A 57,671-nucleotide genomic window follows, 5' to 3' on the forward strand; every position below is an offset into this window, starting at 1 on the left:
CGAGAGCATCGATCTCTATATTCACCGCCTGCGCAAGAAGCTGACCGGCAGCGGGGTGCGGATCACCACCCTCCGGGGGCTGGGCTACGTGCTGGAGTGCGGCGATGAAGTGGGTTAAGCCGCAGTCGCTTTACCTGCAACTTTTGCTTTTTCTGGGTTTGCCGCTGCTGCTGTTATGGGGGCTGTCAGCCTTTAACAGCTACGTTAGCGCGCTACAGGCGGCGACGCAGGCCTATGACCGCACGCTGTTATCCTCGGCGCGCACGGTGTCAGAGCGGCTGGTGGTGCACAACGGTAAACTCCAGGTGAACGTGCCGTGGGTCGTGCTCGACAGCTTCGAGCTGAACATGAACGATCGCCTCTATTACAAGGTCGTGGACCCTGACGGGCGGGTGATTTCCGGCTATGACGATCTGCCGAATATGCCCCCCTCCACGTCGCGCACCTCCCACTATCCGGCGCTGGCGTGGTTTTATCATACCGAGTATCGCGGGCAGGCGATCCGCGTGGCGAAGCTGCTCCAGCCGGTTAACGAGGACAGTGTATTCGGCATGGCGGAAATCTACGTCGCCGAAACCTTGCAGTCGCGGCGCTATCTGGCCACTCAGCTGCTGTTTTCCTCGCTCGTGTCGCAGGGGCTGCTGGTGCTGCTGACGCTGGTCCTGACCGCGTGGCTGCTGCGTCGCGTGCTGCGCCCGATGCGGCAGCTCTCGTCCCTGATGGTGCGCCGTGAGCCCGGGCTGCTGGCCCCGCTGCCGGAGCTGCTGCCCTGGTCGGAAACGCGGCTGCTGATTGTGGCATTTAACCGCTATATCGACAGGTTACGTGGCGTGCTTTCGCGGCAGGCGCGCTTTAACGCTGACGCCTCACACCAGCTCAAAACGCCGCTGGCGGTGCTGAAAACCCAGGTATCGGTTGCCCTGACGCGTAACGATCCGGCCCTGTGGCAGGAGAGCTTACGGGCGATGAACGTCACGCTGGATAACACCATCGTGCTGACGGAAAGGCTGTTGCAGCTTTCGGCGGTGAAGCGAAAAGAGCAGGGGGAGCGACAGTTTGCGTCTGTCGATCTGGTACAGGTGGTGCAAAACTGCTGCTTTTCCCGGCTGGCGCAGGCGCGCAGCAAGGGTATCGATCTCGGTTATGACGGCGTACAGCAGCCGGTAATGATTGAGGGGGATGACGTGCTGCTGGGCGAACTTTGCGCCAACCTGCTGGAGAACGCGATCAAATACACCCCGGAGCAGGGCGTCGTGACGGTGTACCTGCGCACAGACCACGATGCCGTTGAGCTGAGCGTGGAGGACAGCGGACCGGGTATTGCTGAAGACCAGATCTCCCAGGCCATGCTGCCGTTTCATCGGCTGGATAACGTGGGCGATGCCGCCGGGTCCGGCATTGGCCTGGCGCTGGCTAACGATATTGCCCGCCTGCACCGCAGCCATCTTCAGCTAATGCCCAGTGAAAATCTGGGTGGGCTGAGCGTGAAAATGCGCTTTCTGATGCTGGTATAAATGCCGATATTATCAAATCGTTACAAACTAATTGCCCGCCGCACGCGGAGTCCATTGATCACACAGGCAGTCAGGTTAAAATCTCGCGGTTTTTGGACATCTCTGAATAAATTGTGCGGGATCACGACAATGAAAAAAGTGGCATTAATGGGCTTAAGCGGCCTGATGTTTGTTTCAGCAGCGGCAAACGCAATTTCCTTCAACGGCTCGGCGGGACAAGATTATACCCATCTGGGCTTTGGTCTTGGCACGGATAGCGCAGGCCTGGCAATGACCGGCGGCTGGACGCACAACGACGACGATGGGGATGCGGCAAGCCTGGGCCTCGGCTTCAACGTGCCGTTGGGTCCCTTCCTGGCGACCGTCGGCGGTAAAGGCATTTACACCAACCCGAACGACGGCGACGAAGGCTACGCGGCGGCAGTGGGTGGCGGCTTGCAGTGGAAAATTGGCGACAGCTTTGGCCTGTTCGGTGAGTACTACTACTCCCCGGATTCCCTCTCCAGCGGTATCGACAGCTATCAGGAAGCTAATGCCGGCGCGCGCTGGACCATCATGCGTCCGATCACCATCGAAGCGGGCTATCGTTATCTGAACCTGGCCGGTAAAGACGGCAACCGCGACAACGCCCTGGCAGACGGCCCGTACATTGGCGTGAGCGCCGGTTTCTAATCCTCTCGGCGCGGCGTTCAGTCGCGCCAGTTTCTCTCTTCCCCCGGTCTTCGATTGCGCTATAGTGTTTTGACCATTGAAATGGGAGAACACAATGATAAATGTGGAAATGTTATCCACTGGCGACGAAGTGCTGCATGGGCAAATCATTGATACCAATGCCGCCTGGCTCGCCGATCTCTTCTTTGAGCAAGGATTACCGTTAACGCGCCGCAACACCGTAGGTGACAATCTTGAGTCGCTGGTCAACGTTCTGCGCGAGCGCAGCGAACGCTGCGACGTGCTGATTGTGAACGGCGGGCTGGGACCCACCAGCGACGATCTCAGCGCGCTGGCCGCCGCCACGGCCAAAGGCGAAGGCCTGGTTCTGCACGAGGCGTGGCTGGCACAGATGGAGCGCTTTTTCTCCGGGCGTGGCCGCGTGATGGCCCCCAGCAACCGCAAGCAGGCTGAAATTCCCGCCAGCGCGGAACTGATTGATAACCCGGTCGGCACCGCCTGCGGGTTTGCCGTTCAGCTGAACCGCTGCCTGATGTTCTTCACCCCGGGCGTGCCGTCGGAATTTAAAGTGATGGTCGAGCAGCAGATCCTGCCGCGCCTGCGCGCGCGCTTTACGCTGCCTGAACCGCCGCTGTGCCTGCGTCTGACCACCTTTGGTCGCTCGGAAAGCGATCTGGCCCAGAGCCTCGATCACCTGCAACTGCCTCCTGGCGTGTCGATGGGCTATCGCTCCTCCATGCCGATTATTGAACTGAAGCTGACCGGACCGGCGTCAGAGAAAGCCGCCATGCTGGCGCTGTGGCCGGAAGTGCAGCGCGTCGCCGGGGAAAGCCTGATTTTCGAAGGAACGGAAGGGCTGCCGGCGCAGATCGCAGGGCATTTGCAGTCCCGCCAGTTGAGCGTGACGTTAAGCGAGCAGTTTACCGGTGGGCTTCTGGCGCTTCAGCTTACCCGGGCGGGTGCGCCGCTGCTGGCCAGTGAAGTGGTGCCGTTCCAGCAGGAGACGCTGGCGCAGACGGCGCGCTGGGCGTCCGAGCGCAGAGTGAAGCATTTCGCCGGGCTGGCGCTGTTTGTGGGCGGGCTGGATGAGGAGCACCTCAACTTTGCCCTGGCAACGCCGGAAGGGACGCACGCCCTGCGGGTCAGGATGAGCATTACCCGCCACAGCCTGGCCGTGCGTCAGGAGGTGTGCGCGATGATGGCGCTGAACATGCTGCGCCGCTGGCTGAACGGGAAAGAGGTCGCCAGCGAGCACGGCTGGATCAACGTCGTCGAATCGCTGTTCGTGGAGTGAGAGTGTGCCGGGGCCGTATCCCCGGCAACGGTTACGCCAGCGCTTTTGCCAGCAAGGTAATGGGATGTTCACAGCGTTTGCTGGTGGACATCTCGATCTGCCACTTGCAGGTTTCGCAGTCCGTCACCACGATATCTGCGCCGCTCTCTTCAATCTGCCGGAACAGCGGCGCGCCAATGGCCTGTGACGTTGGGTAGTTTTCACGCTTGAAGCCGTACGTGCCTGCGATGCCGCAGCAGCGTGAGTCCAGCACCGTCAGCTCCAGCCCGGGGATCAGCCGCAGCAGCTCAAGCGTATAGATCGACCAGCCGATCTTCTCCATATGACATGGCGTGTGATACACCACCTTCAGCGGCAATTTGCCCAGCGGTAACGTCTGCCCGCTGTCCAGTTTGCGCCAGAGAAAACGGGTCGCCAGCTCAATGTGCTCGCGCAGGCCGGTGTTATCCACCTCCAGCAGATGCGGATATTCATCGCGCAGCGTGAAGGTACAGGTTGACGACGTCGCCAGTACCGGTATGCCTTTGTCGACGATCGCCTCACGTAAAGAGGTGACGTTGCTGCTCGCCTGCTTGCGCGCTTTGTCGATGAAGCCGTTGGCAATCAGCGGAACGCCGCAGCACTTTTCTTTGCTCAGCAGCTGAACGCCCGTTCCCATGGCGTTCAGGACTTTCAGCAGGTCTTTCCCCAGCTGCGGATGGTTGTAGTTCACGTAGCAGCCGTGGAAGAAGGCGACCTGCTCAGAGAACTGCGCCTGTTCTGCCGCCACGGATTTAAACCAGCGGCGGAAGGTGCCGTGAGAATATTTCGGCAGACTGCGGTGATGGTCGATTTTGAGCGTCGCATCCAGCAGCCTGCGCACCGGCTTCAGGGCGGTGGCGGCATTGACGACCGGCGCGAAAGGCGTCGAGAGGCTACCCATCAGGTCGGTGTGGCTCAGTATCGCGTCACGCAGCGTCGGTTTTTGCGTACTGTAGCGGGCGCGGGCGCGCTGGATGATATCGCCTATTTTCACGTCCGACGGGCACGCAACTTCGCAGCGTTTGCAGTTGATGCAGTATTTCAGCGCCTCGTCGTAGAGCGCGCCATCCTTCAGGCGCAGACGCTCCCCGTCGGGACCGGCCTGTTTCGGGCCGGGATAGCGCGGATCGACGCCGCTGACCGGGCAAACCGTGGTGCAGACCGTGCATTTGATACAGCTTTCAAATCGGGTGTCGTTCATTGTGCTCCCTCCCTGCGCTGGAGAATCTGCTCCGCGACATGCAGCGCAGTGACGGCGCAGACGCCGCCACCGCAGCCCTGCGCCACGGGATCGTACCCGCCCAGAACCGAGCCGATGGCGTAAAGATTTTCAACCGGTTCCCCGCCCAGCCGCGGGCGCAGTTGGCTGTCGACGATCACGCCGAACTGCTGCCAGGGCTGCGGGGTGAAGAAATCGCTTTGATACCAGTCCGCGCGGGAAGCGCTTTGCCGGACGTCCAGACCGAGGATCGCCTCACGCACGCCATCCCGGCTGCTCAGCAGACCGTTACTGAAGAAACTGCCGCTTGCCAGCACCGTAAAGCGTGCGCGAAGCGGGATGTCGCCGTGGTTGCGGGTCCAGATTTCGCTTACCGCGCCCTCAGCCAGGATGATTTTTTTCACCTCGTCGCCTGCCATCCAGACGCCACCCTGGGCAACAAACTGACGCTGAAGCTGGGTGTGCAGACGAATGCCGGGCACGGAAGGGGGGAGCGTCGGCAGTAAACCGAGCGTACAGGGCAGGCGCGCCGAGAGCCAGCGCCAGAGCCGGTTGTCCGTTAAGCCAAAACAGGCGGGCATAAACAGGGCGTCGCAGGTCTCGCCGAGCGGTTGAAGCGCCGCGTACAGCTGCGGCCAGTAACTTTCATTATCCAGCAGGCGGGCAATGTTCACCGCACGAAACTCGCTGGGGTTTTCGCGCAGCACGTCGAGTTCGGGGAGATCAATCTCCGCCGTATCCACCTGAACACCCTGCTGTCTGAGAGACGCGGCGGCCAGATGCGGCTGGAAATCGAGGAAGCCGCTGATCCCCACCACCCGCACGCGCTCGGCAGCGATGGGGGCGACAGGCACCTCTTCCGGGCTAAGCCAGGCGGCGCGCAGGGTGCCGAGCGGCGTGACGCGCTGATGATTTTGCTCGGCGTCACCCTGCATGCGTGCGCCGCAGGTGGTGAGCAGGTGTTCGGTTTCGCAGGCAAAGCGGGCCATATTCTCTGCGCCCGTCAGGCGGTAGGGATGTTCAGGCGGCAGATCGGCGAACGATAGCGCGCCCAGTAAATCCAGCGAGCCGGAAGAGAAGTGCAGGGCACTCTGACCGCGAGTGACAATGGCGCAGCGCAGACCCCGCTGCGTCAGTTTGAGGCCGCACAGCAGGCCCGCCAGTCCCCCACCCACAATCACGGTATCAAATTTCATGGTTGTGCTCCTTCTCCAGACCGCAAAGCCCCTGATAGACCCAGCGGGTAAACTCGCTTTCGCGCAGGGCATCGCCCCAGGCGACGGGCTGAATGCCTTTCCAGCGCTCGTTTAAAAAATCGCTGAGCTGGGCAAGCGACTGGGTTGACGTGGTGGCGTGAAAACGTTGCAGCAGCCCGGCGGCACGGCAGGCGCACAGCTCCCCCTGACAGGTGCCCATCCCGACGCGCGTGCGGCGGCGTAAATCGAGCAGGTTGTTCACCGTCAGGTTTTCCACGGCATACTGCACCTCGCCTGCGGTCACGGCTTCGCATTCGCACACCAGGCTGCGGCTGAGTCGCCCTTCACCGAGCCAGGTTGGGGTGCGGTCGCCGTGGCGGTAAATCGCTGAACCGCGAAGCGGGGCAGGAAGTGAAATGATTTTGTGCAGCGTTTTTTCTGTCGATTGTTGCGAGCCGGGCAGAGCCTGTTCCGCCGTCACGCACGGTGCGGTGTTGCCGAGCTTACGGCAGATGGCATCGGTGGCCCACTGGGCCATCAGCCGATAGGTCATCAGCTTGCCGCCAGTAATGGTGATAAACCCGTCCATGCCGTCGCGTTCGGCGTGATCGAGCAGCACGATGCCGCGGCTGACGTTACGCCCGCTCGGATCGTTATCGCTGGCGACGAGGGGACGCACGCCCGCGTAGGCACGCAGAATACGCGTCTGCGCCATCACCGGGGCCAGCTTTTCCCCTTCGCGCAGCAGGATATCCACCTCTTCAGCGGTGACGCGGTTGTAATCAATTTCGCTGTAGTCCACATGCATTGAGGTCGTGCCGATTAACGAAATGGTGTCCCCCGGCACGAGGATATCGGCGTCAGACGGTTTACGGCAGCGGTTGATGACATGGTTATTGATGCGGTGGTCGAGGATCAGCAGCGAGCCTTTCGCCGGGAACATGCGCACCGACAGGTCCGCGTATTCCGCGATGCGCTGGCCCCAGATCCCCGCCGCGTTGACCACGACGGCGGCATACAGCTCGCGGTGTTCGTTGTACTGCGCATCAAACACGCGCACTCCGCGCACGGTATTACCTTCACGAATAAGCCCGGTGACGTGATGCCCGGTCAGGATCTGGGCGCCATGTTCCCGCGCGTCGAGCATATTGGCGGCGGTCAGGCGGAAAGGATCAACGGTTCCGTCCGGTACTTTTACCGCGCCCAGTAACGCCGGGTTTACCGAGGGTTCAAGACGGCGCGCCTGCGCAGGATCGATCGCCTCGGCCTGAATGCCTGCCGCCGTGCAGGCGGTGATAAAGGTTTGCTGAAAGCCGAGATCATCTTCGGGAAGGGTGATAAAAAGACCGTTGGTCGGTTCAACGCAGTGGCGGGCGATGCGCCTGAGGATCTGGTTTTCAGCGATACACTCGCGTGCTGACTCAGCGTCAGTGACCGCATAGCGGGCGCCGCTGTGCAACAGACCGTGATTACGTCCCGTCGCGCCGGTGGCGATATCGTGGCGTTCCAGAAGCGTGACGCTCAATCCCCGCAGGGCGCAGTCGCGTGCGATGCCGGCACCCGTCGCGCCACCGCCAATGATAATCACATCGCTGAAGCGTGGATCGTGAATTGTCATTGCCTTTCCTCTATGTTCGTTTTTTAGCATTTAGCCACATTGATCGTGTGGTTTGTTTGATTTCGAACATAAACGCGCGAAATTCGAAAGTGAAACGTGATTTCATGCGCTTTTTTGCGCATTCTGTCATATTTCTGTAACAATCTGTGCGTTGATTCACAGTAACATTCACCGTGATTTCTTAACATCGCCGCCTCTGTAGCCGGGCGCGAGATGCCCGGTCATTTTTTGAAAGGCCACGGAGGCTGTTATGCTCAGTATCTTTAAACCTGCGCCACATCGGGCGCGACTGCCAGAGGCAGAGATTGATCCTCTCTACCGCCGTCTGCGTTGGCAAATCTTCCTCGGGATCTTCTTCGGGTATGCGGCGTACTATCTGGTACGTAAAAACTTTGCGCTCGCCATGCCGTACCTGGTGGAGCAGGGCTTCTCTCGCGGCGATCTGGGATTTGCGCTGTCGGGGATCTCCATCGCGTACGGTTTTTCGAAGTTCATTATGGGGTCGGTGTCGGATCGTTCGAATCCGCGCGTGTTCCTGCCCGCCGGTCTGATCCTCGCGGCAGCGGTGATGCTGTTCATGGGCTTTGTGCCGTGGGCGACCTCCAGCATTGCCATCATGTTCGTGCTGCTGTTCCTCTGCGGCTGGTTCCAGGGGATGGGATGGCCGCCATGCGGACGCACCATGGTTCACTGGTGGTCACAGAAAGAGCGTGGTGGAATTGTTTCGGTCTGGAACTGTGCGCATAACGTCGGGGGCGGGCTTCCGCCGCTGCTGTTCCTGCTGGGGATGGCCTGGTTCAACGACTGGCATGCCGCGCTCTATATGCCAGCCTTTGGCGCCATTCTGGTGGCGATTATCGCCTTCGCTCTGATGCGCGACACCCCACAGTCCTGCGGCCTGCCGCCGATTGAAGAGTACAAAAACGACTACCCGGATGATTACAGCGAGAAGCACGAAGAAGAGCTGACGGCAAAGCAGATCTTCATGAAGTATGTGCTGCCAAACAAGCTGCTGTGGTACATCGCGGTGGCGAACGTATTTGTCTACCTGCTGCGTTACGGCATTCTCGACTGGTCGCCAACCTACCTGAAAGAGGTGAAGCACTTCGCGCTGGATAAATCCTCCTGGGCCTATTTCCTGTATGAATACGCTGGCATTCCCGGCACGCTGATCTGCGGCTGGATGTCGGACAAAGTGTTTAAGGGCAACCGTGGGGCGACGGGCGTGTTCTTTATGACGCTGGTCACCATCGCGACGGTCGTTTACTGGCTAAACCCGCCGGGTAATCCGGGTGTGGATATGGCCTGTATGATCGTCATCGGCTTCCTGATTTATGGTCCGGTTATGCTGATTGGTCTGCATGCCCTGGAGCTGGCGCCGAAGAAAGCGGCAGGCACGGCGGCAGGCTTTACCGGTCTGTTTGGCTACCTCGGCGGTTCAGTGGCGGCAAGTGCCATCGTCGGTTACACCGTCGACTTCTTCGGCTGGGACGGCGGCTTTATGGTGATGATTGGCGGCAGCGTGCTGGCTGTTCTGCTGTTGGTTGTTGTGATGATTGGTGAAAAACGTCACCACGCCGAAGTGCTGGCGCGTCGTCAATAAGGAGCATTGCGATGAAATTAACTCAGTTAGCGACAGGCCTGCTGCTGGCGGGCCTGATGACAGGCTCCGCGCTGGCGGCGGATAAGATCGTGATCGCCCACCGTGGCGCCAGCGGTTATCTGCCGGAGCATACGCTGCCGGCAAAAGCGATGGCCTATGCCCAGGGCGCGGATTATCTGGAGCAGGATCTGGTGATGACGAAGGACGACCAGCTGGTCGTTCTGCATGACCACTATCTTGACCGCGTCACGGACGTGGCGGAGCGTTTCCCGGATCGCGCCCGTAAAGATGGTCGCTACTACGCCATCGACTTCACGCTGGCGGAGATCCGCTCACTGAAGTTTACCGAGGGCTTCGAGATTGAAAACGGTAAGAAGGTGCAGGTCTATCCGGGACGTTTCCCGATGGGCAAGTCTGACTTCCGTATTCACACCTTCGAAGAGGAGATCGAGTTTGTTCAGGGGCTGAACCACTCGACAGGCAAAAATATCGGTATCTACCCGGAAATCAAAGCGCCGTGGTTCCACCATCAGGAAGGGAAGGACATTGCCGCGAAGACGCTGGAGGTACTGAAAAAGTACGGCTACACCAGCAAGCAGGATAAGGTTTTCCTGCAATGTTTCGACGCCGCGGAACTGAAGCGCATCAAAACCGAGCTGGAGCCGAAAATGGGGATGGATCTCAATCTGGTGCAGCTGATTGCGTATACCGACTGGAATGAAACCCAGGAAAAACAGCCGGACGGGAAGTGGGTGAACTACAGCTACGACTGGATGTTTAAGCCGGGCGCGATGAAGCAGATTGCGCAGTACGCCGACGGCATAGGGCCGGATTACCACATGCTGGTGGCGGAAGGCTCAACGCCGGGTCACGTCAAGCTGACGGCGATGGTGAAAGAGGCGCATGCGAGCAAGATGCAGGTGCATCCGTATACCGTACGCGCAGACCAGCTGCCGGAGTATGCGACGGACGTGAATCAGCTTTACGACGTGCTGTATAACCAGGCGGATGTGGACGGGTTGTTTACGGATTTCCCGGATAAAGCGGTGAGCTTTTTGAAGGATAAACGCTGAAATTGCCGGGTGGCGGCTGCGCCTTACCCGGCCTACGAACTGCGGTTTTGTAGGTCGGGTCAGCGAAGCGCCACCCGACATAATTACATCTCGATCTCAATATCGCCTTTTGCCCGGCAGCAGCAGGGCAAAATTTCCCCTTCGCTGATAAAGGCCAGCGGTTCGGTCAGCCAGTCTACCTGGCCTGCGACCAGACGGCAGCGGCAGGAGCCGCAGTAGCCTTCACGACACTGGTACTCTACTTCTACCTGATGCGCTTCAAGCGCCACCAGCAGAGAAGGGTGCTCTTCCTGGCACAACACCTCTGTACCAGAAAGGCTCAGCGTTACGCGGCTCATCAGAGCTGGAAATCGCTCAGGTCGTCGGTGTTGACTTCAGAATCAATCTGACCGACCAGATAAGAACTCACTTCCACTTCCTGCGGCGCAACCTGCACGTTATCGGACACCAGCCAGGTGTTGATCCACGGAATCGGGTTAGAGCGCGTCTGGAATGGCAGATCGAGACCCACAGCCTGCATGCGGATGTTAGTGATGTACTCCACGTACTGGCACAGAATGTCTTTGTTCAGGCCAATCATGGAGCCGTCGCGGAACAGGTAGTCTGCCCACTCTTTCTCCTGCTGGGCGGCCAGCACGAACAGATCGTAGCATTCCTGCTTGCACTCTTCGGCAATCGCAGCCATTTCCGGGTCGTCCGCGCCGCTGCGCAGCAGGTTCAGCATGTGCTGAGTCCCGGTCAGATGCAGGGCTTCGTCACGGGCGATCAGGCGGATGATTTTGGCGTTGCCTTCCATCAGCTTGCGCTCGGCAAAGGCGAAGGAGCAGGCGAAGCTCACGTAGAAGCGGATCGCTTCCAGCGCGTTAACGCTCATCAGGCACAGGTACAGCTGCTTTTTCAGGGCCCGCAGGTTTACGGTAATGGTTTTGCCGTTCACGTTATGCGTGCCTTCGCCCAGCAGATGCCAGTAGCTGGTCATCTCGATCAGCTCGTCGTAGTAGTGCGCAATGCCTTCCGCGCGCTTCTGGATCTGCTCATTGGTGACGATATCGTCAAACACCACCGCCGGATCGTTCACGATGTTGCGGATGATGTGGGTGTAAGAGCGGGAGTGGATCGTCTCGGAGAACGCCCAGGTTTCCACCCAGGTTTCCAGCTCAGGAATCGAGATCAGCGGCAGCAGCGCCACGTTCGGACTACGGCCCTGGATGGAGTCCAGCAGCGTCTGGTACTTCAGGTTGCTGAGGAAGATGTGCTTTTCGTGTTCCGGCAGCGCCTGGAAATCGATACGGTCGCGGGAAACGTCAACTTCTTCCGGACGCCAGAAGAAGGAGAGTTGCTTTTCAATCAGCTTTTCGAAGATGTCATATTTTTGCTGATCGTAGCGTGCCACGTTGACCGGCTGGCCGAAGAACATCGGCTCTTTGAGCTGGTCGTTTTTCGTCTGTGAAAAGGTGGTATATGCCATTGCGGTGAGTCCTGTGGTGTTATTTCCCCTCACCCCGGCCCTCTCCCACAGGGAGAGGGGGAAAGAGTTCCCTCTCCCTGTGGGAGAGGGTTAGGGTGAGGGAATTTATTAGATCTTACATGCGCCGCTTTCGCAGCCATCGTCCTGAATTGACGGCACCAGGTCGTCCTGGGCGTCTTCCGCACCATCACGGGTGTTGTGATAGTACAGCGTTTTCACGCCAAATTTGTAGGCGGTGAGCAGGTCTTTCAGCAGTTGCTGCATCGGAACCTTGCCAGACGGGAAGCGCGTTGGGTCGTAGTTGGTATTGGCAGAGATCGACTGGTCGATAAACTTCTGCATGATACCCACCAGTTGCAGATAGCCGTCGTTGTTTGGCATTTCCCACAGCAGCTCGTAGTTGTCACCCAGCGTTTCGTAATCCGGCACCACCTGACGCAGCACGCCGTCTTTCGACGCTTTGATGCTGACGTGGCCGCGCGGTGGCTCAATACCGTTGGTGGCGTTGGAGATCTGCGAAGAGGTCTCGGACGGCATCAGGGCAGAGAGCGTGGAGTTACGCAGGCCGTGAGTTTTAATGGACTCGCGCAGGCCTTCCCAGTCGAGGTGCAGCGGCTCGCTGACGATCGCATCCAGGTCTTTTTTGTAGGTGTCGATCGGCAGAATGCCTTTCGCGTAGGTGGTTTCGTTGAACCACGGGCACGCGCCTTGCTCTTTCGCCAGCTCGTTAGAGGCTTTCATCAGGTAGTATTGGATCGCTTCGAACGTCTGGTGCGTCAGATTGTTGGCGCTGCCGTCGGAGTAACGCTTGCCGTTTTTCGCCAGCCAGTAGGCGAAGTTGATCACGCCGATACCTAAAGTGCGACGGCCCATTGCACCGCGTTTTGCCGCCGGGATTGGGTAATCCTGGTAATCCAGCAGGGCGTCGAGCGCACGAACCGCCAGCACGGCCAGCTCTTCCAGCTCGTCCAGGCTCTTAATCGCACCCAGGTTGAACGCAGACAGCGTACAGAGCGCAATTTCACCGTTTTCGTCGTTCACGTCTTCCAGCGGTTTGGTCGGCAGGGCGATCTCGAGGCACAGGTTAGACTGGCGCACTGGGGCAACCACCGGGTCAAACGGGCTGTGGGTGTTGCAGTGGTCCACGTTCTGGATGTAGATACGACCGGTAGAAGCACGTTCCTGCATCATCAGGGAGAACAGGTCTACCGCCTTCACGCGCTGCTTGCGGATGCTGTCGTCTTTTTCGTATTTGGTGTACAGACGTTCGAACTCGTCCTGATCGGCAAAGAACGCATCGTACAGGCCCGGGACGTCGGACGGGCTGAACAGGGTGATATCTTCCCCTTTCAGCAGACGGGTGTACATCAGCTTGTTGATCTGCACGCCGTAGTCCATGTGACGCACGCGGTTGCCTTCCACGCCGCGGTTGTTCTTCAGAACCAGCAGGCTTTCCACTTCCAGGTGCCACATCGGGTAGAACAGGGTCGCTGCACCACCACGCACGCCGCCCTGAGAGCAGGATTTTACTGCCGTCTGGAAGTGCTTGTAGAACGGAATACAGCCGGTGTGGAACGCTTCACCGCCGCGGATCGGGCTGCCCAGCGCACGGATACGGCCGGCGTTGATGCCGATACCGGCACGCTGGGAGACGTATTTCACGATGGCGCTGGAGGTCGCGTTGATGGAATCCAGGCTGTCACCACACTCGATCAGTACGCAGGAGCTGAACTGACGGGTAGGGGTACGCACGCCAGACATGATTGGCGTCGGCAGAGAAATCTTGAACGTAGAGACCGCATCGTAGAAACGCTTCACGTAGTCCAGACGGGTTTCACGCGGGTAATTAGAGAACAGGCAGGCGGCCACCAGAATATAGAGGAACTGGGCGCTCTCGTAGATTTCGCCCGTCACACGGTTCTGAACCAGGTATTTGCCTTCGAGCTGCTTCACCGCCGCGTAGGAGAAGTTCATGTCGCGCCAGTGATCGATAAACCCGTTCATCTGCTCGAACTCTTCTTCCGTATAGTCTTCCAGCAGATGCGTGTCGTATTTGCCCAGCTCGACCATTTTCACTACGTGATCGTAAAGCTTCGGCGGCTCGAACTGGCCGTAGGCTTTTTTACGCAGGTGGAAAATCGCCAGACGCGCAGCGAGGTACTGATAATCCGGTGCGTCGCGGGAGATCAGATCTGCCGCGGCTTTGATAATGGTTTCGTGGATATCAGACGTTTTGATGCCGTCGTAGAACTGAATGTGAGAACGCAGTTCAACCTGGGAGATAGATACGTTGTTCAGTCCTTCTGCTGCCCAGTCGAGAACTCGATGGATTTTGTCCAGATTGATACGCTCGGTGGTACCGTCGCGCTTTGTCACCAGCAGACTCTGATTCATGTGGGTTTTTACCTGTCCGTGAAATAAAAAAATATCCCCCGCTTATCCACAGAACCGTCTTGTGACTAACTCTGTGGATAAATACTACATATAGGGGTTTTGCGATAAGAAGAACGCTATATGGTGAGTATTCTAGTATCGAATCTTTTCAGCACAAGGGTTGATTTTGACGTTAAATTGAGGTTGTGAAAGGGTAAAAAAGGCTAAGTCCTCGTGCCGTAAGGCCTGGAAGAGATGTCAATAATTAAGAAAAAAAATTCAAAATTTGATCGAGTGCTGATTTCTTCAACGGGAGGTCAGAATTGCGCAACATGATGTCGCGCAATCATTATAAGAATAACGGATGACGTTAGTCGTTTTTGGCGGTTGTGTGCAACATATAGTTAACATCCACACCTGGGGCAAGTTTGAATTTATCCGTCAGCGGATTGTAGTGCAGACCCGTCATGTGCTGCTCCTTAAGCCATGTCTGGTCAACCCAGCCCAGCAGTTCGGCAGGCTTGATGAACTTCTTCACGTCGTGCGTCCCTTTCGGCACCATGCGCAGCACGTATTCCGCGCCTACCACGGCCATCAGCCAGGCTTTGCCGTTGCGGTTGATGGTCGAGAAGAAGACCTGTCCACCCGGTTTCACCAGTTTTGCACAGGCGCTGACCACCGACTGCGGATCGGGAACGTGCTCCAGCATCTCCATGCAGGTCACCACGTCATACTGGTGCGCATGTTTTGCCGCATGCTCTTCCACGGTTTCCTGGACATATTCTACCTGTACGCCGGACTCCAGCGCATGAAGACGCGCAACCTGTAGAGGTTCGAAGCCCATGTCCAGACCGGTGACCGTGGCTCCTTCACGCGCCATACTTTCCGCCAGGATGCCGCCGCCGCAGCCGACGTCGAGCACTTTCTTACCGAACAGACCGCCGGAACGCTCCGCGATATAGCCCAGACGCAGCGGGTTAATACGATGCAGAGGTTTGAATTCACCTTCGAGATCCCACCAGCGGGACGCCACCGCTTCAAATTTGGCAATCTCTTCGTGGTCAACGTTGTGAGCCACCGGGGATTTTTCGGCATTCATGGGCGCTTTTACTCCTTATTTAGCAAGACAAATGAGTATATCAGGCAATCCCTGTGAATAAAGCGTATAGGTTTACCTGTATCACCGCGGCTGTGTTATAATTTGCGACCTTTGAATCCGGGATACAGTAGAGGGATAGCGGTTAGATGAGCGACCTTGCGAGAGAAATTACACCGGTTAACATCGAGGAAGAGCTGAAAAGCTCCTATCTGGACTATGCGATGTCGGTCATTGTTGGCCGTGCGCTGCCGGACGTCCGCGATGGCCTGAAGCCGGTACACCGTCGCGTACTATACGCCATGAACGTATTGGGCAATGACTGGAATAAAGCCTACAAAAAATCTGCCCGTGTCGTTGGTGACGTAATCGGTAAATACCATCCTCATGGTGATTCCGCGGTGTACGACACCATTGTTCGTATGGCGCAGCCCTTCTCGCTGCGTTACATGCTGGTAGATGGTCAGGGTAACTTTGGTTCTATCGACGGCGACTCCGCCGCGGCAATGCGTTATACGGAAATCCGTCTGGCGAAGATTGCCCATGAGCTGATGGCTGACCTGGAAAAAGAGACGGTTGATTTCGTTGATAACTACGACGGCACGGAAAAAATTCCTGACGTTATGCCAACGAAGATCCCAAACCTGCTGGTGAACGGTTCGTCCGGTATCGCCGTCGGTATGGCAACCAACATTCCACCGCACAATATCACGGAAGTGATCAACGGCTGCCTGGCCTACATTGACGATGAAGACATCAGCATTGAAGGGCTGATGGAACACATCCCGGGCCCGGACTTCCCGACGGCGGCAATCATCAATGGCCGTCGCGGTATTGAAGAAGCGTACCGCACCGGTCGCGGCAAGATTTACATCCGTGCCCGCGCCGAAGTGGAAGCGGACGCTAAAACCGGCCGTGAAACCATTATTGTTCACGAGATCCCGTATCAGGTGAACAAAGCGCGACTGATTGAAAAAATCGCCGAGCTGGTAAAAGAAAAACGCGTTGAAGGCATCAGCGCGCTGCGTGACGAGTCTGATAAAGACGGTATGCGCATCGTGATTGAAATCAAGCGCGACGCGGTGGGTGAAGTTGTGTTGAACAACCTTTACTCCCAGACTCAGCTTCAGGTCTCCTTCGGTATCAACATGGTTGCGCTGCACCATGGCCAGCCGAAGATCATGAACCTGAAAGAGATCCTGAGCGCGTTCGTGCGTCACCGCCGTGAAGTGGTGACCCGTCGTACCATCTTCGAACTGCGCAAAGCGCGCGACCGTGCCCATATCCTTGAAGCACTGGCCGTTGCGCTGGCGAACATCGACCCGATCATCGAGCTGATCCGCCGTGCGCCGACGCCGGCAGAAGCGAAGGCGTCGCTGGTTGCGCGTCCATGGGATCTGGGCAACGTGGCGGCAATGCTGGAACGTGCCGGTGATGACGCTGCGCGTCCTGAGTGGCTGGAACCGGAATTTGGCGTGCGTGACGGTCAGTACTACCTGACTGAACAGCAGGCCCAGGCGATTCTGGATCTGCGTTTGCAGAAACTGACCGGCCTTGAACATGAAAAACTGCTCGACGAGTACAAAGAGCTGCTGGAGCAGATTGCCGAGCTGCTGCATATCCTGGGTAGCGCAGACCGCCTGATGGAAGTGATCCGTGAAGAGCTGGAGCTGGTTCGCGATCAGTTCGGCGACGAGCGTCGCACCGAAATCACGGCCAACAGCTCTGATATCAACATTGAAGATCTGATCAACCGCGAAGACGTGGTAGTGACGCTGTCTCACCAGGGCTACGTGAAGTATCAGCCGTTGACCGACTACGAAGCACAGCGTCGTGGCGGTAAAGGCAAATCTGCGGCGCGTATTAAAGAAGAAGACTTCATTGACCGTCTGCTGGTGGCCAACACCCACGACACGATCCTCTGCTTCTCCAGCCGGGGCCGTCTGTACTGGATGAAAGTCTATCAGCTGCCGGAAGCGAGCCGTGGCGCGCGGGGTCGTCCTATCGTCAACCTGCTGCCGCTGGAAGCGAACGAACGTATCACCGCTATTCTGCCGGTACGCGAGTACGAAGAGGGCGTGAACGTCTTTATGGCGACCGCGAGCGGTACCGTGAAGAAAACCGCGCTGACCGAGTTCAGCCGTCCACGTTCTGCCGGGATCATCGCGGTGAACCTGAACGAAGGCGATGAGCTGATCGGCGTGGATCTGACCTCCGGTTCTGATGAAGTCATGCTGTTCTCTGCGGCCGGTAAAGTGGTGCGCTTTAAAGAGAACGCCGTGCGCGCAATGGGTCGTACGGCGACCGGCGTGCGTGGTATCAAGCTGGCGGGTGAAGACAGCGTGGTTTCCCTGATCGTTCCTCGTGGCGAAGGCGCAATCCTGACCGTCACCCAGAACGGCTACGGTAAACGTACGGCGGAAAGCGAATACCCGACCAAGTCTCGCGGCACGCAGGGCGTTATCTCCATCAAAGTGACCGAGCGCAACGGTTCCGTTGTTGGCGCGGTGCAGGTGGACGACGCGGACCAGATCATGATGATCACCGATGCCGGTACGCTGGTGCGTACCCGCGTGTCTGAGATCAGCGTGGTGGGTCGTAACACCCAGGGCGTCATCCTCATCCGCACTGCGGAAGATGAAAACGTCGTCGGTCTGCAACGCGTTGCTGAGCCGGTGGATGACGAAGAGCTCGACTCTATCGACGGCAGCGTTGCGGAAGGGGATGATGAAATCGCCCCGGAAGCGGACACCGATGATGAAGTAGCGGATGACGCTGACGAGTAACGTCTCCTGACGCATAAAGGGCCGGTTTCCGGCCCTTTTGTTTTGCGCAAGCAGACAAGTGAACGTTGCGACAAGCCGCGTTTACCGCTACCTTAACCACATTCTTTTTGACCCCGACGGCGGAGCCTCGCCCCTTTGAAATACCTCGTCTCCTTTCGTACCACGTTAAAAGTCTCTCGCTATCTGTTTCGGGCGCTTGCGCTACTGCTATGGTTGCTGGTGGCACTGCTCTCGGTGTTTTACATCGTTAACGCGTTACACCAGAAAGAAGCGGAGATCCGCCAGGAGTTTAACTTAAGCTCGGATCAGGCTCAGCGCTATATCCAGCGCACGTCTGACGTGATGAAAGAGCTTAAGTATATTGCTGAGAATCGACTCACGGCGGAGAACGGCATTCTTGCTATCCGCGGTCGGGATGAAAAAACCGAAGTACCTGATTTCGAACCGCTCTTCCCGGACTCCGATTGTTCCGCCATGAGCAAAGCCTGGCGTGGTTCACTGGAGTCCCTGTCATGGTTTATGCGCTACTGGCGCGATAATTTCTCGGCCGCCTACGATCTGAACCGTGTCTACCTGATTGGCAACGAAAATCTCTGCATGGCGGATTTCGGCCTGCGGGATATGCCCGTCGAACGCGAAGACGCGCTGAAAAGTCTGCATGAGCGTATAGTGAAATACCGCAATGCGCCTCAGGAAGAGCGCGGGAACAACATCTTCTGGATAAGCCAGGGGCCGCGCATGGGCGTCGGCTATTTCTATGCCCTGACTCCGGTTTACCTCGGAAACCGCCTGCAAGCGCTGCTGGGGATTGAACAAACCATCCGCATGGAAAACTTCTTCACGCCGGGCAGTCTGCCGATGGGCGTGACCATTCTGGATGAAAACGGCCATCCGCTCATCTCCCTTACCGGGCCTGAAAACCGCCTGAAGGTTGAACCCAGCTGGATGCAGGAGCGGTCATGGTTTGGCTATACCTCCGGGTTCCGCGAGCTGGTGCTGAAAAAAAGTTTACCGCCATCGTCGCTGAGCATTGTCTACTCGCTGCCGGTGGACAAGGTCCTGGAGCGCATTCGCATCCTGATACTTAACGCCATTTTGCTGAACATCGCGGTAGGCGTCGCGCTGTTTATGCTGGCGAGAATGTATGAGCGGCGGATCTTTATTCCGGCGGAAGCGGATGCTCAGCGTCTGGAAGAGCATGAGCAGTTTAACCGTAAAATTGTCGCCTCGGCGCCGGTAGGGATCTGCATCCTGCGTACTCAGGACGGGACAAATATCCTCAGTAACGAGCTTGCCCATAACTACCTGAACATGCTCACGCATGAAGACCGCCAGAGGTTAACGCAGATCATCTGCGGTCAGCAGGTTAACTTTGTGGATGTGCTGACCAGCACCCACACCAACCTGCAAATCAGCTTCGTCCATTCGCGCTACCGCAATGAAAACGTGGCCATTTGCGTGCTGGTGGACGTCTCTGCGCGCGTGAAAATGGAAGAGTCGTTGCAGGATATGGCGCAGGCGGCGGAGCAGGCCAGTCAGTCGAAATCGATGTTCCTCGCGACCGTCAGCCATGAGCTGCGTACGCCGCTGTACGGCATTATCGGTAACCTCGATCTGCTCCAGACCAAAGAGCTGCCGAAAGGGGTCGACCGGCTGGTGACGGCCATGAACAACTCGTCCAGCCTGCTGCTGAAAATCATCAGCGATATTCTCGATTTCTCTAAAATTGAATCCGAGCAGTTGAAAATAGAGCCGCGCGAGTTCTCCCCGCGCGAAGTGATGAACCATATCTGCGCTAACTACCTGCCGCTGGTGGTGCGTAAACAGCTTGGGCTGTACTGCTTTATCGAGCCGGATGTGCCGCTGACGCTGCATGGCGATCCGATGCGTCTGCAACAGGTCATCTCAAACCTGCTGAGCAACGCCATCAAATTCACCGATATCGGCTGTATTGTGCTGCACGTCTGTCGGGCAGGGGAGTACCTGACCATTCGCGTGCGCGACACGGGTGTTGGCATTCCGGCGAAAGAGGTCGTTCGCCTGTTCGATCCGTTCTTCCAGGTGGGAACCGGCGTCCAGCGTAATTTCCAGGGGACCGGGCTAGGTCTGGCGATTTGCGAGAAGCTTATCAGTATGATGGATGGAGATATCTCCGTCGATACAGAGCCAGGCATGGGCAGCCAGTTCACCATTCGTATTCCGCTCTATTCGGCGCACTATCCGGCGAAAACCACCGTCGACGGGCTGAGCGATAAGCACTGCTGGCTGGCGGTGCACAACGCCTCCTTACATGATTTCCTGACCTCGATGCTGACCAGCAGCGGCGTGCGGGTTTCACGCTACGAAGGCCAGACGCCGGACGCGGATGACATGCTGATCACCGATGTTGAGCCGGAGCAGGCGTGGGCGGGGCGCGGCGTAGTGATGTTCTGCCGCCGTCATATCGGTATTCCGCTTGAGCGTTCGCCTGGGGTATGGGTGCACAGCGTGGCGACACCGCACGAGCTGCTGGGCTTGCTGGCGCGCATTTACAGCGTGCAGCTTGAGGACAGCGACGGCGCCACCGTGCTGGCTTCCCCTGATGAGCTGGCGTCGGTGAACGACGATATGATGATTCTGGTCGTCGACGATCATCCGATTAACCGTCGTCTGCTCGCAGATCAGCTTGGCTCTCTGGGCTATCAGTGTAAAACGGCCAATGATGGCGTGGATGCCCTGAATGTCTTAAGTAAGAACCATATTGATATTGTGCTCAGCGATGTAAATATGCCTAACATGGACGGCTACCGTCTGACGCAGCGTATCCGACAGCTGGGGCTGACGCTGCCGGTGGTGGGGGTCACAGCCAACGCGCTGGCGGAGGAGAAGCAGCGCTGTCTGGAGTCGGGAATGGACAGCTGCCTGTCGAAGCCGGTCACGCTGGATGTACTGAAGCAGACGCTATCCGTGTATGCGGAGCGGGTACGAAAAGCGAGACAATAAAAAAGGCCCGAAAGGGCCTTTTTTATTTCTCCGGCGGCTGTAGGCCGGGTAAGCGCGAGCGCCACCCGGCGTAGACAGCGAAGATCAATCTTTGTCCGTTGCGCTCAGCGTCACGGAAGAGAGATAGTTCAGCAGGGCGATATCGTTATCCACACCCAGCTTCATCATTGCGGATTTTTTCTGGCTACTGATGGTTTTAATACTGCGGTTCAGCTTTTTGGCGATTTCAGTGACCAGGAAACCTTCAGCGAACAGACGCAGAACTTCACTCTCTTTAGGCGAGAGACGCTTGTCGCCATAGCCACCCGCGCTGATTTTTTCAAGCAGGCGTGAGACGCTCTCAGGAGTGAATTTCTTCCCTTTCTGTAGCGCCGCCAGCGCTTTTGGCAGATCGGTAGGTGCGCCTTGTTTCAGCACAATCCCTTCAATATCGAGATCCAGAACGGCGCTCAGGATCGCCGGGTTATTGTTCATGGTCAGAACAATGATCGAAATGTCCGGGAAGTGGCGTTTAATGTATTTGATGAGCGTGATCCCATCACCGTACTTATCTCCAGGCATGGAGAGATCGGTAATGAGCACGTGCGCATCAAGTTTAGGCAGATTGTTAATGAGGGCTGTGGAATCTTCAAATTCACCGACTACATTCACCCACTCGATCTGTTCAAGTGATTTGCGAATACCGAACAGTACAATCGGATGGTCATCGGCAATAATTACGTTCATATTGTTCATGTATAAGGCTACCTTGCTACAGCAAGCTCTTGACGTAAGCGTCAATGTCGCTGATGTATTTTTCAATGCCAGAGGCATCTTTCTCACGAATTAGATGTTCCAGCGTTTCACATAACTGCTTGCCGGGAACCAGATTAAGCATGGCAAACACCCCTTTAAGCCGGTGTGCTGTCTGTGCCAGCGCTGCAAAATCCTGCGCAGCGGACTCAGTATACAACCGCTTAACATCATCTGGTACTGTATCAACGAAGAGCGAATAATATCCGCTGGCATGGAGTTCGGCATTTTCATCGCCGCCTAACGGTGACTCCAGGATCTCTTCCTGCGCCAGATTCTCTTCAATCAGTTGTAATACAGCTTCCTGCATTGCATTGCTCATATTAAAGTTGACGCGCAGCTGCCCAGGGCCGATTTTCCGCACGCCTGGCTCATCATCGCTTAAAAGCAAGCCTGAGGCAGTAAGATTAGACGGATTATCAGTTAAAAATAGATCAAATTCTTGACTCGCGAGCCTTTCGTCCGGGGTAATGCAGGACGCCCCCCAGTTTTCCAGCTGACGAACGACGATATTTCGGATCTCACTGGAGGTCACATCCACCATCACCACCACATCGTCCAGCAGACGCTCTTCATCCTCTTCCTGGGGATTCGCCGCCATTTTCACGTGTAAAGAGTAGCGGGTGCCGAGGGATTCGCGGGCCTTAATGTTCAGATGACCGCCCAGCTTACGCGCCAGCTGATCGCAAAGCCAGAAGGTGAGGGCATTCGCCTTACCGTAGTGGTCGCGCTGGGTATCGTTCAGGAACGGGAAGTGCAGGTTATCAATTTCGCTCACTGTGACGCCTTCGCCCGTATCCAGAATGCGGAACGTCAGACGATCGTCGGTGGACTCATCGGTGCTGACTTCAAGGGTGATCTTGCCGATCTGCGTCGTGGTGACGGCATACTGTATCAACATCATCAGGATGCGACGCAGGGCATCGCGATCGCCGTGACGTTCGTCGTTGGCCGGTAAATGGTTGTTGATCAGCAGCTGGAGTCCCTTGCGCTTGATCACCGGCAGGACTTCCGGCACCACCTCATCAATCAGGTCCTGGATGGAGAAGAGCGTAGGGGTGCCCTTCCAGATGTCATTTTCCAGCATGTTCGCAAGCTGGATTTCGTCCACCAGACGAACCAGGGAGTCGGCCTGGCTGCTGAGCTGTCGGCTTTCCGGCGTGCTCAGATCAGCAATCTGCGTGGCGAGTGACTTCAACGGTTGTTTAAAGGCATCGCCAATATTTTGCATAAACGCCGCGCGGCCATGTTGGTTTTTCTCGTACAGCCTTTGCGCCTGCTTGAGCTTTTTATTCACCAGCACTTCGCGATCCTGATCGCGAATGATGAAGATTTGCGTGCGCGAGGCGACCTGACTGCGGAACTGACGGATCTCATACAGTTCATTATTAACGGTGGCCTGAATAACGCCCTGGTGCTGGTCCGCCATGGCCGTAATATTTTGCAGGTTAAGATGCGGCAGAAGGTGATCGGCAATTTTATTGCTCATTACCGTGCGGTTAGCCTCCTGGTCGTGAACGAGCACCCCAAGCGGCAGCACGGAAATAATCTCTTCATTCAGGGCACGAAGAATGCGCAACTCGTTGCTGGTCCCGGCTGATACCGACGTCGAGTCGCTCTGGCGGCCCGACTGGAAACGGAAGGTGCTGTAGCCAAACAGCGCCAGCGCCAGCAGGCCAATATTCAGCAACAGCGGCAGCAGAATGTTTTGCAGAGTATCAAGCATCAGGGTGCCAAAAGGCACCTGCCACACCAGACGCATACCGGTTGAGTTGAGCGATGAGGCAATCTCAATCTTTGAGCCATTAAAGGAGATCGCTACGCTGTCCGCGCCTTCTTTATCCGACGGCGTGCGCATATTTTGGGTGCTGTTGTCTGGCTCCAGACGGAAACTGTCCAGCGGCATATCCGGTGGGATGAGATCGTTAATCGGCAGGTCGAAGGCAACCACGGTCGCCAGATGGCCCGGCTGGTTAAAGGTGGTTCGCAGCGTAAAGTAGTGGCCATTCTGCCAGGCAAGACGGCGTAATGACGAGAAACTTTCTCGCTCGTCCAGCGCGTTGGCCTGTTGCAGCATTTCTGCCCGACGGGAATCCACAATACTGCCAACGGTGGTCTCTTTAAAGCCGGACGAGAGATCCTTAAGCGGCAGGGTCGAGATCAGGATCATGCTGTTGTCCTGACCGTTCAGGTAATACATTGACCACGGTACGGTCTCGGCGCCCCACAGGGTGTCCAGATACGAGGAGATCCGCTGCGTCATCTCAAGCGTTGCGCTGTCGTGCGAGCCGAAAATCAGGGCTTCCGTCTTGCGCTGCGGTTTTTCAAGGTAATACACATCCTGCTTAAGGCGCGTTTCCTGCAACCCTTCGCCTGACGAGGTGGCAGGCGCGGCAGCGATATTGTCGTAGATTTGCCAGGTCGCATAGCGCCACGTATCAATGCGCTTGTGCACCGCATGGGTGATATCGACGATTTGATAGCTTTTATCTTTAAGCCAGGTATTAACGGCGCTCTGAACCATCACCCCCATTGTGACTAACAGCACAACGATCAACAGAAGAAAGAAACGGGTGATGCTGCCCGGTAGAAGGGAGAATTTGCTCGGGGCGGTAGTTTCAGTCTGACTCATCGATGTGTTTAACCCGTAATGGCCGCGCGGTAATGGGATAGGGCAGTATAAAGGGTAATAACTGAATTTCCAGCGTCGTTAACGGTATGACCTTGACTTTTTATCCGGGTAACCGGCTTCAACGTCCCCGGATGAAAGGTGTACAAAACCCCGTGAAATGTATAAATACGCGATCGCACCGGCGGGAAAATAGCACGAATAAACAAGAAATTAATTTCAATAGCATAAAAAAGAATTCAGCGAAAGCCGGAATCTGGATTTAGTTAATAGTCGTTATCATTTCTGAGGGGTAGCACATAAAATGTAGGCTGACGTAAAGAAAGGTAAAAAAAAACCGAATGCGAAGCATCCGGTTCAATTAGGGATAAACAGACATTCAGAACTGAATGACGGTAATAAATAAAGTTAATGATGATAGCGAGAGTTATTTTAGTGGTGTTGAAGGGAATTTTTTTGTCATTCAGTGCTGTACTGTTTTTTAAGCTAATCGTTTGTATTTAATGGAATATATTTTTGTTTTGATTATCCGTGCTATATTTTTAAACTATTTATGCTCTGTAAAAGTTCCTTCAAATTTACAAATTGAAACATGTTGATGGTAAAGTGAAACATCTTCAAAGTTTTCGTATCATATTCCTGTTGGATTATTCTGCATTTTTGAGGAGAATGAACTTGCCGACTGGTTAAGAGGGTTGACCAGTAAGCAGTGGTAAATAATAAGGCATATAACAGAGGGTTAATAAAATGAAAGTTAAAGTACTGTCCCTCCTGGTACCAGCTCTGCTGGTGGCAGGCGCAGCAAATGCGGCTGAAATTTATAACAAAGACGGCAACAAATTAGATCTGTACGGTAAAGTGGATGGTCTGCACTATTTCTCTGATGACGACAGTGCAGACGGCGACCAGACCTACATGCGTCTGGGCTTCAAAGGCGAAACTCAGGTTAACGACCAGCTGACCGGTTACGGCCAGTGGGAATACCAGATCCAGGGTAACTCTGGTGAGAACGAAAACAACTCATGGACGCGTGTGGCGTTCGCAGGTCTGAAATTCGCCGATGCGGGTTCATTCGACTACGGTCGTAACTACGGCGTTGTTTACGATGTGACTTCCTGGACCGACGTTCTGCCGGAATTCGGCGGCGACACCTACGGTTCTGACAACTTCATGCAGCAGCGTGGTAACGGCTTCGCGACCTACCGTAACCAGGACTTCTTCGGTCTGGTTGATGGTCTGAACTTCGCGTTGCAGTACCAGGGTAAAAACGGCAGCGCAAGCGGCGAAGGCCAGACCAACAACGGTCGTGACGCGCTGCGTCAGAACGGTGATGGCTACGGCGGCTCTCTGACCTACGATCTGGGCGAAGGCTTCGCTATCGGTACGGCAGTCACCAGTTCTAAACGTACTGCTGACCAGAACGCTGCGGGCTACTACGGTGAAGGCGATCGCGCAGAGACCTATACCGGTGGTCTGAAATACGACGCGAACAACATCTACCTGGCTGCACAGTATACTCAGACTTACAACGCGACCCGTGCGGGCGACCTGGGCTGGGCTAACAAAGCGCAGAACTTCGAAGTGGTTGCGCAGTATCAGTTCGACTTCGGTCTGCGTCCATCCGTGGCATACCTGCAATCTAAAGGTAAGGACCTGGAAAACGGCTACGGCGACCAGGATCTGCTGAAATATGTTGATGTTGGCGCGACTTACTACTTCAACAAAAACATGTCCACTTACGTTGATTACAAAATCAACCTGGTTGATGAGAACGACTTCACTCGCGCAGCGGGTATCGGTACTGACGATATCGTCGCGCTGGGTCTGGTTTACCAGTTCTAATTGCTCATACAGCGACAAAGGGGCCGACAGGCCCCTTTTTTCATGCTTTTTTAGGGTCTTACAAATACGCTGTTTTAGTGTACTCTTGCCGCCCTGGCATGAGGATAATAACCAATGGATATGACTTTTTTACGCGCCAGCGTTCTGGCGACTTTTTTACTCCTGACCGCGTGTGACTCTTCCACACAGCCCGCAAAAATCGACGCACCCGCCGCGACGGTGCTGGAAGGGAAAACCATGGGGACCTTCTGGCGCGTCAGCGTGATGGATATTGATAAATCCCGCGCTGAAGAATTACGCGGTAAAATTCAGGCGCAGCTGGATGCCGACGATCAGCTACTCTCTACCTATAAAAATGACTCAGCGCTGATGCGTTTCAATCGCTCCAGCAGCACCTCGCTGTGGCCGGTGAGCGAAGCGATGGCCGATATCGTCACGGAATCCATGCGCGTGGGCTACAAAACCAACGGCGCAATGGATGTGACCGTGGGGCCGCTGGTGAACCTGTGGGGATTTGGCCCCAACAAGCAGCCGGTGACCACACCCGATCAAGCCGCCATCGACGACGCCCGCGCCCGTACAGGGTTACAGCATCTGGCGGTGATCTCCCAGTACGGTCAGCAATACCTGCAAAAAGATATTCCCGACCTGTTTGTGGATCTCTCCACGGTAGGCGAGGGGTATGCTGCGGATCATCTCGCGGCCCTGATGGCGCAGGAAGGCATTCCCCGTTATCTGGTTTCCGTCGGGGGCGCGCTCGTCAGCCGGGGCATGAACGCCAGCGGCAGGCCGTGGCGAGTGGCCATCCAAAAACCAACCGATCAGCAGAACGCGGTGCAGGCGATTGTCGACATCAACGGGCATGGTATCAGCACCTCCGGAAGCTACCGCAACTATTACGAACTGGATGGCAAACGTATCTCGCACGTGATTGATCCGCAAACCGGACGCCCGATCACCCACAACCTGGTGTCCGTGACGGTGATAGCCCCAACCGCGCTGGAAGCGGATGCCTGGGATACTGGATTGATGGTGCTCGGCACGGAGAAGGCCAAAGAGGTGGTGCGTCAGGAAGGGCTGGCCGTCTATATGATCACCAAAGAGGCTGACGGATTTAAAACCTGGAGTTCGCCGCAGTTCAACAGCTTCCTGGTGAGCGAAAAAAATTAAAAAGCAAGGTTGCGGGTTTTTGTTCGGTGGCGTTCAGGCAAGCTGAGCGTATGCTTGTAAGAGGAGCCGATAATGAAGAACACAACCTATCTTACCGATGAGGATCGCTGGCAGGCCGTACTGGCCCGCGATCCGCGTGCGGATAACCAGTTTGTCTTTGCCGTGCAGACGACCGGCATTTATTGTCGCCCGTCCTGCCGCGCCCGCCACGCGCTGCGTAAAAATGTCTGCTTTTATCCTGATGCTCACCAGGCCGCGCAGGCGGGTTTCCGCCCCTGTAAGCGCTGTAGGCCGGACCAGGTCGACCCTATGGCGCAGAAAAAGGCCAACATTGCGCTGGCCTGTCGACTGCTTGAACAGGATGCCGCGCTGAACCTGGAGGCACTGGCGCAGCAGGTTGCCATGAGTCCGTTCCATTTCCACCGCTTGTTTAAATCCGTCACCGGCATGACGCCGAAAGCATGGCAGCAGGCCGCGCGTGAACAACGCCTGCGCACCCTGCTTGCACAGGGCGGTAAAATCACCGACGCCGTACTGGCCGCTGGCTTTCCGGACGGCAGCAGCTACTACCGTAAAGCCAACGGCGCGCTGGGCATGACGGCAAAACAGTACCGCAACGGAGAGGCTGCGGTCCGCTATGCCATCAGTGACTGCTCGCTGGGCCGCTGTCTGGTGGCGGAAAGCGAGCGCGGGATCTGCGCAATACTGCTGGGTGATGACGACGCCGGGCTGACGGCTGAGCTGCTGTCACTGTTTCCGCTTGCCGTCCGTGAACCGATGGAAGGCGCGTTTGCCGGGCGTGTTCGGCAGGTTATTGCCTCTGTCGACAGCCGCGCGACGCCGCTGACGCTGCCGCTGGATATCCGTGGTACCGCCTTCCAGCAGCAGGTCTGGCAGGCGCTGCGGGATATCCCCTGCGGTGAAACGGCAAGCTATCAGCAGGTGGCGAAGGCCATTGGTAAACCCAATGCCATACGTGCCGTGGCGGGGGCCTGCGGTGCCAACAAACTGGCGATAGTCATCCCCTGTCACCGCGTGGTGCGTAACGACGGTGCGCTGTCGGGTTATCGCTGGGGAGCAGCGCGTAAGATGCTATTGTTGAAACGTGAGGCGAACAACCCGGAGGGATAATGCTCGATCTTTTTGCTGATGCTGAACCCTGGCACGAGCCGCTCGCGCCGGGGGCGACGATCCTGAGACGCTTCGCGCTTTCCCGCGCGGCGGCGCTGTTCGACGGTATTGATGCCGTTTCCGCTTGTTCGCCATTTCGCCATATGGTTACGCCGGGCGGGTATACCATGTCCGTGGCGATGACCAACTGTGGCGAACTGGGATGGGCGACGAATGAGCGGGGCTATGTATATGCCGCGAACGATCCGCTGACGGATCAGCCGTGGCCGCCGATGCCGGAGGCGTTTCAGGCGCTGTGTCATGACGCCGCCGTGGCGGCCGGCTATCCTGATTTTCGACCCGATGCCTGTCTTATCAACCGCTATGCCGTTGGGGCAAAGCTCTCCTTGCATCAGGATAAGGACGAGCCAGACCTGCGCGCGCCGATCGTCTCGGTATCCCTTGGGCTGCCCGCTGTCTTTCAGTTTGGCGGCCTGCGGCGCAATGACCCGCTCAAACGGCTGATGCTGGAGCATGGTGATGTGGTGGTCTGGGGCGGTGAATCACGGCTTTTTTACCACGGTATTCAGCCGCTTAAACCTGGCGATCACCCGGTGGCGGGGGCATTTCGCTACAACCTCACGTTCCGTCAGGCGGCATACAGAGAATAAAAATAAGAATTATTCTTGATGTGTGTGAAAGGCAGTTTACACTGCTGGCTGATTTTTCTTGTCCGGATTGCTCTGCATGCAACTACTTCTTCTTGTCTGGCGGCAGTATCGCTGGCCTTTTATCGCGGTGATGGCGTTAAGCCTTGCCAGCGCGGCGCTGGGGATCGGCCTGATTGCCTTCATTAACGTGCGTTTGATCGAAATGGTCGATACGTCACTCTCCGTCCTGCCGGAATTTCTGGGTTTACTGCTGCTGCTGATGGCAGTCACGCTCGGGTCACAGCTGGCGCTGACCGCCCTCGGCCACCATTTCGTTTTCCGTCTGCGCAGTGAGTTCATCAAACGGATCCTTGATACTCAGGTGGAACGCATCGAGCAGCTGGGAAGTGCCTCTCTGCTGGCGGGGCTAACCAGCGATGTGCGCGCCATTACCATCGCCTTTGTGCGCCTGCCGGAGCTGGTGCAGGGGATCATCCTGACATTTGGCTCGGCAGCCTATCTCGCCTGGCTCTCCAGCAAAATGCTGGCGGTAACGGCGCTGTGGATTGTTATTACCATCTGGGGCGGATTCCTGCTGGTATCACGCGTCTATAAGCACATGGCGGTGCTGCGCGAAACGGAAGACAAGCTCTATAACGATTATCAGACGGTGCTGGAAGGGCGCAAAGAGCTGACGCTGAACCGCGAGCGTGCCGAGCATATCTTCAACCATCTTTATATCCCGGATGCGCACGAATATCGTCATCATATTATCCGCGCCGATACGTTCCACCTGAGCGCCGTTAACTGGTCCAACATCATGATGCTGGGCGCGATTGGCCTGGTGTTCTGGATGGCGAACAGCCTGGGGTGGGCGGATACCAACGTGGCGGCAACCTACTCCCTGACGCTGCTGTTTTTACGCACGCCGCTGCTGTCGGCCGTTGGCGCACTGCCGACGCTGCTGAGCGCTCAGGTTGCCTTCAACAAGCTGAAGAAATTCGACCTTGCGCCGTTTAAGGCTGAGTTCCCGCGCCCGCAGGCCTTCCCGAACTGGCAAACGCTGGAGCTGCGTAACGTTACCTTCCGCTATCAGGATAACGCCTTCTCCGTAGGGCCGATAAACCTGACCATTCATCGCGGCGAACTGCTGTTCCTTATCGGCGGCAACGGCAGCGGCAAATCTACGCTGGCGATGCTGCTGACGGGCCTCTACCAGCCGCAGGCGGGTGAAATTTTGCTGGATGGTAAAGCGCTGAGCGCGGAGAAACCGGAGGACTACCGCAAGCTCTTCTCGGCGGTATTTACCGACGTCTGGCTGTTCGACCGGCTGCTGGGACCGGAAGGGCAGCAGGCGGATCCGGCGCTGGTGGAGAAGTGGCTTGCGCACCTGCAAATGTCGCACAAGCTGGAGCTACAGGATGGCAAAATCCTGAATCTCAAACTATCGAAAGGGCAGAAGAAGCGCGTGGCGCTGCTGCTGGCCCTGGCCGAGGAGCGTGACATCATCCTGCTGGATGAGTGGGCCGCCGATCAGGACCCGCACTTCCGTCGCGAGTTTTATCAGGTCCTGCTGCCGCTGATGCAGGCGATGGGAAAAACCATTTTTGCCATCAGCCATGACGATCACTACTTCATTCACGCCGACCGTCTGCTGGAGATGCGCGACGGCAAGCTGAGCGAGCTGACCGGCGATGAGCGCGATGCGGCGTCACGGGACGCGGTGGCGCGTACGGCCTGATTGCAATTGTGCCGGGTGGCGCCCGGCACACTAATTTTTCATATATGCCGTTTTTTTCTCCATCCCGACCCGCCGTTTATTCTTATTTACATATCCCCGCGCTATGCTTAACGCCAACTCATTTAATGGATTTATGATTGATGTCGGTATTAAAGAAAAACAGCGCCAGGCAGCGTGACCAGGAGCGTGCGCGGCTCATCTGGCTCCTGACGACCGATAAAGCGGTTACGTCAACGTTATTGGGTAAGCTAACCCTGGCTGAGCAATATGATGTCGGCACGCTGGCCGACGATATTGCTGAGGTAGGTGCGCTGGTTGCACATTTACCGCCCCCGGACCTGGCGGACACCCTGGAGGCATTGCCTTCCGAAGAGCGCCACGCCCTGTGGCGGCTGGTGCAGGATCACGAGCGCGGTCAGGTATTGCTTGAAGCCTCGGAAAACGTCTGGGATGACCTTATCGATGAGATGAGCGACCGGGACATCCTTGACGCCCTGCAAACGCTGGATATCGATGAGCAGATTTACCTCGTTCAGCATCTTCCGCGCAACCTGACCGGACGCCTGCTGGCTTCCCTGCCTGCTGAAGAGCGGGCGCGCGTGCGTCAGGTGATGCACTACGAGAAAAACAGCGTCGGCGCGATCATGGAGTTTGGCGTCATCACCGTGCGCCCGGACGTCACCCTGGGTACGGTGCAGCGCTATCTTCGTCGCCTGGGCAGTATGCCGGACAACACCGATAAACTGTTCGTCACCTCGCGGGATAAAACTCTGCTCGGGGAGCTGGAGCTGAAAACGATCCTGCTGAACAGCACCCAGCAGCGGGTGAGTGAGGTCATGGAAACCGAGCCGATGGTCTTCTCGCCGGAAGACGATGCCGAAAAAGCGGCGCGTACCTTCGAACGTGATGACCTGGTGAGCGCGGCGGTGGTGGATTCGGTGGGCAAGCTGATGGGGCGTCTGACCATCGATGAGATCGTTGACGTGGTCTATGAAGAGACCGATAACGACCTGCGTGCCCTTGGCGGGATCAGTGCCGAAGATGACGTTCATGCCTCCGTCGGCAAGGCCGTCAAAACGCGCTGGGCGTGGCTCGCCATCAATTTATGCACCGCGTTCGTGGCGTCCCGCGTTATTGACGGCTTCGAACATACTATTTCCCAGCTGGTGGCCCTGGCGTCGCTGATGCCGATTGTGGCGGGGATCGGCGGGAACACCGGCAACCAGACTATCACCATGATCGTTCGCGCCCTGGCGCTGGAAAACATTCAGCCGGGTAATTTCTCGTGGCTGATTTTCAGGGAGATGGGCGTCGCGCTGATTAATGGCCTGGTCTGGGGCGGCATCATGGGCGGCATTACCTGGTGGCTGTATGATGATATGGCGCTGGGCGGGGTCATGATGCTGGCGATGGTGCTGAACCTGCTGGTGGCGGCGATGATGGGCGTGATTATCCCGTTGACCATGACCCGGCTGGGGCGCGACCCCGCGGTGGGGTCGAGCGTGATGATCACCGCCATTACCGATACCGGCGGTTTCTTTATTTTTCTTGGACTGGCGACGATTTTTCTTCTGTAGCCAGCACTTTTTGCTTAAGTCGGGCAGGGAGGATGAACATCATCACAATCCCGCCCAGCACGCCAATCGCCAGGTTGCCGGTGAAAACCGTTGCCACAACCGTCACCAGCATCACGACGGTTTCAGCCACCGGCGCGTTTTTCAGCGTTCCGGGCTGAACGCTATGCCAGCTAAAGGTCTTGACGGCCACAATGGCCATAATACCCGCCAGTACCGCCATCGGGATTTTGGCCATCACCTCGCTGAGCGCTGTAACCAGCACCAGCAGTACGATGCCCGCCGCAAGGGTGGAGATACGGCTTCTGCCTTTCCCCATCTCCACGTTAACGATGGTCTGCCCAATCATCGCGCAGCCCGCAATGCCGCCGTAGAACCCGGCCATAATATTGCCCACGCCCAGCCCGATGCTCTCGCGGCGCTTACTGGAGGGGGTAGCGGTCAGCTCGTCCACCAGTTTTGCCGTCAACAAGGATTCCAGCAGGCCAACGAAAGCGATACTTAGCGCGCACGGCCAGATGATGCTCAGGGTTTCCAGATTGAGCGGCACCAGCAGTTGCGTAAAGCCCGGCAAACCGCCGCCCATGGAACCTTCATCCCCTACCGTCGGCAGGATTTGCCCGCTGGTGACGGTGAACAAAGTCAGCAGCACAATGGCAATCAGCGGGGAGGGCACGCTTTTGATATAGCGTGGCACCCAGAGCACAATCAGCAGCGTCAGCACGAACAGGCCCACAATCAGCGGGCTTCGGCTCCAGAAATGGGGCACCTGGGCAAAGAAAATCAAAATGCCAAGGGCGTTAACAAACCCGGTCATCACCGACTGGGGAATAAAGCGCATCAGCCGCGCCATACCCAGCGCGCCGAACAGGATCTGAATCACGCCTGCCATCACCACCGCGGGCAGAATGTACTGTACGCCGTGTTGATGGACCATCGGCCCAATCACCAGCGCGACGGAACCTGCCGCCGCCGTCACCATGGCCGGACGCCCGCCGAGCAGGGAAAGGGCGAAACAGAGCACCACGGAGGCGATAAGGCTCACTTTCGGATCCACGCCCGCGACCACGGAAAACGAAATCACTTCCGGGATCAGCGCCAGCGCGGTAATCACACCGGCCAGGGTTTCGCGCATCAGACGGTGAGGCGAACGTAAAACAGTGGCGACATGGCCTTCTTGAGGTACAGACGAGTGGGGTAATGACATAACAATTCGCTGGTAGGGGCAGGCTTCCGTGCGCGCGATCACAAAGTGCAGCATGATAGCCAGGAAAATCGTCGGGTGCCAGCCTGTCTGCCAAATCCCTACAAACAATCCATCATTAAATTTCACAATTACAATAATTTCGTAACCTTTAAACAATATTTAAAAGTTGCTACCGTGCCACCGCAGCGTGTTTCACCTGTAATTTCCACGCATCAAGCACTATTCAACTAAGGCATAAATGATGAAAAAAATGACTGCCGTGCTCTTTTCTCTGGCCGTGGGGCTGAACGTCGTCTCGATGGCGGCGAAGGCTGACGCACCAAAAGAGCAGGAAACGGATGTCCTTTTAATTGGTGGCGGCATCATGAGCGCCACGCTGGGAACGTATCTTCAGGAATTAGAGCCGAACTGGTCCATGACCATGGTCGAGCGCCTCGATGGCGTGGCACAGGAAAGCTCTAACGGCTGGAACAACGCCGGGACGGGGCACTCGGCACTCATGGAACTGAACTATACGCCGCAGAAAAAGGACGGTTCCATTAGTATCGAGAAGGCGGTAGAGATCAACGAAGCGTTCCAGATCTCACGTCAGTTCTGGTCTCACCAGGTGAACAGCGGTGTGTTGCACAATCCGCACTCCTTCATCAACACCGTACCGCACATGAGCTTTGTGTGGGGCGATCAAAACGTCAACTTCCTGCGCGCGCGCTACGCTGCCCTGCAACAGAGCACGCTTTTCCGCGGGATGAAATACTCTGAAGATCACGCTCAAATCAAAGAGTGGGCGCCGCTGGTCATGGAAGGCCGCGATCCGAACCAGAAAGTAGCGGCGACCCGCACTGAAATTGGTACTGACGTTAACTACGGTGAAATCACCCGTCAGCTGGTGTCCTCTCTGAAGAAAAAAGAGAACTTTAACCTGCAACTCAGCTCCGAAGTGCGTGGTTTCAAGCGCAACGCGGATAACAGCTGGAGCGTGACCGTTGCCGATCTGAAAAACAACGAAGCCGAGCATGTGATTAAGGCGAAGTTCGTGTTTATCGGTGCGGGCGGCGCGGCGCTGAAACTGTTGCAGGAGTCCGGTATTCCGGAAGCGGACGACTACGCGGGCTTCCCGGTCGGCGGCCAGTTCCTGGTGTCGGAAAACCCGGAAGTGGTTAACCGTCATCTGGCTAAAGTGTACGGTCAGGCCTCTGTGGGCGCACCACCGATGTCCGTTCCGCATATCGACACCCGCATGCTGGACGGTAAGCGCGTAGTGCTGTTCGGGCCGTTCGCCACATTCTCCACCAAATTCCTGAAAAACGGTTCCCTGTGGGATCTGCTGAGCGCGACCACGACGTCAAACGTCAAGCCAATGATGGACGTGGGGCTGGATAACTTCGATCTGGTGAAATACCTGATTAGCCAGGTGATGCTCTCTGATGAAGAACGCTTCGAGGCGCTGAAAGAGTACTATCCGCAGGCGAAGAAAGAAGACTGGCGTCTGTGGCAGGCGGGTCAGCGCGTGCAGATTATCAAACGCGATCCGAAAGAGGGCGGCGTGCTGCGTCTGGGCACCGAAGTGGTAAGCGATAAGGATGGCACCATTGCCGCGCTGCTGGGGGCATCTCCGGGGGCGTCTACCGCTGCGCCAATCATGCTGCACCTGATGGAAAAAGTGTTTAAGGATAAAGTATCCAGCCCGGAATGGCAGGCGAAGCTGAAAACCATTATTCCATCCTACGGTACGAAGCTGAACGGTAACGTTGAAGCCACGGAACAAGAGCTGGAATACACCAGCCGCGTTCTGCAACTGCAATACGTCAAACCGCAGGCTGCGGATTCTGCGCCAAAGGCAGAGCTGAAGCCTCAGGCGGAAAGCAAGCCGGTAGCGGATATCGCGCTGTAAGGTAAACGCAAAACGGTAACATCCGTTACCGTTTTTAGTGTTTTCTCCCTCTCCCGGTGGGCTGAGGGTTCCCCACAAAGACGGCCCCCTCTCCCTTGAGGGAGAGGGCTGGGGTGAGGGCACCAGAACGCACCCTTTCCTGGTCGGGTAAGCGAGAGCGCCACCCGACTTATTATTAACGAACTACCGCTTGTCCTACCGTCTCATCCGCCTTCCATACGCGATATTTCACATCCACGTTTTCCGGCGTGTATACGACGATCGGCAGCTTGCTGTTATAGCGCAGCAGACTGTTATCACCCAGATACGCGGTAATAAATTTCTTCTCTTTCTTGCCGTCCGGGCACGCCATCATGGTGGAGACTGGCGAGGTTACTTTGTCGAAGACATAGTAGTCATAGCCCCAGCCTTCCAGCGTTTTGCTTTCCAGCTGGCCGCCCAGACGATGCTGGTTGCAGTCCACTTCCAGCGTCTGGCCGATTAACAGCTCAACTTTGAAATTTGCTTCATCCTGCTGAGCCGGGAGCTGAATAACCTGGCGCTTCATCCCTTTGTCCGCTTGCGGATACGGAGCAACTTTTTCCAGCGGCTGCTCTTTCTGGGTTTCGCTGGCGAAAGCACTGCTGCTGGCGCACGCAGCGGCGATGAGGGCGATGGCAAATTTAGGTGCGTTTTTCACTGTCATTCCTTTTTGTTAAAACGATCCTGGAAAGACTAACATATAGCACGTGAATAGTTGGCGCAATTTACTCATATTTTCATTTTAAATGGAGTAATGCACTGCTTTTATGTTCATTTATTGGTGTTTAATGCTGTGTTGGAGTCGATGCGGCAATCGTGTTATTTTACGCGTTAATTATTGTTATTCATCTGTAAAGGGAGGGGAGATGGTACGGGAAAAACTGAAGACACCTGAAGGCCGCAAGTTCCTGCTGGCGTTACTGGTTGTGTTTATGATTGCTGCTGCATGCGTGGGGCGAGCAACCATTGTCGGTGTGATTGAGCAGTACAACATCCCGCTCTCTGCCTGGACAACCAGCATGTTTGTCCTGCAATCGGCGATGATCTTTGTTTACAGCCTGGTGTTCACCGTCCTGCTGGCGATTCCGCTGGGGATTTTCTTTCTCGGTGGGCGTGAAAAACACTAAGCATTGCGCATGCGGAGACAGGCAATAAAAAACCAGCCATAAGCGGCTGGTTTTTTTGTGTAGTTTTGGTCGGCACGAGAGGATTTGAACCTCCGACCCCCGACACCCCATGACGGTGCGCTACCAGGCTGCGCTACGTGCCGACGCATAAAAGGAATACTACTCGATTCCTTTTTGAATGCAAGGGGCAAGCAACGCTAACTGATTCATAAATAATCAGTTAGCGATAAAGCGCTTCTCGTCTGTCAGCACCTGCAACAGCAAACTGAGCTGCGGCTTCTGGTCTTTCAGCTTCTCACCTTCGAGGTTATACGTCTGGTAATTGCCATTGCTGTTCAGCACCAGGGACAACGTCGGCGTGGTCACCACCAGCGTGTTTCCGCCAGCAGCCGTGACCCAGTTATGACGCCGCGTGGCGCTAAAGAGGTCTTGTCCCTGCGAGTACTCAATTGCCGGTGTGCTGACGTGCAGCAGCCGTTGCATTAACGTGGTCATGACGTCTTTATGGTCGGTGAGCATGTTGATGCGCTGCGCGGGAGTGCCCGGCCAGTGGATCACCAGGGGAACATGCAGGTTCGGACGCGACCACTCCATGCCCTTTGCCTCGTCGCCGAGCGGCACGCCATGCCCCGCCGTGATAATCACGACCGTATTATCCAGCTTGCCCGCGTCGCGCAGGGCGGTAAGCACGCGGCCGATCTGCGCATCGACATCGCCCGCCGCACGGCTATAGCGGCGCGCGAAGCCTTTCTGATTGCTGTCATCAAGCGTTGTGCCGTTAAACGCAACCCAGGAGAACCAGCGGTTATCTTCCTGCGCATAGCGCTTCAGCCAGTCTATCCACTGGTCAGCGGTCCGATCGTCAGACTGGCTCTGCGCGGCGGGCAGTGAGAAATCAGACAGCAGCGCCTGGCGGTACAGCGAGCTGTTGAAACCATCAGAGGCGAACAGCCCCAGCTGGTAGCCCTGCTGATTAAGCCCGGTAATCAATGCCGCCGGAATACGGGCCGACAGCACGCCGTCCATATAGCTCGGTGAAATGCCGTAGAACAGGCCGAAAATACCCGCGTCGGTCGAATTACCGGAGCTCATATGCTGAGTGAATACGATGTTGTTCTCAGCGAATTCAGCCAGCGCTGGCATCTGCTTCTCATAGCGGGAATAGTTCAGGCCATCGACGGTAATCAGCAGCACGTTCTGACCGCGGCCCATGTCGCGATATTTCAGATCGCTCAGGGGATACTGCACGCTGACCGCTTCCGGATTACCCTGTTCGACCAGACGACGCTGATACTCCTGCGCGTCCAGCAGGCCGTGTTTTTCGAGGAAACGACGCGCCGTCATCGGATAGGAGAGCGGCAGGTTCGCGCGCTGCATGGTAATCGGGCGGTAGAAGTTCGCATCTGCCCAGATATACATCAGGTGCGAACCGATAAATGAGGCGAAAAAGAGCGCCGCGACGGGCTTCGCATAATGGCGGCGTCGGGTCAGACTGCGGAGTTTTTGCCAGCTCCACGTGGCGAACAGCATTTCGATCAGCAGGATAATCGGCACGCTGATAAACATCAGCTGCCAGTCGCGCGCGGTCTCGTTCTGATCCGGGTTAATCACCAGCTCCCAGACGACAGGATTCAGGTGCAGGTGGAAACGGGTAAAGACTTCGCTGTCGATCAGCAACAGCGTCATGCCCGCCGTCGCAAGAATGGCGGACAGGAAGCGCATCAGCCGCTGCGACATGACGATAAACGTCAGTGGGAACAGGATCAGCAGATAGGTGGCGAAGACCAGAAAGCTAAAGTGACCAACAAGACTCATCCACGAGTAGATGCGCCCGGTTAACGTGGTTGGCCAGTCCGCCACAAACAGATAACGGCAGCCGAGCACCATCGCCAACAGAATGTTGAACAGGGCAAACCAGTGCCCCCAGCTGACCATCTGGGAGACTTTTTCACGGTAGCGCTGACGATTCGTCACCATAAACTGTTGTTCGTTTCCCTTAGTGTGCCTGGTCGTCGCTAACGGAGGACTGCAAAGCCTGGGCGAAAGATTTGGCGATCGCCTGACGCTGAGCCGGAGCAACGCTGGTATTGATCAGGTTGGTAACCATATTTCCCAAAACCATCAGGGAGAGATCGGTTGGCGTTTTATGTTTTTCCAGTACGTTGACCAGCTCACTGAGCAATTGTTCAACGTGTTCGTCACTGTAGCGGGAATGTTGTGGCATAAATCAAAATCAGTTTGTTGAGAGAAGGGCGACATATTACCGTAGCAACAGCTTTTTTTCCCCTTTTTTATCTTCTGTTGCACACATGCGTTGGTGGTGGTTGAATACCGCCCGGTCTAAAAGGAGAGTTTATCATGAGTCTGGAAATCAACCAGATTGCCTTGCACCAGCTTATCAAGCGTGATGAGCAAACCCTTGAAGTGGTGCTGCGCGATTCGTTACTGGAACCAACGCCTACCGTTGTCGAGATGATGGCGGAGTTGCATCGCGTCTACAGCGCGAAAAATAAAGCCTATGGCTTGTTCAGCGAAGAGAGCGAACTGGCGGATAGCCTGCGCCTGCAACGTCAGGGCGAAGAGGATTTCCTGGCATTCAGCCGCGCTGCTACTGGCCGTCTGCGTGACGAGCTGGCGAAATATCCCTTCGCCGATGGCGGTATCGTCCTGTTCTGCCACTACCGCTATCTGGCGGTAGAGTATCTGCTGGTCACCGTGCTGAATAACTTAAGCAGTATGCGCGTGAACGAGCAGCTGGATATCAGCTCAACGCACTACCTGGATATCAACCATGCGGATATTGTGGCGCGTATCGATTTAACCGAATGGGAAACCAACCCGGAATCAACGCGCTATCTGACCTTCCTTAAAGGCCGCGTGGGCCGCAAAGTGGCGGATTTCTTTATGGACTTCCTCGGCGCCAGCGAAGGGCTGAATGCCAAAGCGCAGAACAAAGGTCTCCTCCAGGCGGTGGATGACTTTACGGCTGAGGCGCAGCTTGATAAATCTGAGCGTCAGACCGTGCGTCAGCAGGTTTACAGCTACTGCAACGAGCAGTTACAGGCTGGAGAAGAGATTGAGCTGGAGTCGCTGTCCAAAGAGCTGGCAGGCGTCAGCGAAGTCAGCTTCCAGGAATTTACTGCGGAAAAAGGCTATGAGCTGGAAGAGAGCTTCCCGGCGGATCGCAGTACGCTGCGTCAGCTGACGAAATTTGCCGGTAGCGGCGGTGGGTTAACCATTAACTTTGATGCCATGCTGCTCGGGGAACGTATCTTCTGGGACCCGGCCACCGACACGCTGACCATTAAAGGCACACCGCCGAATCTGCGCGACCAGCTTCAGCGTCGCACTTCAGGCGGTAAGTAACAGCCATAAAAAAACCCCGCAAACGCGGGGTTTTTCTCGACAGGTTTGCGATTACGCGCGAACGAAGTCGATGTGAGTCAGTTTTGGCTTGAACGCGTGACGCTGAACAGCCTGAACTTTCACTTTTTCTTCTTTACCGTCAACAACGATGGTCAGAACTTCGCTGTAGAATTCAGCTTTGTTCTGCATGTTCCATACTTTGTCGTGATCCAGTTCAATAGCAACTGGAGCAGCTTCGCCACCGTAAACGATAGCCGGGAACTTGTTTGCGGTACGCAGGCGGCGGCTCGCACCCTTACCCTGCACGTTACGTACTTCTGCTTCGATAGTGAACATTGATTTCTCTCTGTATTTAAAACCCTACTACAGGCGACCCAGCAGCAGGTGAGTGTTCTGCCTCACGGATGTGAAGCGGGCGGCATTTTATACTCAAATGGCTCGCGCATCAACGAAAAGTCCCGTTAACCGCGCAATTCGTTTGCCCGGCGAAAGCGTCCTTCATAGTCAAAGACCTTCTCACGCACCTGCCAGAACTGCCCTTTTTTGCGGGCGACAACAAAATCAGGATGGCGCAGTAACGCCTGCTGGCGCACGATATCGGCCACGGTTAGCCAGCGCAGCGGTACGCCAGGCGTGCGGGTATGCGGGCGGATAAAGAGCTGCTCGAACGCGGTGCGCTGGGCGGGCGTCTGAACCCGGAACCGCTCGCTGACGTCTGCGCCATCCTCGTCGTAGTAGGTAATTTTTAGCCACTCGCCTTTTTCATCCGCGCCGGGCTGTAAGGCCATGCCGGAACAGCGCAGCACCAGCGCATCTTTCAGCTTCAGCGCCGCTTTCAGCATGTCGTCCGGGTCAACCAGGACCGTGTCGCACTCTCGACAGCGGCGGGCGGCAATGTCGTTTTCGGCATTGCACTGCGGGCAGTTTTTGAAGCGGAAGCGGAAGTCACACTGTTCGCGATGGCCTTCATCGTCTTCAAACCAGCCCTGACAGCGGCGGCCAAAATGTTCGATCAGCGTGCCGTCGGCGGTGGTTTTCCCCCAGAAGGTGTTGGCAAACCCGCAGGCAGGGCAAAAAACCTGAACGGGCACGTTGTCGCTCTTGCCTTTTGGCGTGCCGACTTCCGGCGAATAGAGATCGTGCGGGTTACCGGCGTAATCAAGGATCAGACAGTCGGTTTTGCCCGGCGCCAGACGCAGCCCGCGGCCAACAATCTGCTGATACAGGCTGACGGATTCCGTCGGGCGAAGAATCGCAATCAGGTCGACGTGCGGGGCGTCAAAGCCGGTGGTTAGTACGGAGACATTCACCAGATAGCGGAACCGCTGAGCTTTGAAGTCCTCAATCAGGCTGTCGCGCTCCAGGCCGGGGGTTTCACCGGTAATTAACGCCGCGTCGTCGGCGGGCAGCAGCCCCGTAATTTCGCGCGCGTGTTCGACAGTGGCAGCAAAAATCATCACCCCTTTGCGCGTTTGTGCGAACTCTTCAATCTGGCTGATGATATGCGGCGTGATCCGCTTCTGTTTTTTCAGCTCATGGTTAAGATCTGCCTCGCTGAACAGCCCGTTGCTCTGCGCCTGTAAGCGGCTGAAATCGTACTGCACGACGGGCATATCCAGCCGCTCCGGCGGCGTCAGGTAGCCGTGCTTGATCATGTAGCGCAGCGGAAGCTCATAGATACAGTCGCGGAACAGGGCCTTTTCATCGCCACGCACCATGCCGTGATAATGAAACTGATAAATCCAGCCCTTGCCCAGACGAAACGGCGTGGCGGTGAGGCCAAGCAGACGGAGGTGAGGATTCACCTTTTTCAGATGAGTGAGGATTTGCTGATACTGGCTGTCGTCGTCATCGCTGATGCGGTGACACTCATCGACAATCAGCAGGGAAAACTCGCTGCGAAACAGTTCCAGGTTGCGCGCAACGGATTGTACGCTGCCAAACACCACTTTTCCGTGGCTCTCTTTGCGCTTCAGTCCGGCGGCAAAAATGTCGGCCTCCAGGCCGAGTGCGCAATATTTGGCGTGGTTTTGCGCCACCAGCTCTTTGACGTGCGCCAGCACCAGCACGCGTCCGCGGGCCAGGCGCGCCAGTTCGGCAATCACCAGGCTTTTACCGGCTCCGGTCGGGAGAACGATGGCGGCGGGCTCCCGATGCTTGCGAAACCAGGCGAGGGTGGCATCAACGGCTTCCTGCTGATAGGGGCGTAATGTGAACGTCATGGCTTCTCTATTCAGTTAACTCGCATATAGTATGCCACGAAACTTTTTCCCTTGAGTGGCGCAACCAGACCATTATACTGAACTGTTTCTGACTGCTTCTTTTTCGGACGCGTAGTCCGACTTCCAGCACCATTAAGGCTAAAAAGATTTCATGCGACTTGATAAGTTTATCGCTCAGCAACTCGGCGTAAGCCGCGCTATTGCCGGGCGTGAAATTCGCGCCAGCCGCGTAACCGTGGACGGCGACATTGTGAAAGACAGCGCTTTTAAACTCCAGCCTGAGCACCAGGTGGAGTATGACGGCAACCCGCTGACCCAGCAGAATGGCCCGCGCTACTTCATGCTCAACAAACCGGAAGGTTACGTCTGTTCAACGGACGATCCGGATCACCCGACGGTGCTCTATTTCCTCGACGAACCTGTGGCGCACAAGCTGCATGCGGCAGGGCGACTGGATATCGATACTACCGGCCTGGTGCTGATGACCGATGACGGCCAGTGGTCGCACCGCATCACCTCCCCGCGCCATCACTTTGAGAAAACCTATCGGGTGATGCTTGAGTCTCCGGTCTCGGATGACACGGCAGAGCAATTCGCGAAAGGCGTTCAGCTGCATAATGAAAAGGATCTGACCAAACCGGCGGTGCTGGAAATCCTCACCCCCACGGACGTCCGTCTGACCATCAGTGAAGGCCGCTACCATCAGGTGAAGCGGATGTTTGCCGCCGTGGGCAACCACGTTGTGGGGCTGCATCGTGAACGTATCGGCGCGATTGAACTCGATCCAGACCTGGCCCCAGGGGAATATCGCCCGCTGACGGAAGAAGAGATTGCCAGCGTCGGGCTGCCTTCACGCTAAATTCAGGAGAACCCTGTGACCACCAGGCCACACTCGTCGTTTAAAATTGTATTTATCCTTGGCCTGCTGGCCATGCTGATGCCGCTGTCTATCGATATGTATCTGCCCGCGCTGCCGGTGATTTCCGCGCAGTTTGGCGTACCGGCAGGCAGCGCGCAGATGACGCTCAGCACCTACATTCTTGGTTTTGCCCTCGGTCAGCTCTTTTATGGACCAATGGCCGACAGCCTGGGGCGTAAACCGGTTATCCTGGGCGGGACATTGATATTTGCCGCGGCGGCGGTGGCCTGCGCGCTGGCGCAGAGTATCGATCAGCTGATTGTGATGCGCTTCTTCCATGGCCTGGCGGCGGCTGCGGCAAGCGTGGTGATTAACGCGCTGATGCGCGACGTCTACCCGAAGGAAGAGTTCTCACGCATGATGTCGTTCGTCATGCTGGTCACGACAATTGCGCCGCTGGTCGCCCCCATGGTGGGCGGGGCGGTCCTGGTGTGGTTCAGCTGGCATGCGATTTTCTGGATCCTGGCGATTGCCGCGCTGCTGGCCTCGGTGATGATCTTCGTCTTTATCGATGAAACGCTGCCGGTCGAGCGACGTCAGAAGTTCCACATTCGCACCACGCTTGGCAACTTTGCCTCGCTGTTTCGCCATAAGCGTGTGCTCAGCTATATGCTGGCCAGCGGCTTCAGCTTTGCCGGAATGTTCTCGTTCCTGAGCGCGGGGCCGTTTGTGTACATCGAACTGAACCATGTGTCACCCCAGCATTTTGGTTACTACTTCGCGCTGAATATTGTGTTCCTGTTTGTGATGACCATTATCAACAGCCGCTTTGTCCGGCGGGTTGGGGCGCTGAATATGTTCCGCGCCGGGCTGTGGATCCAGTTCGTGATGGCTATCTGGCTGGTATTGAGCGCGTTGCTGGGCGTCGGTTTCTGGGCGCTGGTGGTGGGCGTGGCGGCGTTTGTCGGCTGCGTGTCGATGGTTTCATCCAACGCGATGGCGGTGATCCTCGACGAATTTCCGCATATGGCGGGCACCGCCTCGTCGCTGGCAGGAACGTTCCGTTTCGGAATTGGCGCGATAGTCGGGGCGCTGCTCTCGACGGCGACGTTTAATACCGCCTGGCCGATGCTGTGGGCGATTGCCCTCTGCGCGACCTGCTCCATTCTCTTCTATCTTTACGCCAGCCGGCCGCGAAAGACGGCGCATAAATGACCACTTAAGGCCCGTGACGGGCCTTTTTGTTGACCCATATCAACCAACCCTCCGTTCGTTTACCCTGTGTTTGTTTCTTTTATGTAAAATCTATTTATGTAAAAAGTCACATCATTGTATTTAAAAAGGTTGAGTTAGATCGCAGAAACGGGTACATATAGCGCCGATGCGAGCCTGCAACGCCTATAAAATCCGCTAAACAGTGCAGGTTGGCGATGATGTGTTACTATAAATGTAAATAAATTGTGAAGTAAATTTGCTTCCGGGGATCTGAACGTGAATACATTACAACTCTCCATTGTCCATCGCTTGCCCCAGAGCTATCGCTGGTCGACGGGTTTTGCAGGTTCGAAAGTTGAACCGATTCCGCAAAGCGTTGCCGGGGAGGATAATTGTCTGGTGGCCCTCAAACTGCTCAGCCCGAGCGATGAAAATGCGTGGCCGGTCATGGAACGTCTCAGCCAGGCGCTGACAGACATCGAAGTGGACAGCTCCGTGCTGGAATGCGAAGGTGAGCCGTGCCTGTTTGTTAACAGCCAGGATGAGTTTGCCGCCACCTGTCGTCTGAAAAACTTCGGCGTGGCCATTGCCGAGCCGTTCTCCGGTCAATATCCTTTCTGAGTGCTAGTCAGCGGACAATAGCTGGCGCGTGTAATCCTGCGTCGGCGCGGTGAATACGCGCTGGCACTCTCCCTGCTCAACGACTTCTCCCTGCCGCAATACCACCACCTGATGGCAAAGCGCACGCACCACCTGTAAATCGTGGCTGATAAAGATATAGGCCAGCCGATGCTTTTCCTGTAGCCCCTTCAGCAGCGCCAGAATTTGCGCCTGCACGGTGCGGTCCAGGGAAGAGGTTGGCTCGTCCAGCACGATCAGCTCCGGTTTCAGGATCAGCGCGCGGGCAATCGCTATACGCTGGCGCTGTCCGCCGGAAAACTCAGCCGGATACCGGTGCCGGGTCTCGGGATCTAAACCCACTTCCGCCATCACCCGCATCACGTCGATTTCACGCTGTTGCGCCGTCATGGTCGGCTGGTGGACGCGCAGGCCCTCCTCAATAATCTGTAATACGCTCAGGCGCGGGTTAAGCGAAGAGTTTGGATCCTGAAATACCACCTGCATCCGCGGGCGCACGGGAAGCATCATCCGGCGATTCAGGTTTTGCAGCGGCATGCCGTCAAAAACAATGCTTCCCTGAGAGGCGATCAGGCGCAGCAGCGCCAGGCCGGTGGTGCTTTTGCCTGAACCGGACTCGCCCACAAGCCCAAGCGATTCGCCCGGACGCAGAGCGAAGCTCATGTCTTTCAGAACATGATTGTGATCGACCACGCGACGCAAAATGCCTTTGCGGATCGGGAATGACACCGACAGCCCCTCAACCCTCAGCAACGGCGCGCTGTCAGCGTTAAGCGGAACCGGGTCGCCAGCGGGTTCGCTATCGAGCAGGCGCTGTGTATACGGGTGCTGAGGCGCGCTCAGCAGGGCGGATGCCCGGTTCTGTTCCACGCAGCGGCCGTTTTGCATCACGGCCACCGCGTCAGCGAGCTTTTTCACGATGCTCAGGTTGTGCGTAATAAACAGCAGGCTCATGTTCAGCTCGTCGCGCAGTTCGCGCAGCAGTTGCAGAATTTGTGCCTGTACCGTGACGTCCAGCGCGGTAGTAGGTTCATCGGCAATCAGCAGTTCGGGGCGCGTGAGCAGGGCCATCGCAATCATCACGCGCTGGCGCTCGCCGCCGGAAAGCTGGTGCGGGAAATCGTTCAGCCGTTTCGCCGCATTACGGATACCGGTGCGTTCAAGGCAGTCCAGAATTTCACCCCGCGCTGCCTCTTTACGCATTCCCCGATGAAGTGACAGCACTTCATAGAGCTGTTTTTCCAGGGTATGCAGTGGGTTGAGCGACACCATCGGCTCCTGAAAAATCATGGCGATGTTGTTGCCACGAATGCCGCGCAGGGTTTGCTCGTCAGCGTTCAGCAGCGATTGTCCATGGAACAGAATATCCCCCTGCGGATAGCTGACCGGCGGGGAAGGGAGCAGGCGCAGCACCGACAGCGCCGAAACGCTCTTACCGGAGCCGGATTCCCCGACCAGCGCCAGCGTCTCTCCGCGCTGGATCTGCAACGATAAATCCGTCACCACCGTGCGTGATTCGCCCTGTTTTGAAAACGCAATCGACAGGTTCTCTATACTCAGAAGAGGCCGGGTCATGTCATACCGCCTTGTTGGGATCGAAGGCATCGCGCACGGCTTCGCCAATAAAAATCAGCAGGGAAAGGAGCACCGCCACGGAGAGGAATGCGGCGATGCCCAGCCAGGGGGCCTGGAGATTGTTTTTGCCCTGCAACAGCAGTTCGCCAAGGGACGGTGAGCCCAGCGGCAAACCGAAACCAAGAAAATCAAGCGACGTCAGGGTGGTAATGGAGCTGCACAAAATAAACGGCAGGAAGGTGAGGGTCGCCACCACCGCATTGGGAAGCATGTGACGGAAGATGATTGCGCCATCGCTCACGCCTAACGCCTGCGCAGCGCGAATATAGTCGTAATTCCGCGTACGCAGAAACTCCGCGCGCACCACGCCGACCAGCGCCATCCAGCCGAACAGGACGGTGATCCCGAGCAGCCACCAGAAGCCAGGCTGTACCACGCTGGACAGCAGGATAATCAGAAACAGCGTCGGCATACCGGACCAGACTTCAATCACGCGCTGTCCCCATAAATCTATTTTACCCCCGTAATAGCCCTGCACGGCGCCCGCCACAACGCCCATTACGCTGCTAAAGAGCGTCAGCAGCAGCCCAAACAGGAGCGAGATGCGGGTGCCATAGAGAATGCGCGCCAGCACATCGCCGCCGTTGGCGTCCGTTCCCAGCCAGTTTTGCGCGGAAGGTGGCGAAGGGAAGGGGGTGGACGTGGCGAAGTTAATACTGTTCGCGCCAAAACGAATCGGCGCCCAGATAGCCCAGCCATGCTGCGCTATCTGTTCACGTAACCAGGGATCCTGGTACTCGGCTGGCGTCGCAAACGGGCCGCCAAAATCGCTTTCGCTGTAGGTGGCCAGCACCGGTACATACCAGCGGTCTTTGAAATGCACCAGCAGGGGTTTATCGTTGGCAATCAGTTCCGAACACATACTTAAGGCGAACAGGACGGCGAAGATCCACAGCGACCAGTAGCCGCGACGGTTGTGGCGAAAGCGCGCCCAGCGGGCCTGATTGACGGGGCTTAAACGCGACATCAGCGGCCCTCAAAATCGATACGGGGATCGACCAGCGTATAGCTGATATCGCTGATGATGTTCAGCAGCAGGCCGATCAGGGTGAAAATGTAGAGTGTGCCAAACATCACCGGATAATCACGGGAGACGGTGGCCTCATAGCCCAGCAGCCCTAATCCGTTGAGCGAGAACATCACCTCTATCAGCAGCGAGCCGGTAAAAAACATACTGATGAACGTGGCGGGGAAACCGGCAATCACCAGCAGCATGGCGTTACGAAAAACGTGCTTCCACATGATCTGCTTTTCACCGACGCCTTTGGCGCGCGCGGTGACGACGTACTGTTTGCGGATCTCATCAAGAAAGGCGTTTTTGGTCAGCATCGTAAGCGCCGCAAAACCGCCGATGACCGTCGCCAGCACCGGAAGCGTGATGTGCCAGAAGTAATCGGTGATTTTCTGATACCACGGCAGGGTGCTGAAATCCGCAGAGACCAGCCCGCGCAGCGGGAAGAGGTCGAAATAACTGCCGCCGGCGAAAAAGACAATCAGCAGCACGGCAAACAGAAACGCCGGGATAGCGTAGCCGATGATAATGAATGTGCTGCTCCAGATATCGAAACGGCTACCGTTGTAGACCGCTTTTCGGATCCCCAGCGGAATGGAGACCAGATAAATAATCAGCGTCCCCCACAGTCCGAGCGTGATGGAAACCGGCAGGCTTTGTTTGATCAGGGTTAACACCGAGGCGCTGCGAAACAGGCTGTCGCCAAAATCGAAACGGACATAATCCCAGAGCATCCTGAAATAACGCTCGTGCAGCGGCTTGTCAAAACCATAGCGATGGGTGATCTCGGCGATCACCTCCGGATCCAGTCCGCGACCGCCCCGGTAGTGGCTTTCGCTGATGTTGCCCACGCCCGTCCGGGCATGGCTGGCCCCCATTCCTTCACCGCCGCCGCCCGGCATGCCGCCAGCGTGACCAAATTCTATTGCCGCAATTGCCTGGTCCACCGGACCGCCGGGGGCGATCTGGACGATAAAAAAGTTAATGGTAATGATGGCCCACAGCGTCGGGATCACTAACAGCAGCCGGCGGATAAGATAAGCGCCCATCGTCACTCCTTAACGCCGCTCTGCGGGCAGTTTTGCGGCTTTATTCACGTCATACCACCAGGTGTCAAAGCCGAGGGTGTAGACCGGGCGAACGGCAGGCAGGGAGAATTTATCCCAGCGGGCCACGCGATCTTCGCCCATATACCACATCGGCAGCATGTAATAGTTCCAGGTTAAGACCCGATCGAGCGCGCGGCCAAGCGGCAGAAGCTTGTTCTTATCGCCCTGAGCGGCGACAATTTTTGCAATCAGCGCATCAATCACCGGGCTCTTTACGCCCGGGGCGTTGTACGAGGAGTCGATATACCCCGATGCCCAGGAGATTTGCAGATCTGAACTTGGCCACGGCTGCGCGGCCCACAGGGTCTGCATCATGTCGTAATCGCGACTGCGCTTGCGGTTGGTTAACTGGGCCATATCGACCTGGCGGATATTCATGGTGACGCCAAGCCGGACAAGGTGCTTCTTAAATGGCAGCACCCACTGATCGTTTGCGCCGGAGGCAATCAGCAGTTCGAAGCTGAGCGGTTTACCGTTTTGCACATTAACCCGTTGCCGATTTTTCAGCACCCAGCCAGCATCATCCAGCAGGTTGCTGGCTTTCAGCAGGTTGTCCCGGTCGAACCCGTTTCCGTCGGATTTGGGCGGTTCAAATACGCGGGTGAACACCTCCGGCGGGAGTTCCGCTTTCATTGGCGCCAGCAAAACCAGCTCGTCCGCGTGGGGATAATCACGGGCGGCATATTCAGTATTCTGGAAATAGCTGTTCGCCCGGCTGTAGGCTCCGTAAAACAGCGCTTTGTTCATCCATTCGAAATCAAACGCCAGGGTAATGGCTTCACGCACCCGACGATCGGAAAAAACCGGGCGCTGAATATTAAACGCCAGCCAGCGCGTGTCCTGCGCGGATTCGTTTTTGTGTTCGTCTTTAACGATATAGCCTTTCGCGAAATTTTTTCCGATATAACGGGTCGCCCAATTTTTGGCGCTGTTCTCGACACGTAAATCAAACGCGCCCGCCTTAAATGCCTCGAAGGCCACGTTATCATCCAGGTAGTAGTCGTAGCGGATTGTATCGAAGTTCCAGCGGCCCCGGTTTACCGGCAGCGTGGCTGCCCAGTAATCTTTCACCCGGGAATAGATCACGTACTGGCCCATTCGCCAGTCGGTAATGCGATACGGCCCTCCGGCCAGCGGCGGGGTAGAGAGGGGATCGCTCAGCTTATGATTTTTCCAGAAGGATTCGGGCATGACGGGCAGGGAGAACAGGCTCAGCATATTCTCTTTGTTCGGCTCAGGGAGTTCGATTCGCACGGTCAGCGGGGCGATGGCTTTCACCGTGGTGCCCTTGTACACCAGACGAAACTGCGGCACGCCTTCGGTCATAAATTTATGAAAGGTGAATGCCACGTCACGGGCGCTAACCGGCGTACCGTCGTGAAAACGCGCCCGCGGATTAATCGCGATTTCTGCCCAGCTGAAATCATCGGCGTAACGCACGTTCTCGGCGACCAGGGGATAATAGCTGCCGGGTTCGTCGTCGGAGGTGACGAACAGCGTGTCATAGAGGGATTCGGTACGCGCTGCCGCCACGCCGCGCAGGGCAAAGCGGTTAAAGTTGTCAAACGTTCCCGTGGCGGAAAGCGTCACGTTTCCGCCTTTCGGGGCGGCGGGGTTAACGTAATCGTAGTGGTTAAAGTTAACCGCGTACTTCGGCTCGCCAATGACGGCAAAGGCCGTGCTCTCTTTGATGGTCTGCGCCTGGCTCGACAGGCTCACCAGCGCCAATAGCGTCAACACAACGCGCATAATCATAGTGCGGCGGATCCCTTTGTTCACAGGCAGGCTCGGTTGAACAGAATAATAAGGGACAGCGCCGTGATTGTGAAATTATTCCCCGAGCGTGATGTCGGGTTGCCACGTCCTGAACTGCTCCAGCGGCATTGGGCGGCCGATCCAGTAGCCCTGAAGATAGTTCACGCCATGCTCGCGCAGCCACGCCGCCTGCTCCGGCGTTTCAACACCCTCGGCAACGGTTAACATATTCAGGCGTTCTGCCAGCGTCAGCACCGCGTCAAGCACTGGCGAGGTGACGGTTTCAGTCCCGATGGCATTCACGAAGCCACGGTCAATTTTCAGGTAATCCATCGTGAAGCGTTCCAGATAGATCAGCGCGCTGTGGCCGGTGCCAAAATCATCGATGGCAATTTCAAAACCTTCTTCGTGCAGCCATTCGAACAGCTGATTAGCCTCGCGGTGGTTGATCATATCGCGCTCGGTTATTTCCAGCACAATCTGGAAGTGATCGGGTGGAAGGGCGGCGGCAAACGCGCGCATATCCTCTTTAAAGCTTTCCGCATGCAGATGCCCGGGCGCGATGTTGATCCCAAACTTGGCCCCAGGCGGGAGCACCGTTTGCAGGACAGGGGCATCGCGGATAATCAGGTCAAAAAGATGCAGCGTCAGCGGGACAATCAGCTTCTGCGCTTCAGCGAAATTAATAAAGGCATCCGGTGGAATTTCTCCCATCACCGGATGCTTCCAGCGCATCAGGACTTCCAGCCCGGTCATTTTGAGCGACTGCGCATCCACGACGGGTTGATAGACCACGTAAAACTGGTCGCGTTTGATGGCCGTTAGGATCTCTTTCCCCGGATTAAGACGGATAGTAAGAATATAGAAATTCAACAGGCCCGCCGCGATACCGCAGACCAGGCCGAAAAACAGGGCGTACAGCACTTCATCGGTCGTCCAGGCTTCCGCATAAACATGGATGGTCAGAGGCACATTTTTCAGCGTGGCGGTACGGACCGGGATATCAGGCAAATCACGCGCAGGGACCAGCGTTCCGGAATGGGTTGATAACGCATAATCGCCAATAATGATGGAAATACCGGCAAACTCATCCTGTCTTGAGGTGTAGAGGAGATAAGGAGTCAGGTTAAGATTAACGGAGGTAAATACACCGCCGTCCTTCACCAGTGGGTTGCGATACCAGATGGCAATCGCGGGCTTGTCCGGCATCATGGGGGTGCCCGGCAGGAGCGCCATATCAACCTGTTTATTGATGTGCAGTTCAGGAATAAGCGCTTCCAGAGGGACATTCATCGGGCCGGTGGCGGAAGAGCAGTAGGCGTTTTTATCCCTGACCAGCAAAAAGGCGCGCACGTTGATGCTAAAGGCCGCCCGGGAGGTCAGGGCGGCACTCACTTCCTCGCAGCTGTTCAGCGTGAGTGGCTGGAGCGTATCAATCGACATTTTGAGCTCATCGAAATAGCTCTCCATGTAGACGCTTAAATCGGTAATAAGGGTATCGAATCTGACGTCTCGCTTGTGGTAACTCCAGTAAAACTGTAATGCTCCCAGGAGCAGGGCAGTGAATAACCCCGTAAGGAAACTGAGAAACAGAATCTTGCGGTTGCTGGAGAAGTAGCGGGTAAACATAGATGTCGTGATTCCTGAAATGCCGCTGGATAGTTATCAGTGTAACGGGCAAAAAAAAACACTGCCGGAGCAGTGCTTTTTTTATCGTATCGCCAGCCAAGGGATAACCAACGATACGACAGCAATATTAACTACGGCTCAGAACGCGGCGAGCTTCGTTGTAGCGCTTCTTCCAGTAAGGTTCGTTCATGCTGGAAATCGTCACACCACTGCTGGTGGAAGCATGGACAAACTGATCGTTACCGATATAGATGCCAACGTGTCGACCGGTTGAACCCGCTCTGAACAGGACTAAATCGCCCGTGCGCAGTTTAGTGCGCGAAATGGATTTACCCATTTCCTGCTGTTCATAAGTAGAACGCGGAAGGTCTAACCCAAACTGCTCACGGAACGTACGCTGTACGAACGCGGAACAATCGATGCCTTTCTTGGTGCTGCCGCCCAGACGGTAACGCACGCCTTTCCAGTCAGCATACTGATCCATAATACGCGACTTAACGTCGAGATTACGTACCATATTTTCAAATTCATCCTGAGAGGCTTGCAGTGAAGAGGAATCTTCCATTCCCACAACACGCGTCTCAGGATGCATATTCTTCGCGGTGTTCGTCGTACTACATGCCGAAAGCAGAACCGCCACTGCAATCGCCGGGATCCCCCGCAAGATATATCTCAAGATTGGTTGAGATTTGACCATTTTGTTTGTTTTCCCTTGAAGTCCTTAACGAAAATATCGTTATAAAAATGCCAACCGTGACGAGACTAATAATCTGTTCACAATGAGACAATTCTTTATAGTGAAAACTGTGGCTCAACGCACAAAATTATTCACCATGATAATAATTATCTCAGTGGGGCAAAACGAGTTCGAGGTTAACCGATTGCACGGGGTATTGCGAGCAAAAAAGTCCGTTTTTTTATAAGAAAATGTGATACACAAAGTTACAGCGCGGAATTGCTCAAAATGCCGCCATTCATATCGGTAATCCCTGCAATTGCTTCATTTTTATCACGAATTGTATGACGGGATGATGACAGCGTTGAATGACGCCGAAAAGAAGTGACGCAGGGATCGAAAACGATCCCTGATGAATGGTGTTAATTTTCGTTATTTATTTGTTTCCGGCTTGTTTAAATTTGCCAGGAAGATAGCGATCAAAAATGCCTATTATGCGATCGCTCAGTGGGGTCATCAGCACCCACGGTAAACCAATTAACACCGCCGTGAGGGAGCCTACGGCGATATCTGTCAGCCAGTGAGCGCCAATCATCACCCGCGGGAATGCAAATACCACCACAATAACCAGGGCGATGGTGAAGGCTTTTTTACCAAAATAGCGCAGCATGAAGCCTGCAAAAATCAGCAGCATCATACCGTGGTCGCCCGGGAAACTGTCCTTCGAGGCATCTTTGGTTGGAATATGAAGCAGCTCGCTGACGCGGTTAATATTCGGGAAAAAGAGCGAAGGACTGGCGCGTTTAACCGGCATCAGATGCTGCGCCAGCTGGTTGATAATCACGGCTGTCAGCAGCATCACCAGGCCGATAATCAGAATACGGCGACGACCCGTTTTGTCTTCCTTCAGCCAGAAGGAGAGCATCAGACAGCCCATTGCCAGCAGCGAACAGCCGTCAAACGCGCGGTTGTTGGTGATCGCCACCAGCCACAGGAAGGCTTCACTCTTCGCCAGCGCCTGGTTAAAGAAGTGGAACAGCCCGGAATCCAGCGGGAACCAGAAACCGTGATCCGCCGGGATATACCAGGAGAAAAAGATCGCCAGGCCGGCAGCGTTGAGCAATAAAATAGCAGGAAGTCGAGTCGTCATAGTCTTCAGCAATGTGTGAAATCAGGGGCAACGTTAGCCGCCCAAACTTAAACGAAGCTTCAACAGGCTTGACTGGAGGGCATTCCAGTCGGTATTAACCGCACTAATTAACTCTATCCGGCTGTCGGGTGGCGCGACGTTCTGGGTTTCAATAAAGAAATCCTCGCCCTGACGGTTAATGCGCACCAGACCATCCGGAGTGCGCATGATCCCTTTTACCCGCTCAACCGGCGCGAGTCTCGCCCATTCCAGTATACCAATGGTGTCGAAAACCGTATCGGCATCGAAGATCCACCCGCAGGCCTGATGCCCCTGGCCGCTGTTCAGGTTGCGACGCCAGCGCTGATGCTCCGGCAGGCTCAGTGCAGCCAGGCCTTGCTTCGCGCCGTGGCTATGCGAATGCTCAGCGCTGGCAGGCAGTTGCGTCTGGTTGAGGCGGGGAAGGTCGAGCAGGGCGCCATCAATGTTGCCCTGGGTCGTCTGCACATACTGACGTCCACCGCCAGCCTGCTGCCACCAGGACTGGAACGCGGCCTGACTCTCAGCTGTCGCGCGATCGGATTTATTCGCCACGATAATATCTGCCGAGGCGAGCTGGTCGCGGAAATTGTCATTATTGATCGCTTTTTCATCCAGCAGCTGGCGGGGGTCGAGCAGGCAAAGCGTCGCACGCAGCTCAAGCCACGGCTCGTATACCGGGGCGGTCAGTAAATCAAGGATTTGCTTAGGATGCCCCAGCCCGGTGGGCTCAATCAGCAGACGGTCCGGCTTGCCCTGACGCAGCAGCGTATTCAGCCCGACCTGCATCGGCAGACCATTCACGCAGCACATACACCCGCCCGGGATCTCTTTCACCATCGCGCCGCTGTCGGCGAGCAACGCGCCGTCGATCCCCACTTCGCCAAATTCGTTGACCAGCACGGCCCACTTTTCCGCCGGGTCTTTATTGGCCAGCAAATGCAGAATGGACGTAGTTTTACCGCTGCCGAGAAAACCGGTGATCAGGTTGGTTTTGGTCACGTGCGCTCCGATAAATAATTGTGATGTAGTAACAACTATCTATCATCCTGACGAAAAAATCGGACATTGAGAAGAGGGAGGGCGAACGGAGCACAAAACCGTTCGCCTTAAACGCAATAATCGCTAAATTTTTAACGTTTCGATAACGGCCTGGCGCGCGCCGAGCCGGACGAGGCGCTGGTACGCGCTGGTGATTGCCTCGACAAAGACAGGGTTTTGCGGCAGGTCGTCGCCAAAGATTTCATTTAGCGTCAGCAGGGCGCTAACGCGTTCTGCGTCGCTGCTGGTAGCGACAATGGCCTGAAACTTGTCGCTCAGCGGATCGCGTACGTCAATGGCGTTGCCCTGTTCGTCCGTACCGCTGACGTAGCGCATCCAGCCCGCCACCCCCAGCGCCAGTAATGGCCAGGCGGTGTTACGCTCAAGATGCATGCGGATCCCTTCCAGCATGCGCTGAGGCAGCTTCTGGCTGCCGTCCATGGCGATTTGCCATGTACGATGCTGTAGGGCCGGGTTGGCGAAGCGGTCAAGCAGGCTGTCAGCATAGGCTGTCAGATCAACGTTGGTGATGCGCAGCGTAGGGGCCTGCTCATTCAGCATCAGCCTGCGGGCCGCCTCGCGGAAACTGTCGTCCTGCATACATTCATTTATGTGCGCGTAGCCGGCAAGGTAGCCCAGATACGCGAGGAAGGAGTGGCTGCCGTTCAGCATCCGCAGCTTCATCTGCTCCCAGGGCAGGACATCCTCAACCATCTGTACGCCTGCGACCTCCCACTCCGGACGCCCGGCGACAAAGTTATCTTCCACTACCCACTGAATGAACGGTTCACAGCTGATGGCGCAGGGATCTTCAACGCCAAGTTCCTGGGTGATTTCCGCGAGTGAGGCGTCGGTGGCGGCGGGCACGATTCGGTCGACCATGGTGCCAGGGAAGCTCACGTGCGCCTCGATCCATCCGGCCAGCGCTGCGGAACGCTTTCCGGCCATGCCGAGAACGGCATTTTTCACCACGTGGCCGTTGTCGGGAATATTGTCGCAGGAGAGCACGGTAAACGCCGGCAGGCCCCGCTCGCGGCGGCGATGAAGCGCTTCAACCAGAATACCCGGCGCGGAATGCGGCTCAGACGGGTGCTCAAGATCGTGCAGGATGCGGCTGTTCCGCATATCCAGTTTTCCCGTCGCCGGATCGATACAGTAGCCTTTTTCGGTAATGGTGAGGGAGACAATTGCCACCTGCGGTTCGCAGAATTTCTCAATAATGGCTGCCAGCGAGTCGAGTTTGGCGTTCAGGCACTCTTTTACCGCACCGATAATAATGGGCTGATTGCCTTCGGCACCTTTCTCCAGCACGGTAAACAGATGATCCTGCGCCCGGAGCTGGCCCATAAGGACATCGCCGCTAAAGAGGCTAATCTCACAAATTCCCCAGTCGCCTCCTTTGGCATTCAGTACCCGGTTTGTTAACAACGCCTGATGCGCCCGGTGGAACGCGCCAAAACCGAAATGGACGATGCGGGAGCGTAACTGCTCGCGATCGTGGCGGGGCTGCTGGACATGAGCAGGAAGCGCGGTGGAGGCAATAGTCTTCATGTAATACACACCTGATTAACCATTAATTAACAATGCCAGTGTAAAGTTATATGACAACAAATTAAATTGGTAAGCCGTAAATATCCCTGTTATGTGAGTTTGATCAATCAATGCCGCGTGCTGTATTGACCACTTCGATTAAACATGTATGGTAGTCGTCATTGAAGTAACACATATTGGTATAACAACTTGAGAGGGTGGGGCAATGGAACAAACCTGGCGTTGGTACGGGCCGAACGATCCGGTTTCTCTTGATGATGTGCGTCAGGCTGGCGCAACGGGTGTGGTCACGGCGCTGCATCATATTCCGAACGGTCAGGTGTGGCCGGTGGAGGAAATCCAAAAGCGTCAGGCTCAGCTGGCAGAGAAGGGGTTAACCTGGTCTGTTGTGGAAAGTATTCCGGTTCACGAAGATATCAAAACCCACTCCGGTGAGTGTGATACCTGGATTGCGAATTATCAGCAGAGCATTCGTAACCTGGCAGCCTGTGGTATTGATACCGTCTGCTACAACTTTATGCCGATCCTGGACTGGACGCGTACCGACCTGGAATATGAAATGGCCGATGGTTCGAAGGCGCTGCGTTTCGATCAAATCGCTTTTGCGGCTTTCGAACTGCACATTCTGAAGCGTCCGGGGGCGGAAACAGACTACACCGCCGAAGAGCAGCAGCAGGCGCTGGCGTGGTTCAATGCCGCCGGTGAGTCGGACATTGAGAAGCTGGTTCGCAATATCATCGCGGGCCTGCCGGGGGCGGAAGAGGGTTATACCCTCGATCAGTTCCGCGCGCGCCTGGCGGAATATGGCGATATCGATAAAAACCAGCTGCGTGAAAACATGGCGCACTTCCTGCGCGCTATTGTGCCGGTGGCAGAAGAAGTCGGCGTGCGGCTGGCGGTTCATCCTGACGATCCACCGCGCCCTATCCTCGGCCTGCCGCGTATCGTGTCTACGATTGAAGATATGCAGTGGCTGAAAGAGACGGTGGACAGCATCTACAACGGCTTTACCATGTGTACGGGCTCGTATGGCGTGCGGGCGGATAACGATCTGGTGCGGATGATCGAAACCTTCGGCGATCGCATTCATTTCACCCACCTGCGTGCAACCTGCCGTGAAGAGAA

45 protein-coding genes and 1 tRNA gene (2 of these 46 cut by a window edge) are annotated in these 57,671 nt (G+C 56.2%); 21 read left to right on the plus strand and 25 right to left on the minus strand.

Annotated features, from left to right (window positions below; all coding sequences use genetic code 11):
- The 4 genes from tctD to ACJTMZ_RS14525 all read left to right on the plus strand — a co-directional run.
- Positions 1-118: the end of a transcriptional regulator TctD gene (gene tctD / locus ACJTMZ_RS14510; RefSeq protein WP_193042312.1), read on the plus strand. Its footprint begins 557 nt before the window's first position; the window shows 118 of its 675 coding nt (coding positions 558-675); its start codon lies beyond the left edge, outside the window; the stop codon is at positions 116-118.
- A complete protein-coding gene (locus ACJTMZ_RS14515) occupies positions 105-1,514 on the plus strand; it encodes a sensor histidine kinase N-terminal domain-containing protein (protein ID WP_252010701.1) in 1,410 nt (469 codons plus the stop codon). Before tctD ends, ACJTMZ_RS14515 begins: the two co-directional genes overlap by 14 nt.
- A gap of 129 nt (positions 1,515-1,643) precedes the next feature.
- The gene (locus tag ACJTMZ_RS14520) at positions 1,644-2,186 is read left to right on the plus strand and encodes a YfaZ family outer membrane protein (RefSeq protein ID WP_017383419.1); all 543 of its coding nucleotides are present in this window, start codon (positions 1,644-1,646) and stop codon (positions 2,184-2,186) included.
- Positions 2,187-2,280: 94 nt separating this feature from the next.
- On the plus strand, positions 2,281-3,480 hold the full coding sequence (locus tag ACJTMZ_RS14525; RefSeq protein ID WP_017383418.1) for a nicotinamide mononucleotide deamidase-related protein YfaY: 1,200 nt from the start codon (positions 2,281-2,283) through the stop codon (positions 3,478-3,480).
- 31 nt (positions 3,481-3,511) lie between these two features.
- On the opposite strand, the gene glpC is transcribed toward ACJTMZ_RS14525, so the two are convergent.
- From glpC to glpA, 3 genes are read right to left on the minus strand one after another with little or no spacing between them, the layout of a single operon-like run.
- Positions 3,512-4,702: an anaerobic glycerol-3-phosphate dehydrogenase subunit GlpC gene (gene glpC, locus ACJTMZ_RS14530; protein WP_232960335.1), complete on the minus strand. Its 1,191-nt coding sequence runs from the start codon at positions 4,700-4,702 to the stop codon at positions 3,512-3,514.
- Positions 4,699-5,916 carry a glycerol-3-phosphate dehydrogenase subunit GlpB gene (glpB, locus tag ACJTMZ_RS14535; RefSeq protein ID WP_058700768.1) on the minus strand — a complete coding sequence of 406 codons (1,218 nt, stop codon included), beginning with the start codon at positions 5,914-5,916 and terminating at the stop codon, positions 4,699-4,701. Before glpB ends, glpC begins: the two co-directional genes overlap by 4 nt.
- Positions 5,906-7,534, minus strand: a complete 1,629-nt coding sequence (glpA, locus tag ACJTMZ_RS14540) for an anaerobic glycerol-3-phosphate dehydrogenase subunit A (RefSeq protein ID WP_023295075.1) — start codon at positions 7,532-7,534, stop codon at positions 5,906-5,908. Before glpA ends, glpB begins: the two co-directional genes overlap by 11 nt.
- Positions 7,535-7,784: 250 nt before the next feature.
- On the opposite strand from glpA, the gene glpT reads away from it, so the two are divergent.
- Positions 7,785-9,137, plus strand: coding sequence for a glycerol-3-phosphate transporter (gene glpT / locus ACJTMZ_RS14545; protein WP_003859423.1), 1,353 nt, complete (start codon positions 7,785-7,787; stop codon positions 9,135-9,137).
- A gap of 11 nt (positions 9,138-9,148) precedes the next feature.
- Complete coding sequence (glpQ, locus tag ACJTMZ_RS14550) at positions 9,149-10,210, plus strand: glycerophosphodiester phosphodiesterase (protein WP_017693020.1); 1,062 nt, start codon at positions 9,149-9,151, stop codon at positions 10,208-10,210.
- 83 nt (positions 10,211-10,293) lie between these two features.
- Here glpQ and yfaE read toward each other — a convergent pair whose 3' ends face one another.
- From yfaE to ubiG, 4 genes are all read right to left on the minus strand, one after another.
- Positions 10,294-10,548: a class I ribonucleotide reductase maintenance protein YfaE gene (gene yfaE, locus ACJTMZ_RS14555; protein ID WP_003859419.1), complete on the minus strand. Its 255-nt coding sequence runs from the start codon at positions 10,546-10,548 to the stop codon at positions 10,294-10,296.
- Positions 10,548-11,678, minus strand: coding sequence for a class Ia ribonucleoside-diphosphate reductase subunit beta (gene nrdB / locus ACJTMZ_RS14560; RefSeq protein WP_026080618.1), 1,131 nt, complete (start codon positions 11,676-11,678; stop codon positions 10,548-10,550). Before nrdB ends, yfaE begins: the two co-directional genes overlap by 1 nt.
- Before the next feature lie 108 nt (positions 11,679-11,786).
- Positions 11,787-14,072, minus strand: coding sequence for a class 1a ribonucleoside-diphosphate reductase subunit alpha (nrdA, locus tag ACJTMZ_RS14565; protein ID WP_023295072.1), 2,286 nt, complete (start codon positions 14,070-14,072; stop codon positions 11,787-11,789).
- A 349-nt stretch (positions 14,073-14,421) separates the two neighbouring features.
- A complete protein-coding gene (ubiG, locus tag ACJTMZ_RS14570) occupies positions 14,422-15,150 on the minus strand; it encodes a bifunctional 2-polyprenyl-6-hydroxyphenol methylase/3-demethylubiquinol 3-O-methyltransferase UbiG (RefSeq protein WP_006811346.1) in 729 nt (242 codons plus the stop codon).
- A gap of 146 nt (positions 15,151-15,296) precedes the next feature.
- On the opposite strand from ubiG, the gene gyrA reads away from it, so the two are divergent.
- Both gyrA and rcsC read left to right on the plus strand, forming a co-directional pair.
- A complete protein-coding gene (gene gyrA, locus ACJTMZ_RS14575) occupies positions 15,297-17,933 on the plus strand; it encodes a DNA topoisomerase (ATP-hydrolyzing) subunit A (protein WP_252010700.1) in 2,637 nt (878 codons plus the stop codon).
- A 135-nt stretch (positions 17,934-18,068) separates the two neighbouring features.
- Entirely contained in the window at positions 18,069-20,915 is a 2,847-nt protein-coding gene (gene rcsC, locus ACJTMZ_RS14580; RefSeq protein WP_017693023.1) for a two-component system sensor histidine kinase RcsC, read from the plus strand.
- A gap of 84 nt (positions 20,916-20,999) precedes the next feature.
- Here the strand turns inward: rcsC and rcsB are convergent, their stop codons facing one another.
- On the minus strand, positions 21,000-21,650 hold the full coding sequence (gene rcsB / locus ACJTMZ_RS14585; RefSeq protein WP_003859405.1) for a response regulator transcription factor RcsB: 651 nt from the start codon (positions 21,648-21,650) through the stop codon (positions 21,000-21,002).
- 16 nt (positions 21,651-21,666) lie between these two features.
- Positions 21,667-24,339 carry a phosphotransferase RcsD gene (gene rcsD / locus ACJTMZ_RS14590; RefSeq protein WP_017383411.1) on the minus strand — a complete coding sequence of 891 codons (2,673 nt, stop codon included), beginning with the start codon at positions 24,337-24,339 and terminating at the stop codon, positions 21,667-21,669.
- 744 nt (positions 24,340-25,083) lie between these two features.
- Between rcsD and ACJTMZ_RS14595 the strand changes: the two genes are divergently transcribed.
- From ACJTMZ_RS14595 to mgtE, 6 genes are all read left to right on the plus strand, one after another.
- Positions 25,084-26,178: a porin OmpC gene (locus ACJTMZ_RS14595; protein WP_023304135.1), complete on the plus strand. Its 1,095-nt coding sequence runs from the start codon at positions 25,084-25,086 to the stop codon at positions 26,176-26,178.
- 114 nt (positions 26,179-26,292) lie between these two features.
- On the plus strand, positions 26,293-27,348 hold the full coding sequence (gene apbE / locus ACJTMZ_RS14600) for an FAD:protein FMN transferase ApbE (RefSeq protein ID WP_015572290.1): 1,056 nt from the start codon (positions 26,293-26,295) through the stop codon (positions 27,346-27,348).
- A gap of 72 nt (positions 27,349-27,420) precedes the next feature.
- Entirely contained in the window at positions 27,421-28,479 is a 1,059-nt protein-coding gene (ada, locus tag ACJTMZ_RS14605; protein ID WP_047636913.1) for a bifunctional DNA-binding transcriptional regulator/O6-methylguanine-DNA methyltransferase Ada, read from the plus strand.
- Entirely contained in the window at positions 28,479-29,129 is a 651-nt protein-coding gene (gene alkB / locus ACJTMZ_RS14610) for a DNA oxidative demethylase AlkB (protein ID WP_015572292.1), read from the plus strand. Before ada ends, alkB begins: the two co-directional genes overlap by 1 nt.
- A 76-nt stretch (positions 29,130-29,205) precedes the next feature.
- On the plus strand, positions 29,206-30,849 hold the full coding sequence (locus ACJTMZ_RS14615) for a multidrug ABC transporter permease/ATP-binding protein (RefSeq protein ID WP_017383408.1): 1,644 nt from the start codon (positions 29,206-29,208) through the stop codon (positions 30,847-30,849).
- A gap of 140 nt (positions 30,850-30,989) precedes the next feature.
- Complete coding sequence (gene mgtE / locus ACJTMZ_RS14620) at positions 30,990-32,426, plus strand: magnesium transporter (RefSeq protein WP_006811337.1); 1,437 nt, start codon at positions 30,990-30,992, stop codon at positions 32,424-32,426.
- Here mgtE and ACJTMZ_RS14625 read toward each other — a convergent pair.
- Complete coding sequence (locus ACJTMZ_RS14625; protein WP_252010755.1) at positions 32,389-33,684, minus strand: SulP family inorganic anion transporter; 1,296 nt, start codon at positions 33,682-33,684, stop codon at positions 32,389-32,391. The genes mgtE and ACJTMZ_RS14625 overlap by 38 nt on opposite strands.
- Before the next feature lie 187 nt (positions 33,685-33,871).
- Here ACJTMZ_RS14625 and mqo point away from each other — a divergent pair, with 187 nt between their 5' ends.
- On the plus strand, positions 33,872-35,521 hold the full coding sequence (mqo, locus tag ACJTMZ_RS14630; RefSeq protein WP_252010754.1) for a malate dehydrogenase (quinone): 1,650 nt from the start codon (positions 33,872-33,874) through the stop codon (positions 35,519-35,521).
- 175 nt (positions 35,522-35,696) lie between these two features.
- Here the strand turns inward: mqo and eco are convergent, their stop codons facing one another.
- Positions 35,697-36,206, minus strand: a complete 510-nt coding sequence (gene eco / locus ACJTMZ_RS14635; protein ID WP_032609713.1) for a serine protease inhibitor ecotin — start codon at positions 36,204-36,206, stop codon at positions 35,697-35,699.
- A 202-nt stretch (positions 36,207-36,408) separates the two neighbouring features.
- Between eco and ACJTMZ_RS14640 the strand changes: the two genes are divergently transcribed.
- On the plus strand, positions 36,409-36,669 hold the full coding sequence (locus tag ACJTMZ_RS14640; RefSeq protein ID WP_006811332.1) for a DUF2534 family protein: 261 nt from the start codon (positions 36,409-36,411) through the stop codon (positions 36,667-36,669).
- Between the two features lie 66 nt (positions 36,670-36,735).
- Here ACJTMZ_RS14640 and ACJTMZ_RS14645 read toward each other — a convergent pair.
- From ACJTMZ_RS14645 to ACJTMZ_RS14655, 3 genes are all read right to left on the minus strand, one after another.
- Positions 36,736-36,812: transfer RNA gene (locus tag ACJTMZ_RS14645), tRNA-Pro, on the minus strand.
- A gap of 73 nt (positions 36,813-36,885) precedes the next feature.
- Positions 36,886-38,646, minus strand: coding sequence for an LPS biosynthesis-modulating metalloenzyme YejM (gene yejM, locus ACJTMZ_RS14650; protein ID WP_017383404.1), 1,761 nt, complete (start codon positions 38,644-38,646; stop codon positions 36,886-36,888).
- Between the two features lie 19 nt (positions 38,647-38,665).
- Positions 38,666-38,893, minus strand: a complete 228-nt coding sequence (locus ACJTMZ_RS14655) for a YejL family protein (protein ID WP_001135586.1) — start codon at positions 38,891-38,893, stop codon at positions 38,666-38,668.
- Between the two features lie 134 nt (positions 38,894-39,027).
- Here ACJTMZ_RS14655 and yejK point away from each other — a divergent pair, with 134 nt between their 5' ends.
- Entirely contained in the window at positions 39,028-40,035 is a 1,008-nt protein-coding gene (yejK, locus tag ACJTMZ_RS14660; protein WP_017693031.1) for a nucleoid-associated protein YejK, read from the plus strand.
- 51 nt (positions 40,036-40,086) lie between these two features.
- On the opposite strand, the gene rplY is transcribed toward yejK, so the two are convergent.
- Both rplY and ACJTMZ_RS14670 read right to left on the minus strand, forming a co-directional pair.
- Positions 40,087-40,371, minus strand: a complete 285-nt coding sequence (rplY, locus tag ACJTMZ_RS14665; protein WP_015572298.1) for a 50S ribosomal protein L25 — start codon at positions 40,369-40,371, stop codon at positions 40,087-40,089.
- A gap of 125 nt (positions 40,372-40,496) precedes the next feature.
- On the minus strand, positions 40,497-42,257 hold the full coding sequence (locus ACJTMZ_RS14670; RefSeq protein ID WP_032103232.1) for a DEAD/DEAH box helicase: 1,761 nt from the start codon (positions 42,255-42,257) through the stop codon (positions 40,497-40,499).
- Between the two features lie 151 nt (positions 42,258-42,408).
- Between ACJTMZ_RS14670 and rsuA the strand changes: the two genes are divergently transcribed.
- From rsuA to ACJTMZ_RS14685, 3 genes are all read left to right on the plus strand, one after another.
- Positions 42,409-43,116 (plus strand): 16S rRNA pseudouridine(516) synthase RsuA, encoded by a 708-nt coding sequence (rsuA, locus tag ACJTMZ_RS14675; protein WP_032669465.1) that lies wholly within the window; start codon positions 42,409-42,411, stop codon positions 43,114-43,116.
- A 15-nt stretch (positions 43,117-43,131) separates the two neighbouring features.
- On the plus strand, positions 43,132-44,331 hold the full coding sequence (locus tag ACJTMZ_RS14680; protein WP_017383400.1) for a Bcr/CflA family multidrug efflux MFS transporter: 1,200 nt from the start codon (positions 43,132-43,134) through the stop codon (positions 44,329-44,331).
- Between the two features lie 276 nt (positions 44,332-44,607).
- Positions 44,608-44,952 carry a YejG family protein gene (locus ACJTMZ_RS14685; RefSeq protein ID WP_003859372.1) on the plus strand — a complete coding sequence of 115 codons (345 nt, stop codon included), beginning with the start codon at positions 44,608-44,610 and terminating at the stop codon, positions 44,950-44,952.
- A 3-nt stretch (positions 44,953-44,955) separates the two neighbouring features.
- On the opposite strand, the gene yejF is transcribed toward ACJTMZ_RS14685, so the two are convergent.
- The 9 genes from yejF to ACJTMZ_RS14730 form a co-directional block, all read right to left on the minus strand.
- Positions 44,956-46,545 (minus strand): microcin C ABC transporter ATP-binding protein YejF, encoded by a 1,590-nt coding sequence (gene yejF, locus ACJTMZ_RS14690; protein ID WP_032103234.1) that lies wholly within the window; start codon positions 46,543-46,545, stop codon positions 44,956-44,958.
- Between the two features lies 1 nt (position 46,546).
- Positions 46,547-47,572 carry a microcin C ABC transporter permease gene (locus ACJTMZ_RS14695; RefSeq protein WP_017693033.1) on the minus strand — a complete coding sequence of 342 codons (1,026 nt, stop codon included), beginning with the start codon at positions 47,570-47,572 and terminating at the stop codon, positions 46,547-46,549.
- A complete protein-coding gene (locus ACJTMZ_RS14700; RefSeq protein ID WP_003859369.1) occupies positions 47,572-48,666 on the minus strand; it encodes a microcin C ABC transporter permease YejB in 1,095 nt (364 codons plus the stop codon). Before ACJTMZ_RS14700 ends, ACJTMZ_RS14695 begins: the two co-directional genes overlap by 1 nt.
- A gap of 9 nt (positions 48,667-48,675) precedes the next feature.
- Positions 48,676-50,481: an extracellular solute-binding protein gene (locus ACJTMZ_RS14705; protein WP_180260649.1), complete on the minus strand. Its 1,806-nt coding sequence runs from the start codon at positions 50,479-50,481 to the stop codon at positions 48,676-48,678.
- A gap of 75 nt (positions 50,482-50,556) precedes the next feature.
- Positions 50,557-52,110 carry a cyclic di-GMP phosphodiesterase gene (locus tag ACJTMZ_RS14710; protein ID WP_015572303.1) on the minus strand — a complete coding sequence of 518 codons (1,554 nt, stop codon included), beginning with the start codon at positions 52,108-52,110 and terminating at the stop codon, positions 50,557-50,559.
- A gap of 127 nt (positions 52,111-52,237) precedes the next feature.
- Positions 52,238-52,807 (minus strand): bifunctional murein DD-endopeptidase/murein LD-carboxypeptidase, encoded by a 570-nt coding sequence (gene mepS / locus ACJTMZ_RS14715; RefSeq protein WP_003859364.1) that lies wholly within the window; start codon positions 52,805-52,807, stop codon positions 52,238-52,240.
- A gap of 415 nt (positions 52,808-53,222) precedes the next feature.
- On the minus strand, positions 53,223-53,936 hold the full coding sequence (locus ACJTMZ_RS14720; protein ID WP_017693036.1) for a phosphatase PAP2 family protein: 714 nt from the start codon (positions 53,934-53,936) through the stop codon (positions 53,223-53,225).
- Between the two features lie 33 nt (positions 53,937-53,969).
- Entirely contained in the window at positions 53,970-54,956 is a 987-nt protein-coding gene (locus tag ACJTMZ_RS14725) for a GTP-binding protein (protein WP_017383393.1), read from the minus strand.
- Between the two features lie 123 nt (positions 54,957-55,079).
- Entirely contained in the window at positions 55,080-56,546 is a 1,467-nt protein-coding gene (locus ACJTMZ_RS14730) for a fructuronate reductase (RefSeq protein ID WP_252010699.1), read from the minus strand.
- Positions 56,547-56,751: 205 nt separating this feature from the next.
- On the opposite strand from ACJTMZ_RS14730, the gene uxuA reads away from it, so the two are divergent.
- A protein-coding gene (gene uxuA / locus ACJTMZ_RS14735; protein ID WP_023295062.1) for a mannonate dehydratase crosses the window boundary here: on the plus strand, positions 56,752-57,671 show its 5' portion. 271 nt of this gene lie beyond the right edge of the window; 920 of the gene's 1,191 nt are visible here — the first part of the coding sequence; its start codon is at positions 56,752-56,754; its stop codon lies beyond the right edge, outside the window.

This window comes from Enterobacter sp. DN (assembly GCF_046054285.1).
GTDB classification, from domain to species: Bacteria; Pseudomonadota; Gammaproteobacteria; order Enterobacterales; family Enterobacteriaceae; genus Enterobacter; species Enterobacter hormaechei_C.

Excerpts from the sequence above, each read along its gene's own strand:
- ACJTMZ_RS14525 (WP_017383418.1), top strand. The coding sequence starts at position 2,281 with ATGATAAATGTGGAAATGTTATCCACTGGCGACGAAGTGCTGCATGGG.
- rcsD (WP_017383411.1), bottom strand. The coding sequence starts at position 24,339 with ATGAGTCAGACTGAAACTACCGCCCCGAGCAAATTCTCCCTTCTACCG.
- ubiG (WP_006811346.1), bottom strand. The coding sequence starts at position 15,150 with ATGAATGCCGAAAAATCCCCGGTGGCTCACAACGTTGACCACGAAGAG.
- ACJTMZ_RS14670 (WP_032103232.1), bottom strand. The coding sequence starts at position 42,257 with ATGACGTTCACATTACGCCCCTATCAGCAGGAAGCCGTTGATGCCACC.
- mqo (WP_252010754.1), top strand. The coding sequence starts at position 33,872 with ATGAAAAAAATGACTGCCGTGCTCTTTTCTCTGGCCGTGGGGCTGAAC.
- yejK (WP_017693031.1), top strand. The coding sequence starts at position 39,028 with ATGAGTCTGGAAATCAACCAGATTGCCTTGCACCAGCTTATCAAGCGT.
- alkB (WP_015572292.1), top strand. The coding sequence starts at position 28,479 with ATGCTCGATCTTTTTGCTGATGCTGAACCCTGGCACGAGCCGCTCGCG.
- yejF (WP_032103234.1), bottom strand. The coding sequence starts at position 46,545 with ATGACCCGGCCTCTTCTGAGTATAGAGAACCTGTCGATTGCGTTTTCA.
- ACJTMZ_RS14520 (WP_017383419.1), top strand. The coding sequence starts at position 1,644 with ATGAAAAAAGTGGCATTAATGGGCTTAAGCGGCCTGATGTTTGTTTCA.
- nrdA (WP_023295072.1), bottom strand. The coding sequence starts at position 14,072 with ATGAATCAGAGTCTGCTGGTGACAAAGCGCGACGGTACCACCGAGCGT.
- apbE (WP_015572290.1), top strand. The coding sequence starts at position 26,293 with ATGGATATGACTTTTTTACGCGCCAGCGTTCTGGCGACTTTTTTACTC.
- ACJTMZ_RS14655 (WP_001135586.1), bottom strand. The coding sequence starts at position 38,893 with ATGCCACAACATTCCCGCTACAGTGACGAACACGTTGAACAATTGCTC.
- ACJTMZ_RS14720 (WP_017693036.1), bottom strand. The coding sequence starts at position 53,936 with ATGACGACTCGACTTCCTGCTATTTTATTGCTCAACGCTGCCGGCCTG.
- mgtE (WP_006811337.1), top strand. The coding sequence starts at position 30,990 with ATGTCGGTATTAAAGAAAAACAGCGCCAGGCAGCGTGACCAGGAGCGT.
- yejM (WP_017383404.1), bottom strand. The coding sequence starts at position 38,646 with ATGGTGACGAATCGTCAGCGCTACCGTGAAAAAGTCTCCCAGATGGTC.
- ada (WP_047636913.1), top strand. The coding sequence starts at position 27,421 with ATGAAGAACACAACCTATCTTACCGATGAGGATCGCTGGCAGGCCGTA.
- rsuA (WP_032669465.1), top strand. The coding sequence starts at position 42,409 with ATGCGACTTGATAAGTTTATCGCTCAGCAACTCGGCGTAAGCCGCGCT.
- glpB (WP_058700768.1), bottom strand. The coding sequence starts at position 5,916 with ATGAAATTTGATACCGTGATTGTGGGTGGGGGACTGGCGGGCCTGCTG.
- rplY (WP_015572298.1), bottom strand. The coding sequence starts at position 40,371 with ATGTTCACTATCGAAGCAGAAGTACGTAACGTGCAGGGTAAGGGTGCG.
- rcsB (WP_003859405.1), bottom strand. The coding sequence starts at position 21,650 with ATGAACAATATGAACGTAATTATTGCCGATGACCATCCGATTGTACTG.
- eco (WP_032609713.1), bottom strand. The coding sequence starts at position 36,206 with ATGACAGTGAAAAACGCACCTAAATTTGCCATCGCCCTCATCGCCGCT.
- glpQ (WP_017693020.1), top strand. The coding sequence starts at position 9,149 with ATGAAATTAACTCAGTTAGCGACAGGCCTGCTGCTGGCGGGCCTGATG.
- ACJTMZ_RS14615 (WP_017383408.1), top strand. The coding sequence starts at position 29,206 with ATGCAACTACTTCTTCTTGTCTGGCGGCAGTATCGCTGGCCTTTTATC.
- glpC (WP_232960335.1), bottom strand. The coding sequence starts at position 4,702 with ATGAACGACACCCGATTTGAAAGCTGTATCAAATGCACGGTCTGCACC.
- ACJTMZ_RS14625 (WP_252010755.1), bottom strand. The coding sequence starts at position 33,684 with ATGCTGCACTTTGTGATCGCGCGCACGGAAGCCTGCCCCTACCAGCGA.
- ACJTMZ_RS14700 (WP_003859369.1), bottom strand. The coding sequence starts at position 48,666 with ATGGGCGCTTATCTTATCCGCCGGCTGCTGTTAGTGATCCCGACGCTG.
- ACJTMZ_RS14595 (WP_023304135.1), top strand. The coding sequence starts at position 25,084 with ATGAAAGTTAAAGTACTGTCCCTCCTGGTACCAGCTCTGCTGGTGGCA.
- nrdB (WP_026080618.1), bottom strand. The coding sequence starts at position 11,678 with ATGGCATATACCACCTTTTCACAGACGAAAAACGACCAGCTCAAAGAG.
- ACJTMZ_RS14710 (WP_015572303.1), bottom strand. The coding sequence starts at position 52,110 with ATGTTTACCCGCTACTTCTCCAGCAACCGCAAGATTCTGTTTCTCAGT.
- ACJTMZ_RS14640 (WP_006811332.1), top strand. The coding sequence starts at position 36,409 with ATGGTACGGGAAAAACTGAAGACACCTGAAGGCCGCAAGTTCCTGCTG.
- glpA (WP_023295075.1), bottom strand. The coding sequence starts at position 7,534 with ATGACAATTCACGATCCACGCTTCAGCGATGTGATTATCATTGGCGGT.
- yfaE (WP_003859419.1), bottom strand. The coding sequence starts at position 10,548 with ATGAGCCGCGTAACGCTGAGCCTTTCTGGTACAGAGGTGTTGTGCCAG.
- mepS (WP_003859364.1), bottom strand. The coding sequence starts at position 52,807 with ATGGTCAAATCTCAACCAATCTTGAGATATATCTTGCGGGGGATCCCG.
- ACJTMZ_RS14705 (WP_180260649.1), bottom strand. The coding sequence starts at position 50,481 with ATGATTATGCGCGTTGTGTTGACGCTATTGGCGCTGGTGAGCCTGTCG.
- ACJTMZ_RS14515 (WP_252010701.1), top strand. The coding sequence starts at position 105 with ATGAAGTGGGTTAAGCCGCAGTCGCTTTACCTGCAACTTTTGCTTTTT.
- glpT (WP_003859423.1), top strand. The coding sequence starts at position 7,785 with ATGCTCAGTATCTTTAAACCTGCGCCACATCGGGCGCGACTGCCAGAG.
- gyrA (WP_252010700.1), top strand. The coding sequence starts at position 15,297 with ATGAGCGACCTTGCGAGAGAAATTACACCGGTTAACATCGAGGAAGAG.
- ACJTMZ_RS14730 (WP_252010699.1), bottom strand. The coding sequence starts at position 56,546 with ATGAAGACTATTGCCTCCACCGCGCTTCCTGCTCATGTCCAGCAGCCC.
- ACJTMZ_RS14695 (WP_017693033.1), bottom strand. The coding sequence starts at position 47,572 with ATGTCGCGTTTAAGCCCCGTCAATCAGGCCCGCTGGGCGCGCTTTCGC.